Genomic DNA, 57671 nt, shown 5'->3' on the forward strand with positions numbered 1-57671 from the left:
CCAAGATCGCCGTCATGCGCGACGGCGAGGTGCAGCAGTTCGGCACGCCGGCCGAGATCTACAACAACCCGGCCAACATGTTCGTCGCCGACTTCATGGGCTCGCCGGCGATGAACCTCCTCGCGGGGACGATCGAGAAGGGGGCGTCCGGCCTGACCGTGTCGCTTTCGCGGCCGCAGGGCGAGCCGATCCGGCTGCCTGTCACGGCGGGCAACGGCGCGCTCGAAGCGCATACCGGCCGCGAGATCGTCTTCGGCATCCGCCCCGAGGCGCTGACCGATCCTGACGGTGCGGACCGCAACGCCAAGGCGCTGGCCGAAAGCGACTGCCTGATCGAGGTGGTGGAACCGGCCGGATCCGACACCTTCGCGGTCACCAAGCTCGGCGGCAAGGAGGTCGTGGCGCGGCTCAGGGCCGACGCCCGCATCCAGGCCGGCCAGCACGCCCGCCTCGCCTTCAACCTCGACAAGGCCGTGTTCTTCGATCCGCAAAGCCAAACCCGAATCGCTTAAACCAGGAGCCAGGATTCCAAACATGAACAGCTCGGATGTGGGGCTGCGCGAGTGCCAAGACAGACCAGCATCCGTCGGTACGCGTGAGAAGGGATCGGACCGGAAGCTGTTGTCGGTCTCGATTCCAGGGTCCATGGTCTAGAGGCTTCGCGTGCGTGATTCGTTGGTCATGCCGCGAATTCCATCGTACAACAACGCACCGACCATCATGGTTGGCGAACGAGGCTCCGACCTTATCCGGAGACTTCCGCCGTTGCCTGCCGCGATCCTCGCTCACGAGCGCAAATGAAACGCGCCAGAGGGCAGGGCAATCGCCCGCCAGACCAGGCAGGTGTTCGGACTGCGAACTTTGAAAATGGAGTAGGGTTTGATTTCCGATCCACGAGCTTTCCTGCAAACCCTGTTTCACCAAGCCGTCAAGGCCGCCGATCCTTACGAGGCCCTGGTTCGCCAACTTCCTGATCCGCCGAAAGGCAGGACAATCGTTGTTGGGGCAGGGAAGGCCGCAAGCCAGATGGCGGCCGCTTTCGAACGCGCTTGGTCTCATCCCTTCGAAGGTCTCGTTGTTGCCAGGCATGGGCCAATCGCAGAGTGCCGATCGACGAAGATTCTCCAGGCGGCTCATCCGGTCCCAGACAGAGCCGGTCTTATCGCCGCCGAGGCGCTGATGAACCATCTGCATGGGCTGACGTGTGATGATCTGGTGATCGCACTGATATCCGGCGGCGGCTCGGCCTTGCTGCCGGCCCCGCCGACCGGTTTCACCCTCACCGACGAGAGCGCGTTGAACGAATCGCTGCTGGCGTCGGGCGCGCCGATCTCCGGGATGAATGTGGTGCGGAAGCATTTCTCCCGCATCAAGGGGGGACGGCTTGCCGCACTTGCCCATCCGGCAAAGGTCGTCAGCCTCGTCGTCTCCGATGTTCCGGGCGACAATCCGGCCTTCGTTGCGTCGGGGCCGACGGTTCCCGACAGCAGCGATGCGGAGGAGGCGCTACGAGTGATCCGGGACTACCGGATCGATCTCCCGGCGCGCGTGATCGATTGTATCCGCAATACCAGAGCGCCAAGTGCCGGTGACCGCGTCTTCGCCAACAACGAAGTGCATGTGATCGCCTCGGCGCGGGTGTCCCTGGAGGCGGCTGCCGATCGGGCAAGATCTCTCTTCGTGCAACCCCTCATCCTTTCGGATTCGATCGAAGGGGAGGCGAAGGATATCGGCCGGATGCATGCGGCGCTTGCTCGGGAGTTTTTGACGAGACCGCCGGCTCCAAAGCCTCTCGTGCTGCTTTCGGGCGGGGAGACTACGGTCAGCATCGGAACCGGAACATATGGCAAGGGCGGGCGAAATTCCGAGCTTCTCCTCTCGGCGGCGATCGATCTACAAGGAGTCGATGGCGTTGTAGCGATGGCCGCTGATACCGACGGTATCGACGGCTCCGAAGACAATGCTGGCGCCTTCTGTGACGGCGGGACGGTGGCGCGGATCAGGAGCGCCGGCGGCGATGCGCGCGCGTTCCTGGCGGGCCATGATGCGTGGTCGGCCTTCAACCTCGCGGGCGATCTGTTCGTTCCGGGACCGACAGGTACCAACGTGAATGATTTCCGCGCATTTCTTGTAGAATAGCGCGCCACAAGGCCGAGCAGCTTTAGCGTGTGCCAAGCTGCCGACGTCCTGCGTGGAGCGTCGGCGGCGCCAAATCAGTAAGGCGCAAGCCCGCCTAGTAGGTTGTCACAGACACGTATGTCTTTGTAAGAGTTGGGAAGCCCGCCCCAGGCCCCTCGGGGGCGGGCTCTATCGATCCGGACCCCTTCCGGACCGCGGCTGATGGTGAGCCGCTGGAAACACACATGCCCGGTGTTGCGTGTTGAGACAACCGAAAGCTGTTTTGTTGGTTATTTGGTAAGGTTACCGGGCGACGCAGGTGCGTCTGGACATTGACCGGGACTCTCTTCAACACTGCATCGGCAGACGCCCACTCGACGACGAGTGAGTGACGGCGAACAACGGGAGCAAGGGGATTGGGGTCATGGTCGACCGGCTGAAGGGGAAGATTGCAATTATTTCAGGCGGCGCGACGGGCATGGGCGGAGCGGCCTCGCGCCTCTTCGCTGCCGAGGGCGCTAGGGTAGCGATCATTGACCGGAATGAAGCGGCAGCACGGCAAACGGCGGAGGAGATTTGTTCCGCCGGTCATGTCGCCGACTACTGGGTCGCCGACGTGTCGGAGGAGGCCGCCGTCGTCGCGGCCGTCAGGGGTGTGGAGGATAGGTTCGGCGCCGTCACCGTGCTCTTCAATCACGCCGGCACTATCGTCATCAAGCCGTTCCTGGAGACCACGCTCGAGGAGTGGGAGTGGCTGCACGCGGTCAACGTGCGATCGATGTTCCTGATGACGCGGGCGGTCCTGCCGGGGATGATCGCCGCGGGCGGTGGTTCCATCGTCTGCACGTCATCAATCTCGGCCGTGGCCGCAACGCCGATGGAAGTGCTCTACGACACGACGAAGGGCGCTGTGCATATGTTTGCTCGTGCGATCGGGGTCGAATTCAGGGATCGCAACATCCGCTGCAACGCCGTCTGCCCCGGCTTCATCCGCACGCCGCACGGATTGCGCGAGGTCAGCGAATTGCAGGCATTCGGCGTCGATGTGTCGGACGCGGCTATTGCCGCCCAGCAGGGACGGATCGGCGAACCCGAGGACGTGGCACGCGCCGCGCTCTATCTCGCTAGCGACGAGTCGATGTTCGTCAATGGCGCGCATCTCTTCGTCGACAACGGCTTCACCGCTATCTAAATTAAACGCTGCAACGCCGCCAGCGTGCCGGAGGATGCCCCGTTTGGCGTCGGAACACTGTGATGAAATGGGTCCGCGATCGAAATCCGACGTCGATCGCGATTTCATCGATGCTCAGGCCATCGCTGATCAGCTTCGCTTTCGCGCGCTTTATCCGACGTTCCTGCAGATAGACGCGTGGACTGAAGCCCGTCGCCGACCGGAACCCTGCTGCGAAGTGCATTGGACTGAGCCCCGCCGCGTGCGCTATGTCCGCGAGCCGAAGCGAGGTCGCCAGGTTGAGTTCGATGAAATCCACGGCGCGCTTAACCCGCCAGGGTGCGAGGATGACGGAATTATTCCGGTGCTTCTTCATCTCTGCTTCTCTCCACTGGTCGCGGCAAAAAGTCGGGACTGGACCCGCTGAAGGGTCCGTTCGAAAACCTCAGGCTCGTCGAGTGCTCTGGCGACCACGAGGGCTCCCTGAACGGCAACGACGGTCTCCTCGGCCAGCGCGGCGGCATCCGACTCGAGGCATCCGGCTCGCGTGAGAGCTGAGGCAAGCGCGCTATGCCATTCGGCGAAGTAGTCCCTGACCTGAGCGCTGAACCGGTTGCGGACATTATCGAGTGCGAACGCACCAACGAGGCACACTCGGCTGCCGGAGCGAAAATACCGGGAAACAGAGCGAAACATGTCGGAGATAGCGGAGCGCGGATCATCCCCGTTCCGTAACGGTTCGAAAACCTGTGTCACGAACCATTCGTCGATCTCGCCGAGCACGGCTATGGCCATCTCTTCCTTTCCGCCGGGAAAGAAGTGATAGAGGCTTCCCTTTCCGAGTCCTGTTTTTTCCGTGATGGTTGAAAGACTTGCGCCCTCGAAGCCATACTCCCGAAAGACTTCGGCCAGGGATGGGATTGCGTCGGAGCGCTCGGCGACGATCTTTGGCATGTGTTACAGTCCCAATTCAGAAAGGCTTGGGTGGTCAGCAGGCCTGGGGCCGGACCGATCCCAGAAAAACTTGCGTTCGGATTCCTTGATGGGCATATCGTTGATGCAAGCATAGCGGTGGTGCATCAGGCCGCTCGCGTCGAACTCCCAGTTCTCGTTGCCGTATGCCCGATACCAGTTCCCGGAGTCGTCGCGGTATTCGTAGGCGAAGCGAACCGCGATGCGGTCGCCGTCGTGGGCCCACAGTTCCTTGATCAGCCGATACTCGAGTTCCTTGCGCCATTTCCTGGTCAGGAACTCGACGATCTTTTCCCGCCCTTGGACAAATTCCGCGCGATTGCGCCAGTAACTGTCAACGGTATAGGCGAGTGACACCCTGTCGGGATCGCAACTGTTCCATCCATCCTCTGCGGCTCGGACTTTGGCAGCCGCGGTTTCGCGGGTGAAGGGAGGGAGTGGTGGGCGGTGTTCAGGCATGGTTTCGATCTCCTAGTGCTCGTTTCTGTACCGATCGGTAAACAGTATGTCAATCGGTACAATCGATGGTGCGCAGAGTCAACGCAATCGCCAGCCACTGCATCTTTTTGCCGTGCGAATCGAAAGTTTTCGGATTGGAAAGCACGCAGTCCAGCAAGTGCCAACCACTGCAGACTGAGTGCGAAAGGGTTTAGGTACACGCCAGCTGCCGAAGGCTGAAAAGGGCCGAGATGGTGATCTCGGCCCTTGTCGTTGTGCGCCCAGCATGGGCGCATTCTTGTGGGTGGAAGTCCCACCGTAACCTGGGGTGGCCAGCAAGTGGCAGCAAATGCCGGTCGCTGGTGGCGCAACAGCGGCAAGCTCCTTAACGCCACCCTCACCATTAGATGGGCTGACCAACTTGGAATGCCCAGGCTCGTCTAACCTCAATCTCTCGAACCACCCGGTGCGGACCCGCATGCCGGGTGGTGTGGCAGGGGTGCGATCACATCGATCGCCCCCTATGCCGATTGGTAATCCTGCGGGTGTTCGCTTACTTGCCCGCTTTCGTGGTGTGGCGGCGGCCCTTGCCGATGTCCGGCAGGAAGATGGTCAACAGGCCGAGCAGCGGTAAATACGAGCAGATTTTGTAGACGAACTCGATGCCCATGTGGTCGGCCACCATGCCGAGGCCTGCTGCGCCAATGCCGCCGATACCGAAGGCAAAGCCGAAGAACAGGCCGGCAATCATGCCGACACGACCCGGAACCAGCTCCTGCGCAAAGACGACGATGGCCGAGAAGGCGGAGGCCAGGATGATGCCGATCAGGAAGGTCAGGAAGACCGTCCAGTTGTAGTCGGCATAAGGCAGGGCAAGGGTGAAGGGCAGGGCGCCGAGGATCGAGAACCAAATGACGAACTTGGTGCCGAACCAGTCGACGACAGGGCCGCCGGCGACGGTGCCGATGGCCACGGCGCCGAGGAATACGAACAGCAGAATCTGCGCGTGCTGCACCGACACTCCGAAGCGTTCGATCATATAGAAAGTGTAGTAGCTCGAAAGGCTCGTCATGTAGACGTATTTCGAGAACACTAGCAGTGCCAGGACACCGATCGCCGCAATGACCTTGTTGCGTGGGAGATGGACCGCGGGTGCCGCCGCCTTGCGACCGGCGTTATTCTTGCGGTGATCGGCGTACCAGACGCCGACGCGCCACAGGACGATCATGCCGGTCAGAGCTGCGAGCGAGAACCATGCAACGCTATGCTGGCCCCGCGGTAGTACGATGAAGGCGGCCAGGAGCGGACCTATCGCCGAGCCGAAGTTGCCGCCAACCTGGAACAGTGACTGGGCAAGGCCATGGCGTCCGCCTGATGCCAGCCGGGCAACGCGCGAGGATTCTGGATGGAACACGGCGGAGCCGAGGCCGACGACACCCGCGCCGATGAGCAAGACCCAATAGGCGTGCGCATATGCGAGCAGCACCAGGCCGATCAGCGTGAAGCCCATGCCGACAGACAATGAGTAAGGCAACGGGCGTTTGTCGGTGTAAATGCCGATCAGCGGCTGCAGGAGCGACGCGGTGACCTGGAACACGAGGCCGAGGAAGCCGATCTGCGTGAAGTCGAGGCCGTAGCCGTCCTTGATCATCGGATAGAGCGCGGGGATCAGCGACTGCATGGTATCGTTGAGAAGATGGCAGAAGCTTACCGCCATGATAATGCCGAAAACCGTCTGTTCCGCAGAGTGCCTCTCTGCCGTCATTGCGCTGTCTGTCACGATTCTGCTCCGTCCTACGAGGCTTTGGAATAACCGACTTGTGGTCGTCCCGCTTTCGTGTTTTGGTCTTGCTATTTCGCAAGTGGGCCAAAAATGGTGAAATCCAAGCAAAGCCTGGCGACGAGTGAGTTGGCCAAGCTCCATGTGGAGCGTCTTGCTGCCATCGAGGCAGCCTCAGAGCCGGTCTATGCCATCCCCTCGGAATATCCGGCCGGCTACCATGTGGAACCCCATAGTCACAGCCGTGCACAGTTCGTCTATGCTCGGTCCGGCGTGCTTATGGTGTCGTCGATACTGGGGCGCTGGATGGTGCCGCCGCAGCATGCGTTGTGGATACCGGCAGGACTTGTCCACACCGTCGACATGCTCGGCGATGTTGCGATGCTTTCGGCCTATGTCTCGCCCCAGGCCTTGGCCGATCCACCGACGGCCATCCGCGTCGTGGCGCTGACTGATCTTGCCAGAGCGTTGATCACCGAGGCTGTTGCGCCGCCCGAGGCCAAGAGCGGCAGACGGGATCTCATCATGGCGCTGCTGCTCGAGGAGGTCTTGCGGCTTCCCGACCGGCCGTTGGGATTGCCGTTCCCCTCAGATACGCGCCTGGCGACGCTCTGCCGCGGCTTCATGGAAAGTCCGAGTGCAAGGCTGGTCATCGACGATTGGGCGGAGCGGCTTGCCATGAGCCGGCGCGCCTTTACTCGGTTCTTTCGCAAGGAAACGGGTATCAGTCTCTCAACCTGGCGGCAGCAGGCGGCGGTGTTCACCGCCTTGCCCCGCCTCGCAGCCGGGGAGGCGGTTACAGCCGTTGCCCTCGACCTTGGCTACGACAGCGTCGCCGCCTTCACCACGATGTTCAGGCGGACGATGGGAGCCGCTCCCCGCGCGTATTTCAGGGCACCCGAACAATATTGAGCCTCTGCCCAAGCATGGATCCGCCGTCTCGCAGGACCGGGCGATGACGCGCTGCGTCCTCGATTTGACGTTTACGTTCACGGCAAATCTGTGAGTTTTGAGAATTCGAAAAACATTCGTTTGACATTCGAATAATCTTCGCTTTAATTGCTCTGACTTTCGCAAATGCGTGAGCATGTTGCGTTGCGGCATATTCTGGCTCGGAGGGGGAACGTGAGCCGTCAGATTCACGATCTTTTCATTATCGGCGGCGGCATCAATGGCTGCGGGATCGCGCGGGATGCGATCGGGCGGGGCTATTCGGTCGCGCTTGCGGAAATGAACGATTTCGCTTCGGGCACGTCTTCCGGCGCGACCAAGCTCATCCATGGCGGCTTGCGCTATCTCGAGCACTACGAGTTTCGTCTGGTGCGCGAATCTCTGATGGAGCGCGAAGTGCTCTGGGCGATGGCGCCGCACATCATCTGGCCGATGCGCTTCGTGCTGCCCTATCACAAGGGTGGCATCCGCCCGGCATGGCTGATCCGTCTCGGGCTGTTTCTCTACGATCACCTCGGCGGACGAAAGTTGTTGCCGCCGACCGCGGTTCTCGACATGCGCCGCGACCCGGCCTCCAAGCCATTGAAGGCACTCTTCACGAAGGCGTTCGAGTATTCGGATGGTTGGGTCGACGATGCGCGTATGGTAGTGCTCAATGCGCGGGACGCGGCCGACCGCGGCGCGCTGATCATGCCGAGAACGAGAGTCGTTTCGGCGCGGCGCGAGAACGGATTGTGGTCGATCGAGACGGTCGACACCGTCAGCGGGCAGGGCAACAGTTTTCAGGCGCGGATGCTGGTGAATGCTGCCGGGCCATGGGTCGATCAGGTCATTCGCACGGCCTTCGGGCAGAACGAGGCCCGCCACGTGCGGCTCGTGCAGGGCAGCCACATCGTCGTAAAGAAGAAGTTCGACGATCCGCGGGCCTATTTCTTCCAGAACCCGGACAACCGCATCATCTTCGCGATCCCGTACGAGCAGGACTTCACGCTGATCGGTACCACCGACCGCGACTACTCGGCCGATCCGAAGGATGTGAAGATATCCGAGGAAGAGACGATCTATCTCTGCAACGCGGCGAGCGAGTATTTCAAGGAGCCGGTACGGCCGGAAGACATCGTCTGGACCTATTCGGCTGTGCGGCCTCTGTTTGACGACGGCGCTTCCAAGGCGCAGGAGGCGACCCGCGACTACGTGCTGAAGATCGAAGGCGAGGGTGAAAGCGCACCGCTGCTCAATGTCTTCGGCGGCAAGCTCACGACCTATCGGCGCCTATCCGAACACGCACTGGAAAGGATCGCCGAGGCGATCGGCGCCAAAGGCGCGTCCTGGACAGCGAAGAGCCATCTGCCGGGCGGGGATTTCGCCGCGACCGGCTACGAGGCGGAGGTTGCTAAGCTGAAGGGCGGTTATCCGTTCCTGGCGGACCGGCATGCGCGCCAACTGGTGCGCCGCTACGGCACCAAGGCGTCGGTCCTGCTCGGGCGGGCCGCCAGCGCGGAGGACCTGGGACACTGTTTCGGAGGCGATCTCTTCGAGGCAGAGGTTCGCTATCTCATCGATCACGAATGGGCCAGACGCGCAGAGGATGTGCTTTGGCGAAGAACGAAAGTCGGCCTGCGCCTGACCAAGGAACAGGCTGCGCTATTGGAGGAGTACATGGCCGCGCGACCGGCGCAGATGGCTGGTTGAAGCGGTAATGTCCCCGCTGTTGAGGAGGCACGGGAACCGGAATGCTTGAATTGCGGAACGCTGCAAAGATGGTGGGCGGGGAGTATCACATCCACGCAACCAATCTTGCATTTGAAAAAGGCACATTGAATGTGCTGCTGGGGCCGACGCTGTCCGGCAAGACATCGCTGATGCGACTGATGGCCGGGCTCGATCGACCGACGAGCGGTTCCGTCCATTTCGACGGCGTAGACGTGACCGGCATGCCGGTGCAGAAGCGCAACGTCGCGATGGTCTACCAGCAGTTCATCAACTATCCGGCCCTGACGGTTTACGAAAACATCGCCTCGCCAATGCGGATTTCAGGCAAGGACACCGCGACGATCGATCGTGAGGTGCGCAAGGCCGCCGAACTCTTGCGCCTTACGCCCTATCTGGATCGCACGCCGCTCAATCTCTCCGGCGGCCAGCAGCAGCGCACGGCGCTTGCGCGTGCCCTTGTGAAGAATGCCAGCCTTGTGCTGATGGACGAGCCGCTCGCGAACCTCGACTACAAGCTGCGCGAGGAACTGCGTGCCGAACTGCCGCGGATCTTTGCGCAGTCCGGCGCCATCTTCGTCTACGCCACAACGGAGCCTTCCGAAGCGCTTCTGCTCGGCGGCAGCACGGCCACCCTTTCGGAAGGCCACGTGACGCAGTTCGGACCGACGATCGCCGTCTACCGAAATCCGCTCGACCTCGTAACTGCAAAGACCTTTGCCGATCCGCCGCTCAATTTCATGGATGTGATAAAGGCCGGCGGTTCGTTCCAAAGGCAAGGAGCTGATATCCTGCCGGTGCCCGCGCATTTGGACGACATGGCCGATGGTCCGGTCACGATCGCCTTCCATCCGCACCACCTCGCTCTTTCGCCGCAGACTCAGACGGCAGCAAAACTGCAGGCACGCACGCAGGTTTCCGAGATCACAGGCTCCGAAAGCTTTGTGCATATGGATTTCGACGGTGTCCGTTGGGTCATGCTTGCCCACGGCATTCACAACATCGATCCGGATACCGAGGTCGACATCTACCTCGACACCCGTCACGTCATGGCGTTCGGCACCGATGGCCGGGCAATCGCAACTGGCGCAAAGGCGTAAGGGAGAAGGACATGGCACGCATCACGCTCGACCACATCCGCCACGCCTACGGACCGAACCCGAAGTCCGACGCAGACTATGCGCTTCGTGAAGTCGATCACGAATGGCGGGACGGCGGCGCCTACGCGCTTCTCGGACCATCCGGCTGCGGAAAGACGACGCTACTCAACATCATTTCCGGCCTGCTGCAGCCGTCGCACGGCCGTATCCTCTTCGATGGCCTGGATGTGACGAACCTTTCCACGCAGGCGCGAAACATTGCGCAGGTGTTCCAGTTCCCGGTCATCTACGACACCATGACTGTCTACGACAACCTGGCTTTCCCGCTGCGCAATCGCAGGGTCCCCGAGCCGGAAGTCGATCGGCGCGTTCGCGACATTCTCGAGATGATCGATCTCGGCGGTATGGCCAAGCGCAAGGCACAGGGCCTGACGGCCGACCAGAAGCAGAAGATCTCGCTCGGCCGCGGACTGGTGCGCAACGACGTCAACGCGATCCTGTTCGACGAGCCTTTGACCGTGATCGACCCGCACATGAAGTGGGTACTGCGTTCGCAGTTGAAGCGCCTGCACAAGCAGTTCGGCTTCACCATGGTCTATGTGACGCACGACCAGACGGAAGCGCTGACCTTCGCCGACAAGGTTGTCGTCATGTACGAAGGACAAATCGTCCAGATCGGCACGCCGGCAGAGCTTTTCGAGCGGCCGAGCCATACCTTCGTCGGTTACTTCATCGGGTCGCCGGGCATGAACGTCCTGCCGGTGCAACTGCAGGGCAACGCGGTGCGTATCGGCAGCGAGACGCTGTCATTGGACTACGCGCCGCAAGCGGCTGCCGGCGCCAAGACCGAGCTCGGCATACGCCCGGAGTTCGTCAATATCGGCCGCGAAGGAATGCCGGTCACCGTCAACAGGGTCGAGGACATTGGACGGCAGAAGATCGTGCGCGCCACCTTTGCCGGCCAGCCGATCGCCATCGTCGTGACGGAGGACTCCGAAATCCCGGCTGATGCGCGGGTGACCTTCGATCCGGCTGCCATCAATATTTACGCCAATTCCTGGCGCGTCGGCAGGGAGGGCTGAGCATGGAAAAGACCTGGAACAACAAAGCCTGGTTTCTGGTTCTGCCGGTCCTTGTGCTGGTCGCCTTCTCGGCCGTCATTCCGCTGATGACCGTTGTGAACTACTCGGTCCAAGATACGTTCGGGAACAACGAGTTCTTCTGGGCGGGGACTGACTGGTTCGTGCAGACGCTTCATTCCGACCGCTTCTGGGCGGCGTTGCAGCGCAATCTCGTCTTCTCGCTGATCGTTCTGGCGCTGCAGATCCCGCTTGGCATCTTCATTGCCCTCAACATGCCGAAGAAGGGGATCGGCGTACCGATCTGCCTCGTGCTGATGGCGCTGCCGCTGCTCATTCCGTGGAACGTGGTCGGCACCATCTGGCAGGTTTTCGGGCGTGTCGACATCGGCCTGCTTGGTCATACGCTTGAGGCAATGGGGTTTGACTACAACTATGTCCGCGACCCCCTCGATGCGTGGATCACCATCATCCTGATGGACGTCTGGCACTGGACGAGCCTTGTGGTGCTGCTCTGCTATGCCGGCCTCGTTTCGATCCCGGATGCGTATTTTCAGGCAGCGAAGATCGACGGCGCGTCGCGCTGGTCCGTCTTCCGCTACATCCAGCTGCCGAAGATGAAGCGCGTGCTACTCATCGCCGTCCTGCTGCGTTTCATGGACAGCTTCATGATCTACACCGAACCTTTCGTCGTCACCGGCGGCGGTCCCGGCAACTCGACCACCTTCCTGTCGATTGACCTTGTGAAGATGGCCGTTGGCCAGTTTGACCTCGGTCCGGCAGCGGCAATGTCGATCATCTACTTCCTTATCATCCTGCTTCTGTCATGGGTCTTCTACACCGTCATGACCAGCAGCGACGCGAACGCCTGAGAAAGGAGAGGACCATGGCTCAAACAATGAAATACAAGCCTGCGGGCAACTTCTCCTGGGTCGTTTCGACGGTCTACATCATCTTTCTGCTGCTGCCGATCTACTGGCTGATGAACATGAGCTTCAAGGAGAATGCCGAGATCACCGGCGCCTTCTCGCTGTGGCCGCAGAACCCGACGCTCGGGAACTACATGGTGATCTTCACCGATCCCTCCTGGTACAACGGCTACATCAACTCGATCATCTACGTGGTCATGAATACAGTGATCTCGGTGCTGGCGGCGCTGCCTGCGGCCTATGCCTTCTCGCGCTACCGGTTCCTGGGCGACAAGCATCTGTTCTTCTGGCTGCTGACGAACCGCATGGCACCGCCGGCCGTCTTCGCGCTGCCGTTCTTCCAGCTCTATTCGGCTTTCGGGCTGATCGATACGCACATCGCCGTGGCGCTCGCCCACTGCCTGTTCAACGTGCCGCTGGCAGTCTGGATCCTGGAAGGCTTCATGTCCGGCGTGCCGAAGGAGATCGACGAAACGGCCTATATCGACGGCTATTCTTTCCCGCGGTTCTTCGTGAGGATCTTCATGCCGCTGATCGCGTCAGGGATCGGTGTCGCCGCCTTCTTCTGCTTCATGTTCTCGTGGGTGGAACTGCTGCTGGCCCGCACGCTGACGACGACTGCCGCAAAGCCGATTTCGGCGATCATGACGCGCACCGTCTCCGCTGCAGGGATGGATTGGGGTGTGCTGGCGGCTGCCGGTGTGCTGACCATCATCCCCGGCGCGCTCGTCATCTACTTCGTACGCAATTACATCGCCAAGGGCTTCGCGCTCGGCCGCGTCTGACAAGGGAGGACCACTCATGAACTTTTCCTGGATGGCGTGGACGCTGCCGACTGCATTGTTTTTCCTGGCGATTTTCATGCTGCTCGTTGGCATGAGCATCTGGGAGTATTTCGTGCCTGGCGGCTCGCCGCGCGTCGGAATCCTCAGGTTCGAAACCACGCGAGGGGATCGGCTCTTCGTGTCGCTGCTTGGCGCAGCATACATACATCTCGCATGGCTGGGTCTTGTCGGACCCAACCTGTGGTGGGCTCTTGCCCTCTCCGTAGTCTACGCCATCGGCGTCTTCCGCTACGTGTGACGGCAGGGAAATACAGATGGCCGGGGGTACTGGCCGCCTGAACGTGAAGACTGCAATCGCAACCCTGGGAGGATATTATGCGAAGGCATTTACTAGCGACAACAGCAGGCATGTTGCTGACCATGGCGGGCGCCGCCTATGCCGGCATGAATGAAGCGAAAACTTTCCTGGACAAGGAAATCGGCGATCTTTCGACGCTTTCCCGCGCGGACCAGGAAAAGGAAATGCAGTGGTTCATGGATGCGGCGAAGCCTTTCGCCGGCATGGACATCAAGGTCGTTTCCGAAACCCTGACGACGCACGAATATGAATCGAAGGTTCTGGCGCCGGCCTTCACCGCGATCACCGGTATCAAGATCACGCACGATCTCATCGGCGAAGGCGACGTTGTCGAAAAGCTGCAGACGCAGATGCAGTCGGGCGAAAACATCTATGACGCCTATGTCAATGACTCGGACCTCATCGGTACGCATTGGCGCTACCAGCAGGCCCGCTCGCTGACCGACTGGATGGCGAACGAAGGCAAGGATGTCACCAACCCGGGCCTCGATATCAACGACTTCGTCGGCACCAAGTTCACGACTGCACCGGACAAGAAGCTTTACCAGCTTCCCGACCAGCAGTTCGCGAACCTCTACTGGTTCCGCTACGACTGGTTCAACGACGAGAAGAACAAGGCCGACTTCAAGGCGAAGTATGGTTACGATCTCGGCGTTCCGGTCAACTGGTCTGCCTACGAGGACATCGCCGAATTCTTCACCGGCCGTGAGATCAACGGCAAGAAGGTCTTCGGCCACATGGACTACGGCAAGAAGGACCCATCACTCGGATGGCGCTTCACCGATGCCTGGCTATCGATGGCCGGCAACGGCGACAAGGGCCTTCCGAACGGCCTTCCGGTCGACGAGTGGGGCATCAAGGTCGACGAGAACTCGCGTCCGGTTGGTTCGTGCGTTGCGCGTGGCGGCGATACGAACGGCCCGGCTGCCGTCTACTCGATCCAGAAGTATCTGGATTGGTTGAAGGCCTATGCACCGCCGGCAGCGCAGGGCATGAACTTCTCCGAATCCGGTCCTGTGCCGGCGCAGGGCGAAGTCGCCCAGCAGATCTTCTGGTACACCGCCTTCACGGCCGATGCCGTCAAGCCCGGTCTGCCAGTCGTCAACGAGGACGGTACGCCGAAGTGGCGCATGGCGCCAAGCCCGCACGGCGTCTACTGGAAGGACGGCATGAAGCTCGGCTACCAGGACGTCGGTTCCTGGACGCTGATGAAGTCGACGCCTGACGATCGCGCCAAGGCCGCTTGGCTCTATGCGCAGTTCGTGACCTCGAAGACGGTCGACGTGAAGAAGAGCCACGTCGGTCTGACCTTCATCCGCGAGTCCACCATTCGCGACAAGAGCTTCACGGAGCGCGCTCCGAAGCTTGGCGGTCTGGTCGAGTTCTACCGCTCGCCCGCCCGCGTCCAGTGGTCGCCGACCGGTACGAACGTTCCTGACTATCCGAAGCTCGCTCAGCTTTGGTGGCAGGCGGTCGGCGATGCGTCGTCCGGTGCGAAGACCGCGCAGGAAGCGATGGACTCGCTTTGCTCCGAACAGGAAAAGGTGATGCAGCGACTGGAACGCGCCGGAGTGCAGGGCGATATCGGTCCGAAGCTCGCCGAAGAGCATGATCTCGAGTTCTGGAACAAGGATGCGGTCGCCAAGGGCAACCTCGCGCCGCAGCTGAAGATCGAGAACGAGAAGGAAAAGCCGGTTACCGTCAACTACGACGAACTGGTCAAGAGCTGGCAGTCGAACTGATCAGCAAGGTTGGCCGGGGTGTGTGCCCCGGCCAACCGCCGACCGCATAACGTCGGCATTACACCCTCCTATGAATGACCTATCGCTTCCGCTGGCGCGTTCGCGCCGGCGAGGTGAGCTATTGCGCCGGAGAAGACAATGAGCGGCCATATTCTCGCGATCGACCAGGGCACGACGTCCTCGCGTGCGATCGTCTTCGACGCCGGGATGAAGATGATCTCGTCAGCACAGGAGGAGATCAAACAATCCTATCCGCAGCCAGGCTGGGTCGAGCATGATCCGAATGAGATCTGGACGAGCGTGGTTAGCACGGCGCGGCAAGCGCTGGCGAATGCCAACATTCCACTCACCGATATCGCCGCGATTGGCATCACCAACCAGCGCGAGACAACGGTCGTCTGGGAACGCAAGTCGGGCAGGGCGCTTAACAATGCGATCGTCTGGCAGGACAGGCGGACGGCTGAAGTCTGCGATAGTCTCAAGGCGGATGGATATGAGAAACTGTTCAGCGCGAAGACGGGTCTGCTGCTCGATCCTTATTTCTCCGGGACCAAGCTGCGCTGGCTGCTCGACAACGTCGACGGATTGCGGGAGCGCGCCGAGGCAGGCGAGGTCTGTTTCGGCACGGTCGACAGCTGGCTGATCTTCAATCTGACTGGCGGACGCGTTCATGCGACTGATGCCACCAACGCGTCGCGAACGCTGCTTTTCAACATTACCGAGGGCAGGTGGGACGAGGAGCTTCTCGGCCTGCTCAGGATCCCGGCATCCATGCTTCCGGAGGTCAAGGACTGCGCGGACGATTTCGGCGTCACTGATCCGGATATCTTCGGTGCGCCGATACCGATCCTCGGTGTTGCGGGCGACCAACAGGCAGCAACTATCGGTAGTGCCTGCTTCGAAGCGGGCATGATGAAATCGACCTATGGGACGGGCTGCTTTGCCTTGCTGAATACGGGGCGGGATTGCGTAACATCCAGCAACCGGATGATCACGACGATCGCCTATCGGCTCGGCGGCGAAACCACCTATGCGCTGGAAGGATCGATCTTCATCGCCGGTGCGGCGGTGCAATGGCTACGCGACGGCCTCGGCTTGATTTCAAACGCATCGGAGAGCGGCACGCTGGCGATGAGGGCCGATCCCAATCAGCAGGTCTATGTGGTGCCGGCCTTTACCGGCCTCGGTGCTCCCTATTGGGACCCGGAGGCGAGGGGTGCGATCTTCGGTTTGACCAGGAACAGCGGGCCGGCGGAATTGGCGCGCGCCGTGCTCGAGTCTGTCGCCTACCAGACGCTCGATCTCCTCATCGCGATGCGGAAGGATTGGGGCGGCCATCACATTGAGACGGTCCTGCGTGTCGATGGCGGCATGGCAAGTTCCGACTGGACGATGCAGCGTCTTGCCGACGTTGTCGGAAACCCGGTGGATCGGTCGGCTGTCGTCGAGACGACGGCGCTCGGCGCGGCCTGGCTCGCCGGTTCGCGAGCAGGGGTTTGGCCCGACAAGGAGAGTTTCGGAAAAGCATGGGCGTGCAGCCGGCGGTTCCAACCCTCCATGGAGGAGGCAGAGCGACAGAGGAAGATCGCTGGCTGGCGCAATGCGGTCTCACGCACCTTGTCGGGCGCGCAATTCAGCAATCAGTTGGCCTGACCGTCGTCACGCCACCATCAGGACGCCGTTTTCAGGTGGTTGTCAGGCCAAACCGGCAATGCTAGCTCGCTGCAAAAGTTGCGACGAGGTTGGCATGAAACGCCTGTGGAATTTTCGGTGGTGGAAGGCATCCCTCATCGGCACCGTTACGATTGGCGCGATGTTCGGGGGCTATATTGTTTATCTCCAAGCGAGCGGGAATTTTCACGCCGTCATCGCGGATCAGCTCTACCGTTCGGCGCAACCCTCGCCTGAGCAGTTGGCATCTTACGTGCGTAGTCATGGCATCGAGACGGTCATAAACCTGCGCGGGATGCACGTTGGCAAGAAATGGTATGCCGACGAGATTGCAACTGCACGCGGTCTCGGCGTTCAGCATATCGACTTCGAAATGTCGCCGTCCAAGGTCTTGTCGCCCGAGCGCGCCGAGCAGCTGCTGGCGATCATGAGAGCGGCACCAAAGCCCATCCTTCTCCACTGCCAATCTGGCGCCGATAGGACAGGGCTCGTGTCGGTCCTCTACAGCCAACAAGTGGCCGGTATCAATGAGGACGTCGCCGAGCGTCAGCTCTCGGTCTACTACGGCCATATTGCCATTCCTTACCTGTCGGGAACCTACGCGATGGACAGGAGCTGGAAGGGCCTCGAAAGGTATTTTGGGATCCAAGGGTAGCCGAACGGCCGCAGCGCTTGCCAAGGTTATTCAGGTGACTGTCAGAAAATCCGGTCATGGCTGGCGAATATTCTTCGACGGCCATCAACTACAGATGATTCGATCCTGGTTCCGTCGACGCCAAAATCTGGACGCGGAGACGACCAATTGGAAGATAATGCCACCAAGGTCCGCCTGATCGAGCGGCGGCCCGCAATCGGCAGCGTGACGCTTTGCCTTGCTACGACTCTCTACCTGCTTCTTGTGACAAACAGATCGTTCTGGAGCACGGCCTATAGCTATTTTGCGGCCGATCATCTCTCGTTCGTGCTCTTTGTCGTCGGCATTTCGGCTGTGAGCATGGCAATCATCACGGCCTTCTCCGCCAAATATGTCACCAAGCCTTTTTTGATCTTCTTCGTTCTCGCGGCAGCCGCCGGCTCCTGGTTTACCGATCAGTTCGGCGTGGTCGTGGACAAGGAAATGATCCGCAACGCGGCGGTGTCGACGGGCGCGGAGGCAGGGCATCTGATAACGACGCGTTTTGCCCTTTATTTGATGCTCACTGGTATACTTCCGTCACTCGTCATCCTCTGGGTACGCATCCGGCATCGCCCGGTGCTGTCCAAACTTGCTCATAATACCGGCGTGATCGTGGCTTGCCTGGCTGTCTTCGTCGTGGTCGGATTCGGCGACTACCGTGCCTTTGCGGGCGTCGGGCGCGCCCACAGAGACATCCTCGACCGGCTGAACCCATTCGTACCGATCACCAGCACCATTCGCTTTGCGGTTTCGTCCGAGCAGGATGCGCATGTCGTCGCCGAGCCGCTCGGTACGGATGCGCATCGGGTGAACACTGCCGGCCTTAACAAGCCGCGCGTAACGATCATCGTTGCGGGCGAGACAGCGCGTGCCGATGACTTCTCGCTTGGCGGTTATGCGCGGAAAACCAATCCGGAGCTCGAAAAGCGGAACGTTGTCTATTTTCCGAAAACGACCAGCTGCGGCACAGCGACGGCAATTTCTATCCCGTGCATGTTTTCGGTCTATCCGCGAACAGCCTATACGCACCGGAAGGGCCTTGCGACCGAGAACCTCCTCGACGTGCTGAGCCATGCCAAGGTGGACGTATCCTGGCTGGATAATGACACCGGCAGCTATCATGTCACCGACCGGGTCCCGTTCACGTTCTTGCCGGAGTCGGCCGATCCACGTTTTTGCAAGGATGGTGAGTGCCTCGACGCTATCCTTCTCGACAAGGTCGACGATTGGCTCGACCACGTAAAGGGTGACAGCGTGCTGGTCTTGCACCAGCTCGGAAGCCATGGGCCAGCCTACTTCGCTCGTTATCCCGATGAATACCGACGTTTCGTTCCTGATTGCCAGGCGAATGATTTCGGCAGCTGCACGGCCGAAGAGATTACCAACGCCTATGACAATACGATCCTCTACACGGACCACATTGTCTCGACGGTCATCGATAAGCTCAAGCAGCATTCCGACAAGGTTGCCGGTGCAGCGATCTACGTGTCGGATCACGGTGAATCGCTTGGCGAAAACGGAATCTACCTGCATGGCGCGCCCTATATCGTAGCGCCGTCGCAGCAGACACACGTGCCGTTCCTGGCGTGGGTCAGTGACGATCTCGCGAAGGGGGCCGGCTTCGATATGAGTTGCATGGCTAAGCAGGCAGACAGGGACCGTTCGCACGACAACTTCTTCCACAGTGTGCTCGGGCTCATGGACGTGGCGACCAAGGCCTACGATCCGAATCTGGATGTTTTCGCCGGATGCCGCCGACAGGCGGATAAACTCGCAAGCCTTCAGCGATGAGACAGCGAGGCTGCTGCAACGCAACAGCCGGAATAGGCTCTATCGTTGTATCGATTGCCTCGGGATGCCAATCCAGCTCTCAGTGCTTGTGGTTTGCCGCTTTCATCCGCTCTGAAAGCTCGGAGAGCCCGAAGGGCTTCACCAGGAAATCGTCCGCGCCGCTTCGCAGGCCCTCGATCTGATCCGAAGTCTGGTCGTGCGCCGTCAGAATGATGACGGGGACGGAGTTCGCTTGTCGTCTAAGCGCCTTCAATAGGGTTAAGCCATTACCATCGGGCAAGCGCAGGTCGAGCAGGATGACGCCGTATTTGCCGGTTTCGGCCGCTTGGGTTGCTTCCGCGAGATTGAGGCACCAATCGACCGAATGACCGTCGGCCGCGATGTGATCGCGCACGGCGTCTCCCAAAAGGACGTTGTCCTCAACCAGCAATACGTTCACACGCTATCTCCCTTGAATGCCTGCCTTCCAGCGGCATCCTCCATGGCCATGACGGCGTCTATCCGTCGCCAGGACTAATGAGATCGCTAGCTGACAATGACCTTAAGGCTTTGCGGGGATCGGCATTAAACGCGGTTGTGATCCCGGCTTCCTCGGCACTGGCCTGCAGGTGAGAATATATGTCGGCGTGCTGCCAGGTCATGTCGGCATTCCGACGTCAGAACCGGCGAGCAGCGAAAGCTCGTTGGCGGTCTTCATCACCATGGTGATCGTCTGGCTGATATCGGGCGCTGCCGAGGCATTGACCAGCGCGATATAGGGGCAGGTGAGGGCCGCAATGCAGCGTCCGTCCGGCCCAAGGATAGGAGCGGAAAGGTTATTGACGCCTGCCGTCTGGGCGCTCGCCATCATTTCGTAACCGTGTTCGCGGATCTGGGCGAGGCGCTCGTAAAATTCCGGTCCGAGATTCACTTCCGCGCGGCTGCGCACGTGTTCCGCGATCATCATCTGCCGCTCTTCATCGCTTCGGAACGCAAGAAGCACGTGGCCGGAGCCGGTGTCGAAGAGACTGATGTGCGACCCGATGCGGATCGAGAGACCCCAGTAATCCGGCGCCTCGTGCTGCGCGATCACCACCGCCGAACCGCGGTCAAAGACGACCAGGTGGTTCGCCTGTTTGGTCTTCTGCGCTAGTTCACGCATCAATGGCATTGCGAAAGACGCCAGCCGGCGTGTTGGCGCGTGCAACTGGGCCAGCCCGAATAGCTTGAGTGTCAGTGTAAACCGGTCACCCTCCAGCTTCGTCACGTAGCCGCGGCGGACGAGGCGATCGAGCATGCGATAGAATTCGTTGGGGCTACGATCGAGACGCTTGGCGATCTCCGCCTGGGTCAGCCCTTCCTCGACGCTGGCCAAAAGCTCGAGGATATCGAGCCCCTTGTCCAGCGCCGGAGCGCGGTACCGATCAGCGTCATCTGCTTCCATCAATTTCTCCTGTGAATGCCACCTTACATATACAAATGCGTAGCTGCCGAAAAGCGCAGCGTGCAGCTCGGTTCGGTCGGTAGCGTCGCCTGTATATGAAAAGGAACCTCATATATGGGTAGGTGCTTGCCGGCGCGAACTGCCGATCCGCAGCGCGTGGCGGACCTTAGTAGTGAACTTCTTCATCGACTATGGAAAACGGGCAGGTTAGGCTCGCGCTCTTGAGGTGAGGCTGTTCGTGTTCCGAGGATTCTGGTGATGTTTTTGACTGATGGAGAACTAAGCGAAATCAAAGCGTTTCGACGGGAACTTCATCGCAATCCGGAAGTCTCGGGTGAGGAGGCGGAAACCGCATCCCGCGTTACAGAGGAACTCGGCCGCACGAGGCCAGATCGCATCGTTGCCGGCATCGGCGGCCATGGCCTCGCGGCCGTCTATGAAGGAGCGGCATCAGGTCCGACGATCATGATCCGTGCGGAACTGGATGGCCTGCCGATCGAGGAAATCTCCGATGTCGCGCACCGTTCGACGGTGCCGGGCAAGGGCCACCTTTGCGGCCATGACGGTCACATGGCGATCCTGATGGCACTCGCGAAGGGTCTTGGGCACGAGCGGCCTGCGAAGGGGCGGGTTATCCTGATGTTCCAGCCGGCCGAGGAGAACGGTGCAGGGGCAGCGGCCGTGCTTGCCGATCCGAAGTTTGCGACGCTGACGCAGGATCTATCGCTCTCGCTTCATAACTTCCCGGGTATCCGGCTCGGACACGTCCTTCTCAAGGAGGGGCCGGTCAATTGCGCATCGCGCGGAATGAAGATCATTCTAAAGGGTAAGACATCGCACGCCTCTTATCCGGAGCAGGGCATTGCGCCGACTTTCGTGCTGGCGCGGTTGCTCGGTGATCTGACGGCGTTGGGCAACAATGGGCCGCTGGGGCCGGACTACTCGCTGGTTACGGTCACACATGCGCGGCTCGGGGAGCCGGCATTTGGGATCAGTCCCGGCGAAGCGCAGATCTGGGCGACCCTGCGGACGCTGACCGATGAAGCGATGGCCGCGTTGGTTTCCCGCGCCGAGGAACTGGTGCAGACCCAGGCGAAGGCCGGGCAATTGCAGGTGGAGATCAGTTACGAGGACGTGTTCCGCCAGTGCTACAATTCCGCCGAAGCGGTCAAGGAGCTGCGGCGTGCCCTGGATGACGAGGGCGTCAGCCATGACGATGTCAGTAGCCTGCTGCCAATGAAAGCTTCTGAAGACTTCGGTCTGTTCCGGACTGTGGCGCCCGCAGCGATGTTCTTTCTCGGGGCGGGTGAAGATCATCCGCGACTGCACAACCCCGACTACGATTTTCCCGATGAGCTGATCGCGACCGGATCGCGGGTCTTCATGCGCGCCATCAGGAACATTCTCGGCCGAGCTACCCTCCGGCGGCCCCTGTAGTAGCTGCCGGACATTCCCGCCGGTGATTGGCCGATGGCGAGGACCCTGCTTCCGTTCCGTCGGCGCGGTGCCTTCGCATCTCCGGTCAAATTAGATCGCAATCCCTGATCGACTTGGGAGTGGATTTGCGCAATATTTTCAGCATCGGATGCATGCGCGGTTCGCGCAGCGTCACGTCGGAACCATTTGACTTCCTCCAGAGTGCAATGGGATTAGCATGTTTGCTCAAGACATCATGAACACCGACATCACAACGATCAGCGCCGATAGCAGCATCCATCAGGCAATAGACCTGATGGTTGCCAAGAATATCAGCGGCCTGCCTGTTATCGACAACGATGGCAATGTTTGTGGCCTGCTGACAGAAGGAGACCTCCTCCGGCGCATCGAGTTCGGTGGCGGCAGATCGGCCGGCAAGCCGGATGAGACGTCGCTCGTCGACCTCGACGACTATATCCGAAGCCGCAGCTGGCGGGTATCGGATGTCATGTCCGCAAGCGTGATCAGCGTGACGCCGGATACGCCGGTTGCGGCGATCGCCGAGGCGATGTTCCGGCACAAGATCAAGCGGGTGCCCGTCGTCAGCGACAAGCGCCTTCTCGGTATCGTCAGCCGTATCGATCTCCTCAAAGCAATCGTTGCGGCGCCGGCCGAGAGAACGGCAAGTGGTGACGATGCTCTCGCCCGCGCCATCCGCGCGCGACTGCAGGGTGACCTTGGTCTCGACACCGATGCGATCAAGGTATCGGTTCAGGATTCCAGAGCGGTGCTTGAAGGGACCGTATCGAGCGAACTGGAGCGGCGCGCCATCCGTGTCCTGGTAGAGAACCTCAAGGGCGTCAGCGGCTTCATCGACAAGCTCGGTGTTGCCTGATCGGAGATCCTCAGGCTACCGTACGGAGAAGCTTTTTCGCTTGTGTTGCCATCAGTCGTTCTTCGTTGGACGGGATCACTAGCGTTTTGAAATCACCCAGGAAGCGCAGCCTTCGCAGGATTGCCTCGCGGACAGGGGCGGCGTGCTCGCCAATCCCGCCCGTAAAGACAAGCGCATCGATGCCGCCTAGGGAGACGGCCATCATCGCGATATGCTGAGCCGTTTTGCGGGCAAAATACTCGAGCGCAAAGGCGGCTTTGGGATCGTCGCTTTGAAGCAATGCCTCGACGTCGTTGCTGATGCCGGACAAGCCTTTCAGGCCCGAACACTCATAGAGGATATCCTGGACCGCTTCGACGCCGAGCTCCAGGTCGTGGATCATGTAGAGAACGGCGCCCGGATCGATTGAGCCGCTGCGGGTTCCCATAGGAATGCCGTCGAGCGCGGTCATGCTCATCGTCGTATCGACGCTGACGCCGTTCTTCAACGCACAGAGGCTGGCGCCATTGCCGAGGTGGCCAACAACGACACGGCCGGCATGGAGGTCCGGATAGTCCTTGGACAGCACCTGAGAAATCCAATCATAGGAAAGCCCATGGAAGCCATAGCGGCGCATGCCTTTGTCGCGCATCTCCTGCGGTAGTGCGAAGCTGCTGGTCAGCTCGTCGTGGCCTGCGTGAAAGGCTGTGTCGAAGCAGGCAATATCGGGCGCTCCGCTCGCGATTCTCGCCGAAGCGGTGATACCGGCGAGATTGTGGGGTTGGTGAAGCGGCGCTAACGGGATCAGCGCCTCGAGCCGGCGCATCACATCCGGCGTGACAATGACGGGCTCTCGGAAGGTCTGCCCACCATGGACGACGCGATGGGCAACGGCTGTTGTGCGCCAGCCGTGATCGTGCCCGCCTATGAGCTCGGTCACCGCGCGGAGTGCTAGATTGTGATCAGTGCTCGCGGGCAGGGTACTTCGCGTCTCCTCACCATTGGGAAGCTTCGCACGCATCTCAGGCGTGTCACCAATACCGGTGACCTTGCCGCTCATCAGCACGTTTAGGTCCCGTTCCGCGAAGATCTGAAACTTCAGGCTCGATGAACCGGTGTTGAGAACAAGCAGCGTGTCGATCATCGAATTGTGCTCCGAGGCCGATCAAGAGAGTACAAAAGCGAGACGGTGTGTCAGGGCGTCGCAATTGCCCTGCGCCGGCACTGAGTACCCCTCTGCTGCGGCAGGGTGGCCGCAGAAGATGCAAGTGTCAAATTGTTTCTGTTTCAGGATTCGCGTATAACGAGTTCTTTCTCAGGTGGCGTTGCGGTGGATCAAATCCTGCCTTTATGCGGTTATGGTCGCCGGCTCTATTCCCGAGGGTTTGGACTTGCCGTGGTCGATGCGGGCAGACTCCAGCGTGTTATGGTTGTGGGCAGCTCGAGCACCACGCTACTCGATTTGGGAGGGATGGGAATGGAAATGCAGCTATCCATTGCTGCTCGCCCTGAAGCGGTCAGCTTCGATCCTAGCCGGACTGCCGTCATGGTCATCGATATGCAGAACGACTTCGGCTGCCGTGGTGGAATGTTCGATCGCGCCGGCCTTGACGTCGCGCCCATCGCGCATCTCGTTCAGCCGATTTCGCGGTTGCTCGAAGCGGCGCGGCGTAACGCATTGCTCATCGTCTACACCAGGCAAGAGCATAATGCGGACCTTTCCGATGCCGGTAACGAAGATGCTCCGCATCGCATCAAGCACAAGCGCCTGAATATCGGGGCAGCCGTGGTAGCCCCAAACGGCATCCAAAGCCAAATCCTGGTGCGCGATACCTGGAACACTGCAATTATCCCGGAACTCGAGCCCCAGCCAGGCGACGCCGTGATCTCCAAGCATCGCTACAGTGCATTTTTCGAAACGTCGCTCGATACCCTCCTTCGCGCCAGGAGGATCAACACGCTCATCTTCACCGGTGCCACGACCAGCATCTGCGTTGAGTCCACAGTCCGTGACGCGACTTTTCGCGACTATCGTTGCATCGTGCTTAGGGACTGTACGGCAGAACTAATCGCGGCTGACACAATGCGCAGCAACCATGAAGCGTCGCTGCTCGCAATCGAGCTGCTCTTCGGTTGGACAGCGGAGTCCGAGGCGGTGATTGACGCCTTATCCAGAAGTGCAAAAGCCGGGTAGGGGGCAAGCCGCAACCGCCGCTGATCGGTGCCCCTACTCACAAAATCCTCTGAGATCTCAGGATTTTTCTCTTTTCGGGTTGCGTCGATCGGCCTATCAAGCGGTAGTGCTGTTCGGCACGCCTCGGATCCCGCTTCTGTGTCCATTCTATCCGGATGCATCCATTCCACATCGGCAGATCAATGACAGCTATGCAGACGACTGAGAAAGACGATGTGGAGAGCATCCGCAGGGCAAAGATCGTCGCGCTGGTCGTTGCCGTTTCGTTTTTCATGCAGATTCTCGACGGCACCATCGTCACCACTTCATTGCCGCAGATGGCGGCGAGTTTTGGCGTTCAACCGATATCCATGAGCATCGGCATCACGGTCTATATGCTGACGATGGCGGCCTTCATTCCGCTTTCGGGATGGCTTGGGGATCGATACGGCGCACGGCGCGTCTTCATGGCCTCGATCGCCGTCTTTACGATCGCATCGCTCTTCTGTGGGCTCTCCGATGGGCTTGCGGAGTTTGTCATCGCCCGCGCGGTGCAGGGCGCGGGCAGTGCGCTGATGACGCCGGTCGGCCGGATCATTGTCCTCAAGAATGCCCGCAAATCGGAGCTCGTCCAGGCGATCGCGCTGATAACCTGGCCGGCGCTGACGGCTCCCGTTGTCGGTCCGCTGCTCGGCAGCTTCATCACCACCTACGCAAGTTGGCATTGGAACTTCCTCATCAATGTGCCGATCGGGGTGCTCGGCATGGCGCTGGTTCTTCGTTTCGTGCCGGAACAGCGCGAGGAAGATGCCGGGCGGCTGGATTTACTTGGCTTCGTTCTCAGCGGCGGCGGATTGACCTTCCTGCTGGCAGCACTTGAGTTCTCGGTGAAATGGCATGGCGGGCTGGTACCAATTTTGCTGATGCTGGTGGCAGGGCTCGTGCTCTCGGTCATGGCGACCCGGCATTTCCGGCGAGTCAGCAATCCATTGCTCGATCTGTCTGCCTTCAAAGTGCAAACCTTTGCGATCGCGACCCTTTCAGGCGGGACGGCGAGCCGTCTCGCGATCAACGCGACGCCCTTCCTCTTGCCGCTCCTCTTCCAACTCGGATTCGGATTGAGCTCGATCGAAGCGGGTGCCTATCTGCTGGTCTACTTTCTCGGAAACCTCGGCATGAAGGTCGTCACGACACCGCTGCTCGCCAGGTTTGGATTTCGCGCGGTGCTCTTCTTCAACGGGTTGATTGCTGCATCGGCGATTGCCGCCTGCGGCTTTCTCGTACCCGAGACGCCGCGTATTGTTATCTACGTGCTGTTGATGACCGCGGGTCTCTCGCGCTCAATGGAATTCACGGCACTGAATACACTGGCCTTTGCCGATATCAGTTCTGCACAACGCAGTTCGGCTTCCACTCTGTCGAGCATGCTGCAGCAGATTTCGATGTTGCTCGGCGTGGCGATCGCGGCGGCGGTGCTCAACATCTCCGTCGCCTTGCGCGGTGTCGAGGGGCCGGGGCTCGTCGATTTCCGATGGGCGTTTCTTGTCGTCGGCGCAATCGGCATCATCTCGTCAGTGAGCTTCCTGCGGCTGGTGCCGGATGCAGGCGCCGAGGTGTCGGGTCACAAGATCGGCACGAAATAGTTGGCCGCCGTGCAGTCCGGCGGCTCTCGCGGGAGGAAATATGGAACTCGGATATGTCTGCACGCCACAGGAGGTCTTCGACTTCTGGTTCGAGGAGTGCGGCCGCGATCAATGGTTCAAAGCGACGACGGCGCTTGATCGGGATATTCGCAAGCGCTTCCGCGACACGCATCTTGCGCTCTCGCGCGACGTGTCGGAGGAGTGGCGTGCGACGCCCCACAGCAGGCTTGCCGCAGTAATCGTGCTGGACCAGTTTCCTCGCAACATCTACCGCACGACACCGCTCGCCTTTGCCACCGATGGGCTTGCGCTGCGGGAAGCAAAGCTTGCCGTGGAAGCTGGCGCCGACCAGCAGGTCAGCCCGGAATGCCGGACGTTTTTTTACATGCCCTTCGAGCACTGCGAAGATCTGGCCGAGCAGGATCGTGCCGTGGCACTGTTCAGGGCGCTTGGCGATGAGGAATATATCGACTATGCGCTTCGCCACCATAAGGTGATCGCCGCCCACGGTCGATTTCCGCATCGAAACGCCATCGTCGGACGACAATCGACCGTGGCAGAACTAGAATATCTGGCACAGCCGGGTGCAGGCTTCTGAGCGCGTCGCCTTTCTGTTGCCTTTCTTTCTTATGAAAAACTGGACTCCAATTTTGATCCAGAACCTTCCGAGCGGGGATATTTTGCGGCCGACCCAACTCTTGCTTCGCATTTTCCTAGTCGCTGCGCTGGCGACCGTTGGCGCGAGCCTTGCAAGCGCGCAGGCGCCTCAACCGCAGGCCGAGCAACAGCCCCAGGCGACCGAGCAGGCTTCAGTTGCTGACGGTCCGATCGAGCAGGCCGCTAAGGCGCTGGAGAAGGCAAAGCAGGACCTCGTCGCGCTCGAGGACGGCGTAAGGCAGAAAGGCGACGATGACGACGCGCTGGTGGCTCTCGCCGGAAAGACCGACGAACTTGGGCGCTCGGTTCTCAACATATCCGTCGGCCTCCGGCCGCGGCTCGACCAGATCAAGAACCGCCTTGGCGAGCTAGGCGATCCACCAAAGGAAGGGCAGCCGGCCGAAGCGGAGATCGTTACGACCGAACGCAACGCCCTGACGGCCGAGCGCGCCCAGATTAACGCCGTTACCGGTGATGCCGAGACCCTGTCTGCTTCCATCAGCAAGCTTGGTAACGTTATCGCTGAAACACGCCGACAGCTTTTCGCCGCGACCTTGCTGCGACGCACCGATGTCTCGGTTTCTGTTATTGACGATGCGGCGCGCGCCTTCGTCCAAGAGGGGTCGGAGTTTGTCCAAGCCCTTGGAAGCTGGCTTGGATTTGTACTGAAGTTCAAGGCTTTCGCGTTCTTCGCGGCCATCTTCATGTCGCTTGTGACGGCGTTGGTGCTGTTGTCCGGCGGTTACCGCATCTTCGGTCGCTACCTGCAGCGTAAGGAAACGGACGAGCAGCCCTCCTATATCAATCGTCTCTCGATTGCTTTCTGGTCGACGCTGATCCGGACGTTCGCGCTTACTACGCTCCTGGTGACCTCCTATTTCTTCCTCAACAGTTTCAACGTTCTGAGACCGGATATCGCGCCGATCATCGGGGCGCTCTTCGGTGCGATCGGGTTGATCTATTTCGTCAGGCGTTTCACCAATGCGGTGTTCGCACCGAAGGAGCCGCAATGGCGTCTCGTCAAGCTTTCCAACCGCGGTGCGAGTTCCATCGGAGCCTGCTTGCTCGCGATGGCCATCGTCAATGCGCTTGACTACCTCTTCGGCAGCATCAGCGAGGCGATGGGGTCCCCACTCGTCCTGACCGTGGTCAAAAGTTTGATTGCGGCATTGATCATCGGCTTCATTCTGATTGCTGCCTCGTTTGGCAGGCCGATGCTGGCGCGAAATGGCGATCCTGACGCGCCGGGACGCCATTGGCCGCGGGGCATGGCGATCATTCTGCGCGTCCTGGGTGCGGGGCTGATCATAACCGCGCTGACTGGTTATGTCGGGCTTGCGCGCTTTGTTGCGACCCAGTTGATCATCACCGGCGCGATCATCGTCACGACCTATATCGGTCTCCTGTCGGGCAAAGCGATTTCACGCAGCGAGACTTTTGGCGAGACATCGCTTGGTCGTTTCCTCCAAAAGCGTTTCAAACTCGGCCCTGTTGCCATCGACCAAGCGGGCCTGTTGGTTGGCATGTGCATCTCGGCCGTCGCGCTGATAGTTGGGATTCCGCTGGTGCTGCTCCTGTGGGGCTTCCACATCCAGGATCTTGAACTTATCGCCTATCGCCTTCTCACGGAGGTCAGGCTGGGTGGGATCAGCATTTCGCTGGTCGGGATAATGACTGGTGTCCTTCTCTTTGCAGGCGGCTACCTGCTGACGCGCTGGATCCAGCGCTGGCTCGACAGCAACGTCATGGCGCGGAGCCACGTCGACCTCGGCGTTCGAAATTCGGTCAAGACAGGAATCGGCTACCTTGGCGTTGGTCTTGCGGCGATTGTCGGCGTTTCCGCTGCGGGCATCGACCTCTCAAACCTCGCGCTCGTTGCCTCGGCGCTTTCGGTCGGCATCGGTTTCGGCCTCCAGAACATCGTGTCGAACTTCGTTTCCGGTCTGATTTTGCTCGTAGAACGGCCGTTCAAGGTCGGCGACCACGTAGTTTCCGGTACCGCTGAGGGCATCGTGAAGCGCATCTCCGTGCGCGCAACCGAGATCGAGACATTCCGAAAGCAGTCGATCATCGTGCCGAATTCCGAGCTGATCAACGCATCGGTCGGTAACTGGACCCATCGCAACAAGATGGGGCGCTCCGAAATTCCGGTTTCGGTGAGCTACGATTCCGATCCGCAGAAGGTGATGGACATCCTGCTGGAGCTGGTGAATGCCGTGCCTGTCGTCCTGCGCAATCCTGAGCCGCATGTCGAGTTCCTTCGCTTCGGGCCGTATTCGCTGGATTTCGAGCTTCGCTTCATGCTTGCTGACATGGGGGACGGCCTGAAGGTCCGGAACGATCTCCGGATCGCGATCCTCAAGAGATTCAGGGAGGAGGGCGTCCAAATCCCGCTTCCGCAAAGCGATGTCGTATTCCATCGCCAGCCGGACCAAGTCGGAGGGGCAACTCCCGCAAGCAAGGCGCCGGCGAAGATCGAAGATGTCTCCGAGACGAGCGAAATGGACGACGAGGCCGGCACTGTGCGCCGGTTGCGCGGTAAGTCGGCTGATGGCAATCTCAAGGGGTAAAGGCGTTGTTCAGCGATCGTTCAGAGCGGTCGCCGTATAACGCCTGCAATCGGGTTTTCGCTGCTGGGGGCAGCAGCGCCGAGACGCTCCGAGGGAGGGCGCAACATCCGCGCCGCACTGCATGGCAAGATTTGCCGTCGTACTGCTTTTTTTGCTCATGGCCGTAGGCCAAACTCACGCAGCTTCCATCACCAATACCGATAGCGCCGCTGTTGTGATCGTCCTTTCCGAGGGCGGTCACAAGATGCAGCTCGTGCTCGATCCTGGTGCATCCGAGACGTTCTGCCAGTCGGGCTGCTTCATCACAACGCCTGACGGTGATCGCATCGGGCTCGATGGCGGCGAAACGATCGACATCATCAAGGGATCGGCCGTCGTAAAGTGAACGACGGCGCGCTCTGATCACAATTTTTGTCCACGGATTTTCGACCAAAGGCCTTTTGCGGCTTGCCTATTTGCAGGCAGTCGCGGCAAGCTTTTCGCATGTCGTAAACAGGCATTTGGCAAGCCCGGCCTCGCTGCATAGTTCGCTAAGGCGATTTCCGTCGGCGGCATTCGTCGGACAGGTTAGTAGAACAGAGGGTAATTCTCCATGAAGACACATGCGCGCGCAGTGGTCATCGGCGGCGGCGTCGTTGGCGTTTCGACGCTTTATCACCTCGCCAAGAAGGGCTGGGACGATGTCGTCCTGATCGAACGCAAGGAACTGACCTCCGGTTCGACATGGCATGCCGCGGGTCTGCTGCCTTTGTTCAACATGAGCTACTCGGTCGGCCAGATCCACAAGTACTCGGTTCGGTTCTATCAGGAGCTTCAAAAGGAAACCGGCATGAATGTCGGTTTCAGCCAGGTTTCCAACATTCGTCTGGCGCGCACCAAGGATCGCTGGGACGAGTACATGTACTATGCCGGCATCGCGGAGACGATTGGCGTCAAGGTCAACGTACTGACGCCGGAGCAGGTCAAGGAGATTTGGCCGCTCTGCGAGACGGATGGTCTCCTCGGCGCGATCCAGCATCCCGATGACGGCTACATCCAGCCTGCAGATCTGACCCAGGCGCTCGCCAAGGGTGCGCGCGACCGCGGTGCCACGATCTATCGCAACACCACAGTCACCGCGATCGAGCAGCAGCATGATGGTCTCTGGAAGGTGACGACGGACAAGGGCGAGATCACGGCAGAGCACATCATCTCCTGTACCGGCAACTTTGCCCGCAAGACCGGAGAGATGGTCGGGATCAACATTCCGGTTATCCCGGTCGAGCACCAGTATATCGTCACCGAGCCGCATCCGGCGATCCTCGAGCGCAAGGCCAAGGGCCTGCCGGAGATGGGCGTGCTCCGCGAATCCGACAGCGCCTGGTACATGCGCGAAGAGAATGGCGGCCTCATTCTCGGGCCGTACGAGCACGGCGCGCCAGTCTGTTACGTCGACGGTCCGTCGGATGAGAGCGAGTACGAACTCTTCCAGGAAGAGCTCGATCGCCTGATGCCGCATATCGAGACCGCGATCGCCCGCGTCCCTGCTTTTGGTGAAGTCGGCATCAAGAAGGTCTATAACGGCGCGATCGCCTATACGCCCGATGGCAACCCGATTGTTGGTCCCGCACCGGGCCTCCGCAATTTCTGGCTCAACGAGGGGCACTCCTTCGGGATCACCGCAGCCGGTGGCGCCGGTTGGCAGTTGGCGGAATGGATCGTGGATGGCGAGCCGACCGTCGACATGATGGGCGTCGATCCGCGTCGTTTCGGTCCCTATGCGACCGAAGGCTACCTCATCGCCAAGAACGAAGAGGCCTACGCCAACGTCTTCACCATGCACTATCCCGATGAAGAGCGCGGTGCCGCTCGTCCGCTGAAGACGACGCCGGTCTACGATCGCCTGAAGAAGCTGGGTGCTGTTTTCGGTTCCGTCTATGGCTGGGAGCGCGCCAACTGGTTTGCACCTGAAGGCTACGACCTGCCGAAGGATCAGATTGGCGTTGGCGAGGATGTCCTCACCAACCATAATCACTCCGATCCTGAAGAGGATGGTCGCATCCTTGAACGCTGGTCGTTCCGGCGCTCGAACTACTGCGAGCATGTCGGCACCGAAGTCATGAATGTGCACAAGAATGTCGGTGTGCTCGACATGTCCGCCTTCGCCAAGATGGAAGTCTCCGGCCCCGGCGCACGCGCCTGGTTGGAATCGATCTTTGCCAACGCCATCCCGAAGAAGCGCGGTCGCATCGCGCTCTGCCACATGCTGACGGTTCACGGTGGCGTTCGCGCCGAGTTCACGGTCTATGAATGGGCTCCGAACCGCTTCTACCTTGTGTCAGCCGGCGCCTACGAGGCGCACGACCATGACTATTTGCGCAGGCTCGCGCCGACCGATGGTTCCGTTCGGCTGCAGCAGATCACGCAGCGACTCGGTGTGCTTGTGCTTGCCGGTCCCAAGTCGCGTGACCTGCTCAAGAAGCTCACGCGGACGAGCCTTGAGAACAAGGACTTCCCGTGGTTGTCGGGCAAGGAGATCTCGATCGGCGTTGCGAGCGCACATGCGCTGCGCGTCAATTTCGTCGGCGAGCTTGGCTGGGAATTGCATCATCCGATCGAGATGCAGAACTACATCTTCGACAAGCTGATGGAAGCCGGGGCCGAATTCGGCATCAAGCCGTTCGGTATTCGCGCGATGCTGTCGATGTCGATCGAGAAGTCCTACCGTCTCATCCCCCGCGAGATGTCGATCGAGTACAACGCCTATGAATCGGCGCTTGATCGCTTCATCAAGCCGGAGAAGGAGTTCCTCGGTCGTGAGGGGCTGTTGGCCTACAAGGACAAGGGGCTGAAGTGGAACTTCGCGACCCTCGTCGTCGAGACCGGCAACGATGTCGATGCCCGCGGTTCCGAAGCCATCTACAACGAGGCTGGCGAGCTCGTCGGACGTGCGACAAACGGCACCTTCGGCTTCCGCATCAATCGGTCGCTGGCGCTGGCGATGCTGCGTCCCGACTACGCCAAGGAAGGCACGAAGCTGAAGATCAAGATCCTCGGCACGACGTACAACGCCACCGTCGTCGGCGAGAGCCCCTTCGATCCGGACAACGCCGCGCTGAGGGCATAGTCCTTTAAGCATGTTTCGAAGAAAGTCAGGGCGGCCCTCGTGGCCGCCTTTTTGTTGGTCAGTGACCGCAGCCGATTAATACTTATTCAAACCGGCTACTGTACCGCTTTGAAGCGGGGATACTATTTTATCAAAAGGTTTCGAAATGGCGTTTTTGGGTATTTCAGGAATGCAATATTCCGGAGGCATGTTTGCCGGTGCGCGCATTATTCTCGCCGAGGATTCCAATGTCTTCACATCGATGATCGGCAGGCGGCTGAAGGAGCTTTTCGATATCGACGTGGAGATCTGCCGGAGTTTCGAAGAGCTGCAGCTGTCATATGACAAGTCCGCCGACCCGATCACGCTTGCCATTTCCAACATCAATCTGCCCGGTGCAGAAAATGGCGAAGCATTGGAATATCTGGTCGATCTCAGCATCCCGACCATCGTCTTCACCGGCACGTTCCAAGAAGGTATGCGCGACAAGCTGATCGCCAAGGACATCGTCGATTACATCCTCAAGGACAATGTCTTCGCGGTTGATCTTCTTGCCGAATCGATCTGCCGCTTCCTTACCAATCATCGTCATCATGTTCTGATTGTCGATGACAGCGCTACGGCCCGCGCGCTGCTCTCGAGCCGCCTCAAGCGCTACAATTTCCGGGTCAACACCGCGGAAAGCGGCGCCAAGGCGCTCGAAATCCTCAAGGCGAATCGCGACATCGGCTTGATGATCACCGACTACAACATGCCCGATATCGATGGCTTCGAGCTGACGCGACGCATACGCGCCAACATCGGCTCGCACGAGTTGCGCATCATCGGCGTGTCGTCATCGTCCAACCGGCTGCTGTCGGCGGGGTTCCTCAAAGCCGGCGGTAACGACTTCATGCTGCGCCCATTCATCGACGAAGAGTTCTACTGCCGCGTCAACCAGAACCTCGACACGCTGCTGCAGATCCAGTTGATGCGCAGGGAGCGGGCCGTTGCCTGACGCACTTCCTGCGCTCGAGGATTGTAGATGGGACGCATTCACGCCCCAGGAAACGGAGATTTATGCAATTTCCGGTGTTGCCAAGTCTCGATATCTTCTCAGGCGTGTTTCTGTGAGTTATCTTCATAAAAGTCGAGAAGACGGTCGATTCGGACTGCGGCGGCTTTCTGGGGGATAGGAGTGAATGGCGTTCCAGGAGGATCTCCATCGGGATGGATTCGGACCACGTTTTGGTGGCCAGCGGGTGCTCCTGGTTGAAGATTCCCGGATGTTTTCAGCGGTTCTGTGCCACCGGCTTCATGCAGAACTCGGCCTGAACGTCAAACCGTGCGCCTCCCTGAAAATCCTCGAAGAGACGATCGCCCAGTCGCCAAACGATTACACAATGGCGATTGTCGACCTCAATTTGCCGGACGCACCCTATGGCGAGGCGCTCGACTGCACCATACAGGCCAGTATCCCGACCATTGTCTTCACCGCCACTTTCGACCTCGATACGCGCAATCGCATCATGGAGCGCAATGTCATCGACTATGTGCTGAAAGACAACGAGTTCGCGCTCGATAGCGTTGTTGCCAGCGTCAGGCGGGCATTATCGAACAGGAAGATACGGGTGCTCGTGGTCGACGATGTCCCTTCCGCGCGCGAACTCCTGGTCGGGTTGCTCGAGGCGCAACAGTATATGGTTGTGGAAGCCGCTTCCGGCCTCGAGGCCTTCGCCGCGCTTGAGACCTACGACGATATCGAGGTCGTCATCACTGATCATCATATGCCCGACATGAGCGGTTGCGAGCTGACGCGGCGGATACGGCGGCACTTCGGCTCTGATCGGCTGCGGATCATCGGGGTTTCATCTTCGAGCGATCGCCTGCTCTCTGCGAGCTTTCTGAAGGCCGGCGCTTCGGATTTTCTCTATAGGCCGTTCGTGGCTGAGGAACTGCAGTGCCGGGTCGCCAACAACGTCGAGACTTTGGCGCAGCTGAAGCAGCTTCGGGCGGCTGCGGCCTGCGACTACCTCACTGGCCTCTACAATCGCCGCTACTTCTACGATCTCGGGCCCAAGCTGGTGAATGACTGCCTGCGCCAGAAGACCGCGGCCGCTGTCGCGATCCTCGACATCGATCATTTCAAGCGGTTGAACGATACATACGGGCACGAGATCGGAGACGAGGTGCTGAAGGCGGTCGCAGACCGGCTTGCAACGATCTTCGAGGGAAGCGACAACCTTCTTTCGCGCCTCGGTGGTGAGGAGTTTGCGATCTTGTTCCCGATGATGGATTCAATGGCCGCGAGCAAGCTGTGTGATGAGATACGGTCGGATATCTCACGCATGAAGGTGATGGCCGATGACGAGGAGCTTTCCGTCACCGTGTCGATCGGCGTTGCCGAGATTTCCGACTATGAAACCTTCGACAACTATCTCAATGCCGCCGACCAGTTTCTCTATATGGCCAAGCACAAAGGGCGCAATCAGGTCTATTCCGACGCGCGGATGACGGCGGAGGCGGCTCAATAGCCGCCCGGGCTGAGATCACGCGGCGATGGCCTGGCGTGCGGTTGCCATCGTCATCTTGCGTTCTGCGCGCTCCTGTTGCGGCGAGCGATGATAGAGTTCGCGATAACACTTGGAGAAGTGTGAGGCCGAAACGAAGCCACAGGCGACGGCGACTTCGACGACCGGCATGGAGGACTGCACCAGCAGGTGGCGGGCGCGATCAAGCCGTATTTCCAGATAATACCGCGCCGGCGAGCGCCCCATTTCCTGACGGAACAACCGCTCGATCTGGCGGCGTGACAGGTCGACGCCGTCCGCGATCTCAAGCAGCGAGAGCGGTTCGGAGAGGTTGCCTTCCATCAGTTCGATGATGGAGAGAACCTTGGCATTCTGGACGCCGAGGCGCGCGCGCAGCGGCAGGCGCTGGCGATCGTTCGGGCTGCGGACGCGATCCGTCAGATGCTGCTCGCAGACCCGGTTCACCAGCGTTTCGCCGAAATCCTGGCCGATCAGATTCAGCATCATGTCCAGCGACGCCGTGCCGCCGGCGCAGGTGTAGAGATTACTGTCCACTTCATAGAGATCGGCATAGACCTCGGCCTGCGGAAAGGCTTCCGAAAAGCCCGGCAGGTTTTCCCAGTGGATAGCACAGCGCTTGCCGTTCAGAAGCCCCGCCTGTGCGAGGATGTGCGCGCCGGTACAAAGGCTGCCGACGGCGACGCCGCGGTTGTAGGATTCGCGCAACCAAGCACTGACGGACTTGTTGTTGAAGTCTTCGACATCGATGCCGGAACAGACCAGCACCATGCTCGGGCGATATTCGCCGCCGAGATTGCGGCGCTCATCGGCCAGCGACGTATTTGCCTCGACGCCGATGCCGCAGGAAGAATAGACCTTCTGCCCGTCAACCGAGGTCAGCCGCCACGTGTAGGCCTGGTAGCCGAGCATGCGGTTGGCTATGCGCAGGGTATCGATCGCCGCTGAAAAGGGCAGCATCGTAAACTGCGGAACCATGAAGAAGACGAGAGAGCGTTGCTTGTGCGACATCTTGTTCATGAGACAAATCCGTGCTGGAGGTGCGAATGCACTATTCGTTGCTTGGAATACGTCGTTTCGATATCCTGAAAGCGACATTCTCATGGATAAATGCGGCCGCAAAGAGCAAATTTGCGACATTGCTGAAATTGACGATGGTCAAATGACGTTTGCGTTCTTCAAAAGTTCGAAAAAGGCGCTCGAAGAAAATATATGTGTCTGAAATTCAAGATTTAATTAGGAGCCCCTAAAGACGGAGAAAGCGGCGCTGCACGAAGGCGGGCGCCGCTCTCACGCGGGGAGGAATGTCGGATTCATTACATAACCTTGCGTTCATCCGCGCCATCCGCCGACGGCCAGCCAATGTCCTTACGCATGTCGAAGGGCATGGATTCGATTTCGCGGGCGGCCTGCCACTGGTGCCAAGCATGAACCAGCTTGCGGGCATAGTCGACAATATGCGCATGAGCTTCGCTTGAGGACGCCTTGGTGTGCCTGAAGGTAATCGTCGTCATAGCCGTTCCTTTCTTCGTCGGATGACGCCTTGTTTGATGAGTAAAATATGGGTGTTTTCGTCCCATCAATCAAACGAATAGCATTTATGGATATCATCAGTGATTTTGAACGATGGCGACGCGCGGCGGATTGATATCTGCCGACACGGCCAATTCAATTCGAGGGGCGTCGTGCCTACCGGCGGCGCGGGGAGGAGCCGCCACGCATGGTGTTGATCTAAAGTGAGATGCGGGCACCGCGCTGCCGGCGGAACAGTGGCCGATCTGGCGGGGCGGATTCATATGTCCCGAGGGCAACTTGGGCGGCTGGCGGCCGCCGCGGTATGTCGATTGCCCTAGTTTAGGGGCCTGTAATCGGTTCGGCTACTCCACCCTCCAGGCGCGATTCCTGCGATCTGATCACCATAATGTTTCCGCGCCAATCGAAACTGCCTCTCAACCAACTCCGTGTCCAGATCGCTGGCTGCAAGACATCGCGGGTAACCATTGCGAGGAGTGACAGCAGGGATAGGTGCCAATGCTTGCGGGCTGCAAGAATAAGTTCCGGCGCGTAGGCGGTGCATAAGACTGCCAGGGTTGTAGTAACGAGACTGGTGCCGGAAACGACGGCAGCGCTCAGGCCCAGCAATAGGGGAGGAACTACGCCAAGCAGGATCTCAGGCGCGAAGAAGTGCGGGAAAGTGACGCGTCTCAGCCGGGCCCAACGAGACTGCCTGGCCCAGAGCTCGCGGAAGGTCCTTCTGCCTAGGGGCTGCTCGAATGGTCCGGCGACGAGATGCACCTTGAGGCCCATGCTGTTGACCAGCTTTGTGGCGGCGGCGTCTTCTGCGATCTCGGCCGCAAGGGCTTGGATGCCACCGTGGGCGTCGAGGATCGTCTTTTGCCAGAGCATGCTCTTGCCTTGCGCGAAGCCGAATCCAAGCGCTTCCCCGGCATATTGCCAACGGGCTTGGTGGGTGTTGAGAAAAGCACATTCGACCTCCGCCCAAAATCCGCTCGGACGGGAGCCAAGTGGCGTCGAGCAAACGAGGCCGCTGTCGGGTCGCCATGCGGCCATAAGGCGTGCGAGATAGTTCGCCGGCATCAGGACATTGGAATCGGCAAGGACGACCCATTCATGCGCCGCCGCGCTCCAGCCCTTGACGCAGTTGTTGAGTTTCGGATTTGCGCTGATGCGGTCATCCCCGATCAAAATCCTTGCATTTGCCAGCGGCCTTGCTCGGAGGGTGTTCTCCGCCAGACCAATGATCGGATCGGCCTTGTCTGCAATGCAAAAAATGACTTCGTAGTCGGGCCAATCCAGGATCAGCGCGCTTTCGAGTGTTTCCCGCGAGAACTGTTCTATGCCGCAAAGGGGTATCACGATCGAGACAGGCGGACGCACAGCGACACTTGGCGTCTTGTCTTGGCGGGACCGAATTCGCCATCCCGCGATCATAAGGCTGAGGGTATTGGCTGCCAACAGGGCACCGGCGACGGCAATGATATACAGCATCAGTCATTCCAGCGGTGAACAGCGCCGGAATGAAAACGAGTCTCAGCGCTCGGTGAGTCAAAACATCACCGTCAGATGACGCGATGATGACATCTACCCAACGGTGACGCCTTAGTCATGCGAAGATCCACAGGATCTGTCTGCCGACGAGGACCGGCTTGCCCGCCGCGACGCCGATGCCGACGGGCCCCGGCTCAGTGTTTCTTCCTCAGCGCCCTCTGGATCTTCACAACCTCACCCTTCATCAAGATCAGGAAGTGCTTCTTGTCGAGGCGATTGGCGACCTCGCCATCCATTGTCATGTAATCGGTTCTGGGCCTAGGGATGGCTTCATCGGCAACCCTGATCTGTTCGATGACAATGCAGGGATTTCCTGCGCCGCCCGTGCATTTGAACCGCCGCGTCTCCTGATACTGTGACATCAACGCCCCTCCTAGCTGACAGCAAGCATCATCGTTTCCGACGCGGCGATTTCAAGTTTTATTTTAGTCATTACTGAAATAGATGGAGGGGAGATCGTCGAGATGAGCGGACAAAGCCCGGTGCTGGTTTGGACAGCGCCGGGCCTCTGCGACTGCAGTTGAGGGAAACGCAGTCAGCGCAACGACAAAGCAAAGCGTGCGTTGCCCACAAGGAACGCCTCCTAGCATCGGATGTTCCGACAATTCGAGGCATTGTCGGACGAGCCGTGTTTTGGTGCGCGCCTTCGCGCGTCGGCACAATGAGAGGCTGCCGTGCGCGTGATATCTACCGTGGCGCCTCGGCGGTGAACACCAGCGCTGACATCGGCCCTTCGATCGGACCTTTGCCGAAAGCCTGCTCGAGAGCCGCCGTGACTCGTGCCACGACGTCGAATTTCGGGTTGCGGGCTTCGATTTCCATGCGGAGCGGGCTGCCCTTGCAGAAGGCGGTTGCGGCGTCCCTTGCCGAGGACGCATGGGCAGTCTTTTCGACCTTGGTGAAAGCGGCCGACTCGAATCCGGCCCGTTCGAGTTCCGAGAGGATCGCCTCGGCATCAAAATAGCTGTGCGGCGTTCGCCGGAAGAAGTCCAGCGGATCTTCTGGAAACAATGCATCCGTCTCAGTCATCATGACCTTTGCGAAGGCGTTGCTCTCGAGGGAGTCCCAGGTGCTGAAGAGGAAGGTCCCTTTCGGCTTGAGTACGCGGAGGATTTCGCGGTAGGCGCGTTGCTTATCGGGAAAGAACATGACGCCGAACTGGCATGTGACGGTGTCAAAGATGTGATCGGGAAAGGGCAGGCTCAACGCGTCAGCCTGTCGCCATGCGATATGCCCGCCAGAATGTCTCAATGCGGCGACATCCAGCATCGCCTGGTTCAAATCGGTGGCGATGATTTGGGCGTGCGGAAGCGCCGACGATATCGCGCGCGTGAGGGCCCCGGACCCTGCTGCGACTTCGAGAACGCGGTGCGGATGAACCGATGCCAGGCGCTGCGCCAGATCGGCGGCATAAGGGTCAAACAGGATCGGCACCAGATACCGATCGTATGCTGCAGGGATATCACCTTGGAAACACGCATCGTTCATCGCGATGGTCCTTACGCTCCGTCGCCGCGCCCGGAGCGTATATTAGAACCTTTCTATGCGTCTTTGAAGCCGTGGCGGCGCTCGCATCTTCAGCGAGGGACGGTCATACCTAGTGCCTGTAGGTCGAGGTCATCAGCGAGATGCCTCGGCAGTCGAGCCAACTGATCTCGTGTGCGATTGCGTGTCTGACGTGAGATCTGACGAGATCTGAATGCGTAGAAGATGTCGAAGATTACAATGAGCGTGTTCATCGCGGCCTCCTTTCATCGGTACTAGCCGCTATGAACCAAGGGTATTGTCGGGTTGACTTTCAATCAAACAAAATGATATGGAAGTCAAATTCAGAAAAATTGAAAGATGTGACGATGAGCATTCCCTTTCGCCGTCCCATTCCTCTGCTTGACAACGACGTGCTGCGCACCTTCGTTGCCATTGCAGAGACCGGCAATTTTTCCACGGCCGCGGAAGCCGTCTATCGGACGCCGTCGGCGGTATCCATGCAGATCAAGAAGCTGGAAGAGCAACTCGGCGCCACGCTGTTTCTGCGTGATGCGCGATCGGTCAGTCTGACCCAGCATGGCGAAGTGCTGCTCTCCTACGCGCGCAACATCCTCGCTCTGTCGAACGAGGCCGTCTCGCGGTTCATCATGCCCGAGCTGAGCGGCGTGGTGCGGCTCGGCGCGCCTGAAGATATCGGCGAACGGCTGCTGCCGAATATCCTGAAAAGCTTCGCCGAGAGTTTCCCGAGCATCATGGTCGATGTCACCATTGACATGAGCATCGGCCTCAAGAAGCGCATGGAAGAGCAGCGCCTGGACCTGGCACTGATCAATTGCGCGACGCGTCCGCTGCCGACGGATGGGGAGATCGTCTTCCGCGAGAGGCTTGTATGGGCCGGTGCCAAATGTGGTACGGCGCACCGCCGCGATCCGCTGCCGATCTCGATCTGGGAGGATGGCTGCATTTGGCGCTCTGAGGCACTGTCTCAGCTTGAGCGAATGAAGCGCGGCTATCGTGTCGCTTTTCTTAGCGGTCACACCATGGCCCAGCGAGCGGCCGTCGTTTCCGACCTCGCGATCGCGCCCCTGCCGCGCTCCTATGTCACTGATGAGATGACAATTCTCGGCGTGCAGGAGGGGCTGCCCGAACTCGGTTCCTTCGACATCAGGCTGCTCACTGCGTCACAGATGAACAACCCGATGCGGGCGGTAGCCGATAGCATCCGCTTTGCCTTTGCGGAAAAAGCCAAGGCCGTAGCGGCTTGACAACTTAGTACGGACCTCTTTTCTTCCTCCGGGGTTTAATGCGCGCGGAGTCGCCCGCGCGTGGACGATTGAAAAGAAGGATTTCGCAATGACGACAATGGCCAAGATCGGCTCCGCCCTCGCAATTCTGCTCGTGCTTTCTTCGTGTGGAAACACAATCCGCGGCATCGGTCGCGACACGGCAAATGCCGTAAACGCGACTCAGGATGCAGGTCGTTCGGTCGGTCGCGCGGCCACCAGGTAAGACGGCGTCAGATCACCGCCGGCGGGTAGGCCCTTTCCAGCCCGCCGGAACGCGAAAGCCCACTCCGGAACGCCGCATAGGCCGGGTGCTGGCTTGATTTCGCTGCCTCCATGAGGCGTATCTGCAGGCGGGCCGGCGCTGCGCCGCCAATCCATTTCCCAAGGCTCTCGAGTTTCAGCGTATTCAGGAATGGCGCGCTCGCGGCATTGTTCAGGTGACGGTGAAGACCATCGATGACGTTCTCGTCCTGTGCCGCATTTTCCATCAGCAGGGAGACGTAGGATTTTTCCTGCTCCTCCAGGCTGGCAAGCTTCGAGGCGATTGTGTCGCGGTCGGGAAACGGGGCGGATGTCATCTTTTTTCTCTTCGTCCGGGCAAGCAGCTTGGCACGATTGGGTGCCGCCGCTTACAGGAAACCGATACCGTCAGAAGACGGCTGCTCCTTTTGCCCGCTCACTCTTGCGCGAATCCTGCGCTGACCGATCGAAGAATATTGTACCGTCTGGTGAGCGATTGCTTTGCTCTTCCTAGAGCCCGGCCTTGACCTTCTGCGCGACATCGGCAGGAACCCATTTGGTCCATAGCGCGGCGTAGTTCTGGAGGAAGTAGACGGTGGCTTCCTCGTTGCTCTTGTGGTTGTCATCCTGCCAGGCGAGCACTTCGTTGATTGTCGTATTGTCCCACGAGCGGAGCTTCAGGTAATCCATGGCCGGTCCGGCACGGTCGGCGAAGGCTTTGGTGACAATCGTAAAGGCCCGTGAGACGGGATAGGAATTCACCTGCGGCCGCGCGCAGCCGGGGACAGATGTGCACTTATCCCATTCTGCCTTGTCATGACCCACGCCGAAGCTCAGGCGCGTCATGTCGTATTTGCCGAGGACGGCCGTGGGTGCCCAGTAATAGCCAAGCCAGCCCTCCTTTTTCTGGAAGGCGTTTGCGATAGAATCATCAAGGTCCTGTGGGCTGCCGGTTTCGATCAACTGAAACCCGCTCTTCTCGGCGTCCAGCGCGCGGAACAGGTTGGATGTCGAAATCTGACAGCTCCAGCCGACGGGGCAACTAAAGACGGCGCCCTGCGATGCATTTCCCTGCGCGGGGAAGAGTTCCGGATGCTTGAGCGCATCCTGTACGCTGCGGATATTGGGGTTAGCGTCGGCGACGAATTTGGGTATCCACCAGCCTTCGACAGCTCCCTCCGAAAGGATTTCCGCCGCCAGGATCAGCCTGCCTTCCTTGACCGCACCGTCGAGTTCTGTGCGGACGGAATTGATCCAGAACTCCGAAGCGATATCCGGCTCACCGTTCTCGTTCATCGACAGGAAGGTCGGCATCGTGTCGCCCGGGACGATTTTGACAGAGCAGCCATAACCCTTCTCAAGAATGAACCTGTCGAAGTTGGCCGCAATACCCGCCGAAGCCCACTTCATTTCAGCGATGGTGACGTTGCCGCATTCGGCAGCCTGCGCAGTCGTAGCGGCCGCACAGATTCCTGCGGCGAGCAGGATCGACGTGCAGAGAGATCTCATTTGCCTTCCTATTCTTGCTGCCCCGCCACAACTAGGCGTTCCGCGTCTTGCGGAGATCTTTATCCTGTTTGTCCGGCTATTGCTGTGGCGCTCGTCTTGATGCCTTGGAATGGCAGCCTACGCGTTCGGCTGTGGAAATCAATCGTTCTTCTGTGCATGAGGCGTGAAGTCTAAGCGTCTGATTTGAAAACGTATTGCCAGCCCCACCAAAAGGTTACCACGAGCGTCCCAAAGCCGGAAAATGCCGAAATTCATCTTTGCTTAGGGAGTTGCTAACCGTCCGGTAACAATGTGGCGGTATCTGTTCTTCCGTGGCGGGGGACACCGCCGCTTCTCCGGATCAGGTAATGCGTCCCGGAGAACGTGAGCTTCGCCGTGTATGGGCGAATGCGCCAGCGTATTTCGGCAGGCCGCGCTACCCTAAGCGGGTGACGTGGCCTTCGCATTTTCGGCGCTTGCGATTGACCACGGCAGAGAGGCCGTTGTAGGCGGGGGTCGGGTTCTCCGGAGTTCCGTGACAATGACCAAGGCCATCATGCTGCAAGGGACCGGCTCCGATGTCGGCAAGACCGTTCTTGTCGCGGGGCTTTGCCGTCTTGCTGCCAATCGTGGCCTTTCGGTCCGTCCCTTCAAACCGCAGAACATGTCGAACAATGCCGCGGTCGCCGACGACGGCGGCGAGATCGGCCGGGCGCAATGGCTGCAGTCGCTTGCCGCGCGTGTGCCGTCCTCGGTGCACATGAATCCTGTATTGCTCAAACCGCAATCCGAATACGGCAGCCAGATCATCGTTCAGGGCAAGGTCTGGGGGCAGGCCAAGGGACGGGACTATCAGAAACTCAAGCCAGCGCTCCTCGACTACGTGATGCAGAGCTTTTCGGCCGTTTCGGCCGGAGCGGATCTTGTGATCGTGGAAGGCGCAGGTTCGCCCGCCGAAATCAATCTCAGGGCCGGCGATATCGCCAATATGGGATTTGCCACCCGTGCCGGTGTGCCTGTCGTGCTTGTCGGCGATATTGACCGCGGGGGCGTGATCGCCTCGCTGGTTGGGACGCATACGATCCTCTCCGAGGACGACCGGGCAATGATATCCGGCTACCTCATCAACAAGTTCCGTGGCGACGTCTCGCTCTTTGATACGGGTATCGATGCGGTGCGCCGCTTCACCGGATGGCCATGCTTCGGTGTCGTGCCGTGGCTCAGGCACGCTTCGCGTCTGCCGGCCGAGGACTCGGTGGCGTTGGAACGCCTCGCACGCGGCGGCACGGGGGCACTCAAGGTCGCCGTGCCGGTCTTTACCCGCATCGCAAATTTCGACGATCTCGACCCCTTGAAGGCGGAGCCGGATGTCGATTTGGTTTTCGTCCGCGCGGGCGAGCGGCTGCCTGCGGACGCGCGGCTGGTGATCTTGCCCGGTTCGAAATCAACGATATCAGACCTGGCTGATATGCGTGCGCAGGGTTGGGATGCCGACATACTGGCCCATGTGAAGCGGGGTGGTCGGGTGATCGGGATTTGCGGCGGCTATCAGATGCTCGGGCGCAAGGTCCATGATCCCCTGGGCATCGAGGGACATGCGGTGGATATGGCGGGCCTCGGGCTGCTTGACGTCGAGACGGAGATGGCGCCTGAAAAGACCGTCCGCAACAGTGTTGCGACAGCAGTGGAGGACGGGTCCCCGCTTTCCGGCTACCAGATCCATCTCGGTGTCACCTCCGGCGAAGACTGCGGCCGGCCGTTCGCGATCGTCGATGGTAGGCCGGATGGCGCGGTATCGGCAGACGGCCGGATTGCGGGAACCTATCTGCATGGGCTGTTCGCCAGCGACATCTACCGTTCTCGCTTGCTGCGCAGCTTTGGCCTTTCGGGCGACACGAATGACTATCGTGCCGGCGTCGAGAAAGCCCTGGACGACGTTGCGGCCGAGCTGGAAGCCTGTCTTGACCGGCGCTGGCTGGACGAACTTCTCGGCTAGATCTCGCCGGATATTTCGCGGCGGCGGCGATCGAGTTCTTCGCTGTAACGGCGCAGCGTATGCGCCTCGCTCAACTGGCCGACGACCTTGCGCTCAATCAGATTGTTGACGACGGCGAGCGCTTCGCTTTCGGTCTTGTCGAAGATGGCGGCTGCCTGCTTGGCGTTCATCTGCGGCTGCAGGAAATCGTTCTTGTAGCGGATGAATTCGCTAAGATCCTTGCCGGTTTCGTCGGTATCGGTCAGGTTCGCGTAAATCTCCGGAACGAGCACGAGGCCGCTGTACTTGCCGGTACCATCGACCAGGACGACCCGCTGCGCCGAGCCGATGGGGAAGCGTTCCTTGAACTCATCGATCGAGAGAGCGGCATTGGCGGTCTTCACATCGGCGCGCATCAGCCGGTCAACCGTTAGGTTGCGGATCCAGCCGACATCGTGCGCGCTGCGAATGCTCTCGCCGCGCAGGTGGAAGCGCCATGTTGCGAAGGAGTAGCCGAAGGTGCTGCGGACGACGAGCGAGGAGGTGATGACCGCCGCCAGCACAAGCGCCGTGATCGGAAAGTCGCCGGTAATTTCGAGAGCAAGGAACGTCATCGTCAGCGGCCCGCCGATGACGGCGACCGCAAGCGAACTCATGCCGACGACCGCGTAGATGACCGGTGTCAGCGTAGCGTGAGCGAAGTAGGGGGCGGAATAGGCGAAGAACTTGCCTACCAGCGCGCCCATGAACAGCGACGCGAAGAACAGACCGCCTCTGAAGCCCGAACCGATCGAGATCGCGGAGGCGAAGGCTTTCAGGAGGAACAGGCCCACGAGCACCGGAATCGCGACGTCGCGCCCGAGGTTGAGGTGGAGCGCGCCATGTCCTGCCGACAGCACCTGCGGTGTGATCAGCGCGAGGAGGCCAACGACGATGCCGCCAAGGGCAGGGCGCAGCGGCGTCGCGATCGAACTCCGGCGAGCCAATTCCTCGATCCAGGCAACGCCCTGCATGATCATGATACCGACACCCGCACAGAATGCGCCGAGCAGGAGAGCCGGGACGTAATCAGCCGGCATGACCGTACCGAATTCGCCAACGTCGATCAGGAAATCGCTGCCACCGAGCAGCCGAGCCACCAGCGTCGAAACCAGCGCAGAAACCACAACCGGCGTTAGAGAGACGATGGTGTACGAGCCGATGATGAGCTCGAAGGCGTAGAATGCGCCGGTCAGCGGGGCATTGAAGGCAGCGGCAATCGCACCCGCTGCGCCGCACCCAACGAGAACGCGCAGGTCCGAGCGGCGAAGCTGCAGCTTCAGCCCGAGCTTCGAGGCCAGTCCGGCCGCCAGCTGCGTGTAGCCGGCTTCCAGGCCGACGGAGGCCCCGAAACCATTAGAAATAAGATTTTGGACTGCGACCAGAATGCTATCGGTGAGAGATAGCCGACCGCCATGCAGTGCGTTCGCCTCGATCGGATCCACCATCGGCTTCTTGCGGGTCTTGGCAAGCACGAACAGCAACAGACCCAGGAGAATGCCGCCGCAGACCGGCGCCGTCAGCAACAGCAGCTTGTTGTCGATCTGCGACGAACTCAGTCTCTCGACGTCGCTGATTCCGAAGATCAGGCTGTGCATTTCGCGGGAAATGAGACCCATACCGGTCACTGCCAAACCCGATATGACACCGACGATCGCGCCGGCGATGACCATCCCCATCTCGCTGCGGCGCAGCAGGGCGCGCATCCGCCCGATATCGAGAAGGGTATGAAACGGACCGAAGCGGCGAATATCGATTTTGAGGAGCATGGCAGGAAAACTAGGCGGGCGCAGGCGCGTTCAAGTGCGAGGAAGGGAGGGGCAAATCAGTGGCGCGACCCGCTTGCGATGCAATTGCGGCAAAAGACCGGCGCGGACAGTAACTATTTATCACGTAAGCCACTGATAAAAGACGATAAATCTTGTAGAGTAGGTCGACTTGACAGCGTTTCGCGGCGATGACGGCAATCTTAGGAGCGACGGCTTTTGATTGACTTCAGGAGTGGCCTTGCCTAACGATGACGCCATAACGGATGGTTCCGGACCGGTTGAATCGGTGCGGATGAAAAGGGAATATGAAGCGGTGGACCCAATTCGGGCACCGTCATCAGAGCCGACCCCGCGACTGTAGAGCGGTCAGGGTTTTCCGTCCGGCGTTGGTTTCGCGTGGCTGACAGCCTGCAAGGGTGCAGGCGGGCTGTGCGAAAGTGGCGACGGAAAAGTCACTGGCAGTGTATCATGATCAACCGGGGCAGGACGCCTCTTACGTCTACGAATCGTCCGCCTTTTCATGAAATGCAGCCGGGAAGGCGAGGAAGATCCGCTGGCACGATCTGGGGCGACCGGTTTCCGGTTTGCCCCGATCGCGGCCAAGACCCGCGAGCCAGGAGACCTGCCAACTGTGCCGGGCGAAAAGCCCATTCCTGGGTGATGCCCGCTGCCAGCACGGAGGTTGTCATGGCTGAAAGACAGATTTGCCGGCTGCGCTCCGCAGTCGTTCCGGTCTCTCGCGGAAGGCTTCCGAAGATCGGTCAGCGTTTTCCATGAGCCCGATATCATCAGGCGCGACTTTCATCCTGGGCGGCGCGCGCTCGGGCAAATCGCGTTTTGCCGAGCAACTGGTCGTCTCGAGCGGCCTGGAGCACCATTACGTGGCGACCGGTCGGGCTTGGGACGACGAGATGCGCGCCCGGATCGACAAGCACAAAGCCGATCGCGGCGATCTCTGGCATACCCATGAAGAGCCGCTGGATCTTGTCGGCTGCCTGCGGGCGATCGATGGCGAGAAGCGGGCAGTTTTGGTGGATTGCCTGACGCTTTGGATCACCAATCTGATGATGGAAGACCGCGACATAGGGGCGGAATTTGCCTCGCTTGTGGCGTATCTGCCGACGGCACGAGCCCGTCTCGTCATCGTTTCCAATGAGGTCGGTCTCGGTATCGTGCCGGAAAACCGCATGGCGCGGGAGTTTCGGGACCATGCCGGCCGTCTGCATCAAATGATCGCGGCCGAGGCCGTGGATGTGTATTTTATCGCGGCTGGACTGCCGTTGAAGATGAAGGGTTGAATTTCATGAACCAGCAGAAAATTCCGGCGACCGTGATCACGGGTTTCCTCGGCGCCGGCAAGACGACGATGATCCGCAATCTGCTCTCCAATGCCAACGGTAAGAAGATCGCGCTTATCATCAACGAATTCGGCGATCTCGGCGTCGACGGCGACGTGCTCAAGGGCTGCGGCGCGGAGAACTGCACCGAGGATGACATCATCGAGCTCACCAATGGCTGCATCTGCTGCACGGTTGCCGACGACTTCATTCCGACGATGACCAAGCTTCTGGAGCGCGAACAGCGCCCCGACCATATCGTTATTGAAACATCCGGTCTCGCGCTGCCGCAGCCGCTCGTTGCGGCGTTCAACTGGCCTGATATCCGCACGCAGGTCACCGTCGATGGCGTCGTTACCGTTGTCGACAGCGCCGCCGTTGCCGCGGGCCGCTTCGCGGACGATCACGATGCCGTCGAGGCTCGTCGGGTCGAAGACGAGTCGCTCGACCATGAGAGCCCGATCGAGGAGCTTTTCGAGGACCAGCTGACCTGCGCCGATCTGATCGTACTCAACAAGACCGACCTTCTCGACACCGCCGGCCTTGGTCGCGTGCGCGATGAGGTTGCTTCCCGTATCGCTCGCAAGCCTGTCATGATCGAGGCGCGCAATGGCGAGGTTCCGGCAAGCGTGCTGCTCGGGCTCGGCGTCGGTACGGAAGACGATGTGGTCAATCGCAAGTCCCACCATGAACTCGAACACGAGGACGGCGTGCCGCACGATCATGACGAGTTCGACAGCTTCGTGGTCGAGCTTGGTCCTGTTGCCGATCCGGCAGCCTTCGTGGATGCGCTGAGGGGCATCATCGGGGAACATGACGTGCTGCGGCTCAAGGGCTTCATCGATGTTCCCGGCAAGCCGATGCGCCTGCAGTTGCAGGCGGTCGGCAGCCGGATCGACCACTATTTCGATCGCGCCTGGGCGCCGGGCGAAGCACGCGGCACCCGTCTTGTCGTCATCGGCTTGCACGAGATGGACGAAGCGGCGGTGCGCAAGGCGATCGAAGCGCTGGCATAAGGGAAGACCGATGCATCTGCTTCTGGCACAGCAGGGAACAATCAGTGACGCCGAGGAGGCGATCGATCTCGGTCAATCGCCCGGCGATGTCCTGTTCCTGTCGGCTGCCGATACCGAGCTTGCCGCGATAGCCGCCGCTTATGACGAACCGTCGGCCGGCTTCTCGCTGCGGCTGGCAAGCCTGATGAGCCTGAAGCATCCAATGTCGGTCGATGCCTATATCGAGCGGACGGCCCGCCACTCCAAGCTAATCGTCGTGAGGGCGCTGGGTGGCGCCAGCTACTTCCACTATGCGCTGGAGGCGCTCCATACGGCGGCAGCTCGATCTGGCGCGTTCATCGCCGTGCTGCCCGGAGATTCGAAGTCCGATGCGGGGTTGACACCATTTTCGAATGTACCGCTTGAAGACCTGAACGCCCTTTGGGCCTATCTCATCGAAGGCGGCGATGCCAATTCGCGGGCGTTTCTGGACTATGCCGGTGCGATGCTCTCGGGAACTGAAAAGCCGGAAGCGGCATCGCCGCTGATGAAGGCTGGGATCTGGTGGCCGGGCAAGGGCGTCGTCGGCGTCGAAGAGTGGAGGTCGGCGTGCGACGAACGGGTGCGCTTCGTACAGGGAGTGTCACAAACGCCTGTGGTCGCGGTCAGCTTCTATCGCGCGCTCGTGCAAAGCGGAGAGACCAAGCCTGTCGAAGCCTTGATCGATACGCTGCTGGCTGAAGGCATCCGGCCGCTGCCGGTGTTTGCTTACAGCCTCAAGGATCCTGTCTCGAAGGGCATTCTCGAAAGTGTTTTTAACGCCATCAAGCCCGAGGTGGTGATCAATACGACAGGCTTTGCCGTGTCTGCGCCTGGTGCGGATCGCGAGCAGACCGTGCTCGAGGCGAACGACGCGGTGGTGCTTCAGGCGATCTTTTCGGCGTCGTCGCGCCAAGCGTGGGCCGCTTCCTCGCAGGGGCTCTCCGCACGCGACCTTGGAATGAATGTTGCGCTGCCGGAGGTTGACGGACGGGTGCTTGCCCGAGCGGTTTCATTCAAGTCGGCATCGCGCTACGACGCGCGCGTCGAGGCCAATATTGTCGGCAGCGAGCCGGATATCGAGCGGATGCGCTATACAGCGCGGCTTGCAGCCAACTGGGCCAATCTGCGGACGACACCCGTCGGCAAGAGACACATCGCTCTTGTCATGGCGAACTATCCGAACCGCGATGGCAGACTCGGTAACGGCGTCGGGTTGGACACGCCCGCCGGCACCGTTGAGGTGCTGAAGGCAATGGGTGGCGCCGGCTATCCAGTCGCGGATATTCCCGATGATGGCGATGCTCTGATACGACGCCTGATGGAAGGGCCGACAAGTTCAGGACAGGATGGGAAGCTTGTTCGCGAATCGCTTTCAGTGAGTCGATACAAGGCTTTCTTCGGAAGTCTTCCCAAAAAGATTCAGGATGAAATCTGTGGGCGTTGGGGCGCACCCGAGGCCGATCCCTATGTCGTGGAGGGCGCTTTTGCGCTGCCGTTCATGCGTCTTGGTGAGCTGCTGGTCGGCATCCAGCCGGCGCGCGGCTACAACGTCGATCCAAAGGAAAGCTACCATTCCCCGGATCTCGTGCCACCGCATGGCTATCTTGCCTTTTACGCTTTCCTTCGCCACGAATTCGGTGCCCACGCCGTTATTCACATGGGCAAGCACGGCAATCTGGAATGGCTGCCGGGCAAGGCGCTGGCTTTGTCAGTGGAATGCTACCCCGAAGCTGTCCTCGGCCCCATGCCGCATCTTTATCCCTTCATCGTCAACGATCCCGGCGAGGGCACGCAAGCCAAGCGTCGCGCCGGCGCCGTGATCATCGATCATCTGACGCCGCCGCTGACGCGTGCCGAGAGCTACGGGCCGCTCAAGGATCTGGAAGCGCTGGTCGACGAATACTACGAGGCGTCGGGCGGTGATCCGCGCCGCATCCGGCTTCTCAGCAAGCAGATCCTCGATCTCGTGGCCGACATCGGCCTCGATCGCGATGCCGGCATTGACAAGGGTGAGAGCGAGACGGAGGCTTTGAAGAAGCTCGACGCCTATCTCTGCGATCTCAAGGAGATGCAGATCCGCGACGGCCTGCATGTTTTCGGCGTCTCGCCGCAGGGACGGTTGCTGACGGATCTGACGGTCGCGCTGGCCCGGGTTCCGCGCGGGCTCGGACAGGGAGGTGACCGTAGCCTTCAGCGTGCGATTGCCGCGGATCTCGACTTGGCGTTCGACCCGCTCGATTGCGATATGGCCGAGGCCTGGGCTGGACCGCATCCGGATTTTCTCGTGGGCATCACGGACGCTGTCTGGCGAACGAGCGGCGATACAGTCGAGCGGATCGAACTTCTTGCCGCAAAGTTGGTGGCAGCTGAGTTCACCTGCCCGGAGAACTGGGCAGCGACGCGCGCCGTTCTTGCGGAGATCGAGATGCGGCTCAGGCCAGCCATTCTCGCCTGTGGGACGGCGGAGATCGAAGGTCTGCTCCGCGGGCTCGATGGGCGTTTCGTGCCGCCCGGTCCGTCAGGTGCGCCCACGCGAGGACGTCCCGATGTGCTGCCGACAGGGCGGAATTTCTACTCGGTCGACAGCCGTGCCGTGCCGACGCCGGCGGCCTACGAGCTCGGGAAGAAGTCCGCTGAACTCGTGATCCGCCGTTACGTGCAGGATCACGGCGAATGGCCGGTCTCCTTCGGCCTGACCGCCTGGGGCACCTCGAACATGCGCACGGGCGGCGATGACATCGCCCAGGCTCTGGCCTTAATCGGCGTGAAGCCGGTGTGGGACATGACCTCGCGGCGCGTCACCGGCTATGAAATCATCCCGCCCGCATTGCTACGGCATCCGCGTGTCGATGTGACGCTGCGTATCTCAGGCTTCTTCCGGGATGCCTTTCCGGAACAGATTGCACTGTTCGACAAGGCAATCCGTGCCGTCGGGGCGCTGGAAGAAGATGCTACCGACAACCCGATTGCGCAGCGCATGCGCGGCGAGGCTGCACGGCTTGAAGCGGCCGGACTGGACCCGGCCCAAGCAAGCCGTCGGGCCGGCTATCGCGTTTTCGGCTCGAAGCCAGGCGCCTACGGTGCCGGCTTGCAGGCATTGATCGACGAGAAGGGATGGGAACGCCGGGCCGATCTCGCTGAAGCCTATCTCGTGTGGGGAAGCTACGCTTATGGCGCCGGCGAAGAGGGCCGGGCAGAGCGTGGTGTCTTCGAAGAGCGCCTCCGCTCGATCCAGGCGGTCGTGCAGAACCAGGACAATCGCGAGCACGACCTTCTTGATAGCGACGATTATTACCAGTTCGAGGGCGGTATGGCGGCTGCGGCCGAAATGCTCGCGGGTGATCGGCCAGCGATCTACCATAACGATCACTCCAGGCCCGAGAAGCCGGTGATCCGGTCTTTGGAAGAGGAGATCGGGCGTGTCGTGCGCGGCCGTGTCGTCAATCCGAAGTGGATCGACGGCGTCATGCGCCATGGCTACAAGGGCGCTTTCGAGATCGCTGCGACCGTCGACTACCTCTTTGCCTTTGCGGCAACGACGGGCGCTGTGGGCAATCATCATTTCGAAGCCGTCTACCAGGCCTTCGTGGTTGATCCGAAGGTGCGCGATTTCATGATCGAGAAGAACCCAGCCGCCTTCGAGGATATCAAGGAGCGGCTGCTCGAGGCCATCGATCGCCATCTCTGGACGCCGCGCAGCAATTCCGCGCGCTTCGACCTTTCAGACACATTCAAGCTTGCATCCGGGGAGAATTGAGATGACCGCCGAAAATACCGAAACCGCTGGCCACGACGACGCGCGCCACGCCGAGAAGATGGCGAAGAAGAAGGCCGCCCGCGACAAGATCATGGCGACGAAGACGGACGAAAAGGGCCTCATCATCGTCCATACCGGCAAGGGCAAGGGCAAGTCGTCCTCCGCGTTCGGGATGATTTTCCGGCATATCGCGCACAGAAAGCCGTCTGCCGTCGTTCAGTTCATCAAGGGCGCGATGTGGACCGGCGAGCGCGACCTGATCGAAAAGCACTTCTCCGACATCTGCCAGTTCCACACCATGGGCGAGGGCTTCACCTGGGAGACGCAGGATCGCGCTCGCGATGTGGCTGCGGCTGGTACAGCCTGGGAGAAGGCGAAAGAACTGATCCGCGACGAACGGAATTCGATGGTGCTCCTCGACGAGATCAATATAGCGTTGCGCTACGACTACCTCGATATCAACGAAGTGGTCGAGTTCCTGAAGAACGAGAAGCCGTATATGACCCACGTCGTCCTGACCGGGCGCAACGCCAAGGATGAGCTGATCGAGATCGCCGATCTCGTCACCGAGATGGAGCTGATCAAGCATCCGTTCCGTTCCGGCATCAAGGGACAGCCCGGCGTGGAGTTCTGATGACACAGAGTTGGATTTTCTGGGCGGTGCTTTCGGCGGCGTTTGCTGCGTTGACGGCGATCTTTGCAAAGATCGGCGTCGTCGGCATCAATTCCGATCTCGCCACGCTGATCCGCACTGGCGTTATCATCTTCATCATCAGCGCCATTGTTGTGGCAACCGGGCAATGGCAGCCCTTCTCCAGCATTTCAGGCAAGACCTGGCTTTTCCTTTGCCTTTCAGGCGCCGCGACGGGCGCCTCGTGGCTTGCGTATTTCCGCGCACTGAAGATCGGCGATGCCGCACGCGTCGCGCCGATCGACAAGCTTTCCATCGTTCTTGTCGCGGTTTTCGGCGTAGTCTTTCTCGGTGAAAAGCTCAATCTCATGAACTGGCTCGGCGTAAGCCTGATTGCCGGCGGGGCGCTCTTGCTCGCCTTGTTCTAGCCGCTCGCCTGTGCCGTTGTTGCGAGAAGTCTTGCCGTTTCCTCGTTCGCGGGGAAAAAGGATTCGATCGCAAGTTCGGAAAGGGTGACGTCCACGGGCGTGCCGAAAACAGTGGTTGTCGAAAGGAAAGAGAGCAGGCCTGCTTCCGTTTCCAGTTCGAGCGGCACGGCGATGCCGGCATAGTCGGCTTTCCTGCTCGTCTCCGGCCGGCCACCGCTTAGCGGGTAGGCGGACAATTCCTTCAGCAGTTCGCCGAGAATCGGATCTCCCGTGGCCGAAATCTGTTGGTGCAGCCGCTTGAGGAGATGTGCGCGCCATTCCGGCAGATTGACAATCTTCGGCGCCAACCCATCGGGATGCAGGCTGAGGCGGAGAACGTTGATTGGCCCTTCCCGCAAAGCGCGATCCCTGACGCCCTCAAGAAGCGGGGCGATCGCGTCATTGGCGGCAATCAATGTCCAGTGCCGGTCGATCGCAAGGGCGGGGTAGGGCTCGTGTCCCTTGAGGATCATGTCGACTGCCTGCCGCGCCGGTCGAAGGGTCGGATCGTCGAGCGAACGCTCGGAAAACAGCGGCGCAAAACCTGCGGCCAGCAGCAGCGGATTGCGATCCCTGAGCGGCACGCCGAGCCGTTCGACCAGATGCAGCAGCATGTCGCGGCTTGGGATCGACCGCCCGCTCTCGATGAAACTCAGATGTCTCTGTGAGATTTCGGCCTCCAAGGCAAGGGCGAGCTGGCTCATTCGGCGCTTCTGCCGCCAGTCGCGCAGATAGTCCCCAAGGGAGCGGGCGGGCGTCATCATCATGCGGCTTCGGGGAGTTGGTCGATGAAGCCGTGCACGGATTTCAGTCGTCCACCTTCGAGCACCGCGAAATCGGTGCCCTTGATGAGGTGTTCCCCGCCCGTCGGTCCGAGACCCCACGAGAAGCGCAGGTTGTCGCCGTAGCCATCGGCGGTGCCGACGAGTTCGAACCGGAAACCCGGGAAGCGCGCATGCACGGCTTCAACAAGTGCGTTGATCTGCTCATGGCCTTCGCCGCGCATCAAGGGATCGATATAGGTTGCCGCTTCATGCCAGCTTTCCGCGATCAAGGCGGTGCGGCGGGTCGCATCCGTCTCGTTCCAGATCGCGATGTAGCGCTGGGCTTCGGTGTTCGCATCGGTCATCAGATCATCTCCTGTTGGCGCCTGGTTCGTCCAGACATCGCGATCATGGAGAAGCGCCGGCGCCTCATCAATTACGCCGAAGGTAATCGGACGCGGCGTCAGATTTCGAGCCAGATACGGATGGGATTGGCCGGATCGGCCAGAAGCTTGATCGTGAAGGCGACGCAGACGATGACGAGCAGCGGCTTGATCAGGCGGGCGCCGGTGCGCATCGCAAGCCGGGAGCCGAGCTGCGCCCCCAGAAATTGGCAGACGCCCATCATCAAGCCGATCTTCCAAAGGATCGCACCGAAGGAAATGAAGACGATGAGCGCGCCGATATTCGAGCCGAGGTTCAGAAGCTTGGTGTGCGCCGTTGCCTTCAACATGCCGAAGCCGGCAAGGGATACGAAGGACAGCATGAAGAAGGAGCCGGCACCAGGACCAAAGACGCCATCGTAGAATCCGATTGCCGGAACCAGCGTCAGGCCGAAGACTAAGGGCGTCATGCGGCGATGCTTGTCGACGTCATTCAGGTTCGGCTTCAAGGCAAAATAGAGAGCGATTGCCACAAGCAGGATCGGCATGACCGCGCGCAGCACTTCGCCCGGAACGACCGTTGCCAAGGCGGCGCCGAGAGACCCGCCGAGGACTGCCATCAAGGCCATCGGCAATTGCGTGCGCAGATGCACGTGTCCCTTTCGGGCATAGGCGATCGTGGCGGAAGCTGCCCCGAATACGGATTGCACCTTGTTGGAGCCCAGCGTTTGCAGCGGAGGAATACCGGCAATCAGCATCGCCGGGACCGTGATCAGGCCACCGCCGCCCGCGATGGAATCGACGAAGCCGGCGAAAAAGCCAGCTGCAGCCAGCATGAATAGCAGATGAGGGGCAAGGTCAGACAAGGAGGGAGAACTCTGGAATGTGGTACGCGGCGCATGTTGCATTTCCAGCCCCGTGCTGCAATGGCTTGAGGAACACAGGGGCGGGTTTCATTGTCGCATGTGACCGAAATTGTATTCGATGGGACGCGCCGGTACGTGCTCGGTCTCGGCTGCGAGCGCGGAACGCCTGAAAACGAGGTGAGCGAGCTTGCCAGCGCGGCGTTGACGGCGGCGGGTATCGACCCCGGTGAGCTGGCGGCCGTTGCGTCGATCGATACGCGATGCAATGAGCCCGCGATCCTTGCAGCAGCGCGCCGCCTTGGCGTGCCGTTCTTGCTCTTCGCTCCGGCGCGGCTCGAGGAAGAAACGCCGCGGCTGAAAAATCCTTCGGCAGTCGTCTTCGCCCGAGTGGGGTGTCACGGGGTTGCCGAATCGGCTGCGTTGGCGGCGATTGGGCCGCATGCGGAACTCGTCGTTCCGAAGACCAAGTCACGACGCGCCACCGCTGCGATCGCGTGCGCCCTGTTGCAGAAAGAATAGCGGACGCTATGGTGGCCGCCGACTTCGCGGCGCCGTCCGGCTGCCCTGCGACAATAACGAAAAGAGGCACACTCATGCACAAGGTCATTTATGACACGGATCCGGGCGTCGATGATGCAATGGCTCTGCTTTTTCTGCACCGCCATCCCGAGATCGATCTGCTTGGAATCACGACCGTGTTCGGCAACGCGTCGGTGGAGACGACGACGCGCAACGCGCTGTTCCTGAAGCGTGAGTGGAACATTCCCGCTCCGGTCGCCAAGGGCGCCAGCGTGACGATCGATCCAGCGCGCACAGAGGGGGCATGGCCGACCTTCGTGCACGGCGAGAACGGCCTCGGCAACATCGAAGTGCCCGAAACGATCGATCTGCCGCTCGATCCGCGTCCCGCTCACCGCTTCATCATCGATACCGTCCGCGCCCACCCGGGCGAGGTCAGACTGGTTGCCGTCGGTCGCATGACCAACCTGGCGATGGCGCTCAAGGAAGATCCGGAGATTGCGGGCCTCGTGAAGGACGTCGTCATCATGGGCGGCAACTTCTACGTTCCGGGCAACGTGTCGCCGGTCGCGGAAGCCAACATCCATGGGGATCCGGAAGCGGCCGACATCGTCCTGACCGCGCCCTGGAAGGTTGCCGTCATTGGCCTCGACGTGACCGCGATCACGACGATGAGCCGCGGCTATCTTGCCGACGTCGCGGCCAAGGGCGACAGCGCCGTAAAGCTGTTGAACGATCTTTCACAGGACTACATCGACTTCTACAAGCACGCAGTCGAAGACGGCATGATGGTTCACGACAGCTGTGCCTGCGTCTACGTAATCGCACCCGAGCGGTTCTCGACCATCAGCGGCCCGGTGCGCGTCGTCTGCGGCGGCATTGCCGATGGGCAGACAATCGTGAAACCGGACGGCCG

52 protein-coding genes, 1 pseudogene and 1 riboswitch (1 of these 54 running past the window's edge) are annotated in these 57671 nt (G+C 60.2%); of the genes and pseudogenes, 35 read left to right on the top strand and 18 right to left on the bottom strand.

Annotated elements, in window-relative coordinates; all coding sequences use genetic code 11:
• The 4 genes and pseudogenes from C934_RS0100025 to C934_RS0100035 form a co-directional block, all read left to right on the top strand.
• The coding region (locus C934_RS0100025) for a TOBE domain-containing protein (protein ID WP_026371446.1) at positions 1 to 512 on the top strand (512 nt) is incomplete at its 5' end.
• A gap of 38 nt (positions 513 to 550) precedes the next feature.
• Positions 551 to 865, top strand: a pseudogene (locus C934_RS35450) (GMC oxidoreductase); the annotation flags it as partial.
• 14 nt (positions 866 to 879) lie between these two features.
• On the top strand, positions 880 to 2139 hold the full coding sequence (locus tag C934_RS0100030; protein WP_018854671.1) for a glycerate kinase type-2 family protein: 1260 nt from the start codon (positions 880 to 882) through the stop codon (positions 2137 to 2139).
• A 403-nt stretch (positions 2140 to 2542) separates the two neighbouring features.
• Entirely contained in the window at positions 2543 to 3310 is a 768-nt protein-coding gene (locus tag C934_RS0100035) for an SDR family NAD(P)-dependent oxidoreductase (RefSeq protein WP_018854672.1), read from the top strand.
• A gap of 1 nt (position 3311) precedes the next feature.
• Here the strand turns inward: C934_RS0100035 and C934_RS0100040 are convergent, their stop codons facing one another.
• The 4 genes from C934_RS0100040 to C934_RS0100055 form a co-directional block, all read right to left on the bottom strand.
• Positions 3312 to 3608 (bottom strand): helix-turn-helix domain-containing protein, encoded by a 297-nt coding sequence (locus C934_RS0100040; RefSeq protein ID WP_245267892.1) that lies wholly within the window; start codon positions 3606 to 3608, stop codon positions 3312 to 3314.
• 53 nt (positions 3609 to 3661) lie between these two features.
• Positions 3662 to 4243, bottom strand: a complete 582-nt coding sequence (locus tag C934_RS0100045) for a TetR/AcrR family transcriptional regulator (RefSeq protein ID WP_018854674.1) — start codon at positions 4241 to 4243, stop codon at positions 3662 to 3664.
• Between the two features lie 3 nt (positions 4244 to 4246).
• On the bottom strand, positions 4247 to 4720 hold the full coding sequence (locus C934_RS0100050; RefSeq protein ID WP_018854675.1) for a nuclear transport factor 2 family protein: 474 nt from the start codon (positions 4718 to 4720) through the stop codon (positions 4247 to 4249).
• Positions 4721 to 5252: 532 nt separating this feature from the next.
• Positions 5253 to 6464 carry an MFS transporter gene (locus C934_RS0100055; RefSeq protein ID WP_018117065.1) on the bottom strand — a complete coding sequence of 404 codons (1212 nt, stop codon included), beginning with the start codon at positions 6462 to 6464 and terminating at the stop codon, positions 5253 to 5255.
• 108 nt (positions 6465 to 6572) lie between these two features.
• Here C934_RS0100055 and C934_RS0100060 point away from each other — a divergent pair, with 108 nt between their 5' ends.
• The 11 genes from C934_RS0100060 to C934_RS0100110 all read left to right on the top strand — a co-directional run bounded on the left by C934_RS0100060 (position 6573) and on the right by C934_RS0100110 (position 19271).
• Positions 6573 to 7391, top strand: coding sequence for an AraC family transcriptional regulator (locus C934_RS0100060; protein ID WP_018854676.1), 819 nt, complete (start codon positions 6573 to 6575; stop codon positions 7389 to 7391).
• 213 nt (positions 7392 to 7604) lie between these two features.
• Positions 7605 to 9122, top strand: a complete 1518-nt coding sequence (glpD, locus tag C934_RS0100065; protein WP_018854677.1) for a glycerol-3-phosphate dehydrogenase — start codon at positions 7605 to 7607, stop codon at positions 9120 to 9122.
• Positions 9123 to 9163: 41 nt separating this feature from the next.
• Positions 9164 to 10240, top strand: a complete 1077-nt coding sequence (locus C934_RS0100070) for an ABC transporter ATP-binding protein (protein ID WP_018854678.1) — start codon at positions 9164 to 9166, stop codon at positions 10238 to 10240.
• Positions 10241 to 10251: 11 nt separating this feature from the next.
• On the top strand, positions 10252 to 11322 hold the full coding sequence (locus tag C934_RS0100075; protein WP_018854679.1) for an ABC transporter ATP-binding protein: 1071 nt from the start codon (positions 10252 to 10254) through the stop codon (positions 11320 to 11322).
• A 2-nt stretch (positions 11323 to 11324) separates the two neighbouring features.
• On the top strand, positions 11325 to 12191 hold the full coding sequence (locus C934_RS0100080) for a carbohydrate ABC transporter permease (RefSeq protein WP_018854680.1): 867 nt from the start codon (positions 11325 to 11327) through the stop codon (positions 12189 to 12191).
• Between the two features lie 14 nt (positions 12192 to 12205).
• Entirely contained in the window at positions 12206 to 13033 is an 828-nt protein-coding gene (locus C934_RS0100085; protein WP_018117059.1) for a carbohydrate ABC transporter permease, read from the top strand.
• Positions 13034 to 13049: 16 nt separating this feature from the next.
• Positions 13050 to 13331 carry a DUF2160 domain-containing protein gene (locus C934_RS0100090; protein ID WP_018117058.1) on the top strand — a complete coding sequence of 94 codons (282 nt, stop codon included), beginning with the start codon at positions 13050 to 13052 and terminating at the stop codon, positions 13329 to 13331.
• A gap of 77 nt (positions 13332 to 13408) precedes the next feature.
• A complete protein-coding gene (locus tag C934_RS0100095; protein ID WP_026371448.1) occupies positions 13409 to 15133 on the top strand; it encodes an ABC transporter substrate-binding protein in 1725 nt (574 codons plus the stop codon).
• Positions 15134 to 15271: 138 nt separating this feature from the next.
• Positions 15272 to 16786, top strand: a complete 1515-nt coding sequence (glpK, locus tag C934_RS0100100) for a glycerol kinase GlpK (RefSeq protein WP_018854682.1) — start codon at positions 15272 to 15274, stop codon at positions 16784 to 16786.
• A 94-nt stretch (positions 16787 to 16880) separates the two neighbouring features.
• On the top strand, positions 16881 to 17459 hold the full coding sequence (locus C934_RS0100105) for a dual specificity protein phosphatase family protein (protein WP_018854683.1): 579 nt from the start codon (positions 16881 to 16883) through the stop codon (positions 17457 to 17459).
• Positions 17460 to 17606: 147 nt separating this feature from the next.
• Positions 17607 to 19271: a phosphoethanolamine transferase gene (locus C934_RS0100110; RefSeq protein ID WP_018854684.1), complete on the top strand. Its 1665-nt coding sequence runs from the start codon at positions 17607 to 17609 to the stop codon at positions 19269 to 19271.
• A 79-nt stretch (positions 19272 to 19350) separates the two neighbouring features.
• Here the strand turns inward: C934_RS0100110 and C934_RS0100115 are convergent, their stop codons facing one another.
• Both C934_RS0100115 and C934_RS0100120 read right to left on the bottom strand, forming a co-directional pair.
• The gene (locus tag C934_RS0100115; protein ID WP_018117053.1) at positions 19351 to 19710 is read right to left on the bottom strand and encodes a response regulator; all 360 of its coding nucleotides are present in this window, start codon (positions 19708 to 19710) and stop codon (positions 19351 to 19353) included.
• A 198-nt stretch (positions 19711 to 19908) separates the two neighbouring features.
• Entirely contained in the window at positions 19909 to 20694 is a 786-nt protein-coding gene (locus C934_RS0100120; protein WP_018854686.1) for an IclR family transcriptional regulator, read from the bottom strand.
• Between the two features lie 258 nt (positions 20695 to 20952).
• On the opposite strand from C934_RS0100120, the gene C934_RS0100125 reads away from it, so the two are divergent.
• Positions 20953 to 22131, top strand: coding sequence for an amidohydrolase (locus C934_RS0100125; RefSeq protein WP_018854687.1), 1179 nt, complete (start codon positions 20953 to 20955; stop codon positions 22129 to 22131).
• Between the two features lie 217 nt (positions 22132 to 22348).
• On the top strand, positions 22349 to 23005 hold the full coding sequence (locus C934_RS0100130) for a CBS domain-containing protein (protein WP_018854688.1): 657 nt from the start codon (positions 22349 to 22351) through the stop codon (positions 23003 to 23005).
• 10 nt (positions 23006 to 23015) lie between these two features.
• Here the strand turns inward: C934_RS0100130 and C934_RS0100135 are convergent, their stop codons facing one another.
• The gene (locus C934_RS0100135; protein WP_018854689.1) at positions 23016 to 24128 is read right to left on the bottom strand and encodes an acetate/propionate family kinase; all 1113 of its coding nucleotides are present in this window, start codon (positions 24126 to 24128) and stop codon (positions 23016 to 23018) included.
• Positions 24129 to 24314: 186 nt separating this feature from the next.
• On the opposite strand from C934_RS0100135, the gene C934_RS0100140 reads away from it, so the two are divergent.
• The 8 genes from C934_RS0100140 to C934_RS0100175 all read left to right on the top strand — a co-directional run bounded on the left by C934_RS0100140 (position 24315) and on the right by C934_RS0100175 (position 35625).
• Positions 24315 to 25178 (top strand): cysteine hydrolase family protein, encoded by an 864-nt coding sequence (locus C934_RS0100140; protein ID WP_245267893.1) that lies wholly within the window; start codon positions 24315 to 24317, stop codon positions 25176 to 25178.
• Positions 25179 to 25360: 182 nt separating this feature from the next.
• Entirely contained in the window at positions 25361 to 26800 is a 1440-nt protein-coding gene (locus C934_RS0100145; protein WP_026371450.1) for an MFS transporter, read from the top strand.
• A gap of 40 nt (positions 26801 to 26840) precedes the next feature.
• Positions 26841 to 27398, top strand: coding sequence for a DUF924 family protein (locus C934_RS0100150; protein WP_018854692.1), 558 nt, complete (start codon positions 26841 to 26843; stop codon positions 27396 to 27398).
• A gap of 31 nt (positions 27399 to 27429) precedes the next feature.
• On the top strand, positions 27430 to 30027 hold the full coding sequence (locus C934_RS0100155) for a mechanosensitive ion channel domain-containing protein (protein WP_442965915.1): 2598 nt from the start codon (positions 27430 to 27432) through the stop codon (positions 30025 to 30027).
• Between the two features lie 121 nt (positions 30028 to 30148).
• Positions 30149 to 30412, top strand: a complete 264-nt coding sequence (locus C934_RS0100160) for a hypothetical protein (protein WP_018854694.1) — start codon at positions 30149 to 30151, stop codon at positions 30410 to 30412.
• Between the two features lie 207 nt (positions 30413 to 30619).
• Positions 30620 to 33133 (top strand): GcvT family protein, encoded by a 2514-nt coding sequence (locus C934_RS0100165; protein WP_018854695.1) that lies wholly within the window; start codon positions 30620 to 30622, stop codon positions 33131 to 33133.
• Positions 33134 to 33278: 145 nt separating this feature from the next.
• A complete protein-coding gene (locus C934_RS0100170) occupies positions 33279 to 34109 on the top strand; it encodes a response regulator (protein ID WP_026371452.1) in 831 nt (276 codons plus the stop codon).
• A 184-nt stretch (positions 34110 to 34293) separates the two neighbouring features.
• Positions 34294 to 35625: a GGDEF domain-containing response regulator gene (locus C934_RS0100175; RefSeq protein ID WP_018117040.1), complete on the top strand. Its 1332-nt coding sequence runs from the start codon at positions 34294 to 34296 to the stop codon at positions 35623 to 35625.
• 15 nt (positions 35626 to 35640) lie between these two features.
• Here the strand turns inward: C934_RS0100175 and C934_RS0100180 are convergent, their stop codons facing one another.
• From C934_RS0100180 to C934_RS0100205, 5 genes are all read right to left on the bottom strand, one after another.
• Positions 35641 to 36660, bottom strand: a complete 1020-nt coding sequence (locus tag C934_RS0100180; protein WP_018854697.1) for a GlxA family transcriptional regulator — start codon at positions 36658 to 36660, stop codon at positions 35641 to 35643.
• A 296-nt stretch (positions 36661 to 36956) separates the two neighbouring features.
• On the bottom strand, positions 36957 to 37154 hold the full coding sequence (locus C934_RS0100190; protein WP_018854699.1) for a hypothetical protein: 198 nt from the start codon (positions 37152 to 37154) through the stop codon (positions 36957 to 36959).
• Between the two features lie 340 nt (positions 37155 to 37494).
• The gene (locus tag C934_RS0100195; RefSeq protein ID WP_018854700.1) at positions 37495 to 38649 is read right to left on the bottom strand and encodes a glycosyltransferase; all 1155 of its coding nucleotides are present in this window, start codon (positions 38647 to 38649) and stop codon (positions 37495 to 37497) included.
• 194 nt (positions 38650 to 38843) lie between these two features.
• Positions 38844 to 39071 (bottom strand): hypothetical protein, encoded by a 228-nt coding sequence (locus tag C934_RS0100200; RefSeq protein ID WP_018854701.1) that lies wholly within the window; start codon positions 39069 to 39071, stop codon positions 38844 to 38846.
• A 325-nt stretch (positions 39072 to 39396) separates the two neighbouring features.
• Entirely contained in the window at positions 39397 to 40197 is an 801-nt protein-coding gene (locus C934_RS0100205; protein WP_018854702.1) for a class I SAM-dependent methyltransferase, read from the bottom strand.
• A gap of 323 nt (positions 40198 to 40520) precedes the next feature.
• Between C934_RS0100205 and C934_RS0100210 the strand changes: the two genes are divergently transcribed.
• On the top strand, positions 40521 to 41462 hold the full coding sequence (locus C934_RS0100210) for a LysR family transcriptional regulator (RefSeq protein ID WP_025660718.1): 942 nt from the start codon (positions 40521 to 40523) through the stop codon (positions 41460 to 41462).
• Positions 41463 to 41550: 88 nt separating this feature from the next.
• Positions 41551 to 41706 carry an entericidin A/B family lipoprotein gene (locus tag C934_RS0100215; protein WP_007788385.1) on the top strand — a complete coding sequence of 52 codons (156 nt, stop codon included), beginning with the start codon at positions 41551 to 41553 and terminating at the stop codon, positions 41704 to 41706.
• A 7-nt stretch (positions 41707 to 41713) separates the two neighbouring features.
• On the opposite strand, the gene C934_RS0100220 is transcribed toward C934_RS0100215, so the two are convergent.
• On the bottom strand, positions 41714 to 42061 hold the full coding sequence (locus C934_RS0100220; protein ID WP_018854705.1) for a hypothetical protein: 348 nt from the start codon (positions 42059 to 42061) through the stop codon (positions 41714 to 41716).
• A gap of 172 nt (positions 42062 to 42233) precedes the next feature.
• Positions 42234 to 43232 carry a glycine betaine ABC transporter substrate-binding protein gene (locus C934_RS0100225; RefSeq protein WP_018854706.1) on the bottom strand — a complete coding sequence of 333 codons (999 nt, stop codon included), beginning with the start codon at positions 43230 to 43232 and terminating at the stop codon, positions 42234 to 42236.
• Between the two features lie 520 nt (positions 43233 to 43752).
• On the opposite strand from C934_RS0100225, the gene C934_RS0100230 reads away from it, so the two are divergent.
• Positions 43753 to 45207 carry a cobyric acid synthase gene (locus C934_RS0100230; RefSeq protein WP_018854707.1) on the top strand — a complete coding sequence of 485 codons (1455 nt, stop codon included), beginning with the start codon at positions 43753 to 43755 and terminating at the stop codon, positions 45205 to 45207.
• Here the strand turns inward: C934_RS0100230 and C934_RS0100235 are convergent.
• Positions 45204 to 46994, bottom strand: coding sequence for a chloride channel protein (locus C934_RS0100235; protein ID WP_018854708.1), 1791 nt, complete (start codon positions 46992 to 46994; stop codon positions 45204 to 45206). The genes C934_RS0100230 and C934_RS0100235 overlap by 4 nt on opposite strands.
• 247 nt (positions 46995 to 47241) lie before the next feature.
• Positions 47242 to 47638: riboswitch (cobalamin riboswitch) on the top strand.
• 129 nt (positions 47639 to 47767) lie between these two features.
• Between C934_RS0100235 and cobU the strand changes: the two genes are divergently transcribed.
• From cobU to C934_RS0100260, 5 genes are read left to right on the top strand one after another with little or no spacing between them, the layout of a single operon-like run.
• Positions 47768 to 48292, top strand: coding sequence for a bifunctional adenosylcobinamide kinase/adenosylcobinamide-phosphate guanylyltransferase (gene cobU, locus C934_RS0100240; protein WP_018854709.1), 525 nt, complete (start codon positions 47768 to 47770; stop codon positions 48290 to 48292).
• Between the two features lie 5 nt (positions 48293 to 48297).
• Positions 48298 to 49347 (top strand): cobalamin biosynthesis protein CobW, encoded by a 1050-nt coding sequence (gene cobW / locus C934_RS0100245; RefSeq protein WP_026371454.1) that lies wholly within the window; start codon positions 48298 to 48300, stop codon positions 49345 to 49347.
• A gap of 10 nt (positions 49348 to 49357) precedes the next feature.
• Entirely contained in the window at positions 49358 to 53125 is a 3768-nt protein-coding gene (gene cobN, locus C934_RS0100250) for a cobaltochelatase subunit CobN (RefSeq protein ID WP_018854711.1), read from the top strand.
• A gap of 1 nt (position 53126) precedes the next feature.
• Positions 53127 to 53759: a cob(I)yrinic acid a,c-diamide adenosyltransferase gene (gene cobO / locus C934_RS0100255; RefSeq protein ID WP_018854712.1), complete on the top strand. Its 633-nt coding sequence runs from the start codon at positions 53127 to 53129 to the stop codon at positions 53757 to 53759.
• Complete coding sequence (locus tag C934_RS0100260; protein WP_018854713.1) at positions 53759 to 54184, top strand: EamA family transporter; 426 nt, start codon at positions 53759 to 53761, stop codon at positions 54182 to 54184. Before cobO ends, C934_RS0100260 begins: the two co-directional genes overlap by 1 nt.
• Here the strand turns inward: C934_RS0100260 and C934_RS0100265 are convergent.
• The 3 genes from C934_RS0100265 to C934_RS0100275 all read right to left on the bottom strand — a co-directional run bounded on the left by C934_RS0100265 (position 54181) and on the right by C934_RS0100275 (position 56236).
• Entirely contained in the window at positions 54181 to 54984 is an 804-nt protein-coding gene (locus tag C934_RS0100265) for a helix-turn-helix domain-containing protein (RefSeq protein ID WP_026371455.1), read from the bottom strand. The genes C934_RS0100260 and C934_RS0100265 overlap by 4 nt on opposite strands.
• Positions 54985 to 54986: 2 nt before the next feature.
• Entirely contained in the window at positions 54987 to 55352 is a 366-nt protein-coding gene (locus tag C934_RS0100270) for a nuclear transport factor 2 family protein (RefSeq protein WP_018854715.1), read from the bottom strand.
• A 98-nt stretch (positions 55353 to 55450) separates the two neighbouring features.
• Entirely contained in the window at positions 55451 to 56236 is a 786-nt protein-coding gene (locus C934_RS0100275) for a TSUP family transporter (RefSeq protein ID WP_026371456.1), read from the bottom strand.
• 99 nt (positions 56237 to 56335) lie between these two features.
• On the opposite strand from C934_RS0100275, the gene C934_RS0100280 reads away from it, so the two are divergent.
• Both C934_RS0100280 and C934_RS0100285 read left to right on the top strand, forming a co-directional pair.
• Positions 56336 to 56755, top strand: a complete 420-nt coding sequence (locus C934_RS0100280; RefSeq protein ID WP_018854717.1) for a cobalamin biosynthesis protein — start codon at positions 56336 to 56338, stop codon at positions 56753 to 56755.
• A 74-nt stretch (positions 56756 to 56829) separates the two neighbouring features.
• Positions 56830 to 57671, top strand: partial view of a nucleoside hydrolase gene (locus tag C934_RS0100285; RefSeq protein WP_018854718.1) — the 5' portion only. It continues 109 nt past the right edge of the window; 842 of the gene's 951 nt are visible here — the first part of the coding sequence; its start codon is at positions 56830 to 56832; the stop codon falls past the right edge of the window.

The sequence above is a fragment of the Rhizobium sp. 42MFCr.1 genome (assembly GCF_000377185.1).
Taxonomy (GTDB): domain Bacteria; phylum Pseudomonadota; class Alphaproteobacteria; order Rhizobiales; family Rhizobiaceae; genus Rhizobium; species Rhizobium altiplani.

Bases quoted from the DNA above. Each gene is read 5' to 3' on its own strand.
- C934_RS0100035 (WP_018854672.1), top strand. From the start codon at position 2,543: ATGGTCGACCGGCTGAAGGGGAAGATTGCAATTATTTCAGGCGGCGCG.
- C934_RS0100045 (WP_018854674.1), bottom strand. From the start codon at position 4,243: ATGCCAAAGATCGTCGCCGAGCGCTCCGACGCAATCCCATCCCTGGCC.
- C934_RS0100050 (WP_018854675.1), bottom strand. From the start codon at position 4,720: ATGCCTGAACACCGCCCACCACTCCCTCCCTTCACCCGCGAAACCGCG.
- C934_RS0100055 (WP_018117065.1), bottom strand. From the start codon at position 6,464: ATGACGGCAGAGAGGCACTCTGCGGAACAGACGGTTTTCGGCATTATC.
- C934_RS0100060 (WP_018854676.1), top strand. From the start codon at position 6,573: ATGGTGAAATCCAAGCAAAGCCTGGCGACGAGTGAGTTGGCCAAGCTC.
- C934_RS0100070 (WP_018854678.1), top strand. From the start codon at position 9,164: ATGCTTGAATTGCGGAACGCTGCAAAGATGGTGGGCGGGGAGTATCAC.
- C934_RS0100075 (WP_018854679.1), top strand. From the start codon at position 10,252: ATGGCACGCATCACGCTCGACCACATCCGCCACGCCTACGGACCGAAC.
- C934_RS0100080 (WP_018854680.1), top strand. From the start codon at position 11,325: ATGGAAAAGACCTGGAACAACAAAGCCTGGTTTCTGGTTCTGCCGGTC.
- C934_RS0100085 (WP_018117059.1), top strand. From the start codon at position 12,206: ATGGCTCAAACAATGAAATACAAGCCTGCGGGCAACTTCTCCTGGGTC.
- C934_RS0100090 (WP_018117058.1), top strand. From the start codon at position 13,050: ATGAACTTTTCCTGGATGGCGTGGACGCTGCCGACTGCATTGTTTTTC.
- C934_RS0100095 (WP_026371448.1), top strand. From the start codon at position 13,409: ATGCGAAGGCATTTACTAGCGACAACAGCAGGCATGTTGCTGACCATG.
- glpK (WP_018854682.1), top strand. From the start codon at position 15,272: ATGAGCGGCCATATTCTCGCGATCGACCAGGGCACGACGTCCTCGCGT.
- C934_RS0100105 (WP_018854683.1), top strand. From the start codon at position 16,881: ATGAAACGCCTGTGGAATTTTCGGTGGTGGAAGGCATCCCTCATCGGC.
- C934_RS0100120 (WP_018854686.1), bottom strand. From the start codon at position 20,694: ATGGAAGCAGATGACGCTGATCGGTACCGCGCTCCGGCGCTGGACAAG.
- C934_RS0100125 (WP_018854687.1), top strand. From the start codon at position 20,953: ATGTTTTTGACTGATGGAGAACTAAGCGAAATCAAAGCGTTTCGACGG.
- C934_RS0100130 (WP_018854688.1), top strand. From the start codon at position 22,349: ATGTTTGCTCAAGACATCATGAACACCGACATCACAACGATCAGCGCC.
- C934_RS0100135 (WP_018854689.1), bottom strand. From the start codon at position 24,128: ATGATCGACACGCTGCTTGTTCTCAACACCGGTTCATCGAGCCTGAAG.
- C934_RS0100145 (WP_026371450.1), top strand. From the start codon at position 25,361: ATGACAGCTATGCAGACGACTGAGAAAGACGATGTGGAGAGCATCCGC.
- C934_RS0100150 (WP_018854692.1), top strand. From the start codon at position 26,841: ATGGAACTCGGATATGTCTGCACGCCACAGGAGGTCTTCGACTTCTGG.
- C934_RS0100155 (WP_442965915.1), top strand. From the start codon at position 27,430: ATGAAAAACTGGACTCCAATTTTGATCCAGAACCTTCCGAGCGGGGAT.
- C934_RS0100160 (WP_018854694.1), top strand. From the start codon at position 30,149: ATGGCAAGATTTGCCGTCGTACTGCTTTTTTTGCTCATGGCCGTAGGC.
- C934_RS0100165 (WP_018854695.1), top strand. From the start codon at position 30,620: ATGAAGACACATGCGCGCGCAGTGGTCATCGGCGGCGGCGTCGTTGGC.
- C934_RS0100170 (WP_026371452.1), top strand. From the start codon at position 33,279: ATGGCGTTTTTGGGTATTTCAGGAATGCAATATTCCGGAGGCATGTTT.
- C934_RS0100175 (WP_018117040.1), top strand. From the start codon at position 34,294: ATGGCGTTCCAGGAGGATCTCCATCGGGATGGATTCGGACCACGTTTT.
- C934_RS0100180 (WP_018854697.1), bottom strand. From the start codon at position 36,660: ATGAACAAGATGTCGCACAAGCAACGCTCTCTCGTCTTCTTCATGGTT.
- C934_RS0100190 (WP_018854699.1), bottom strand. From the start codon at position 37,154: ATGACGACGATTACCTTCAGGCACACCAAGGCGTCCTCAAGCGAAGCT.
- C934_RS0100195 (WP_018854700.1), bottom strand. From the start codon at position 38,649: ATGCTGTATATCATTGCCGTCGCCGGTGCCCTGTTGGCAGCCAATACC.
- C934_RS0100200 (WP_018854701.1), bottom strand. From the start codon at position 39,071: ATGTCACAGTATCAGGAGACGCGGCGGTTCAAATGCACGGGCGGCGCA.
- C934_RS0100205 (WP_018854702.1), bottom strand. From the start codon at position 40,197: ATGAACGATGCGTGTTTCCAAGGTGATATCCCTGCAGCATACGATCGG.
- C934_RS0100210 (WP_025660718.1), top strand. From the start codon at position 40,521: ATGATATGGAAGTCAAATTCAGAAAAATTGAAAGATGTGACGATGAGC.
- C934_RS0100215 (WP_007788385.1), top strand. From the start codon at position 41,551: ATGACGACAATGGCCAAGATCGGCTCCGCCCTCGCAATTCTGCTCGTG.
- C934_RS0100220 (WP_018854705.1), bottom strand. From the start codon at position 42,061: ATGACATCCGCCCCGTTTCCCGACCGCGACACAATCGCCTCGAAGCTT.
- C934_RS0100225 (WP_018854706.1), bottom strand. From the start codon at position 43,232: ATGAGATCTCTCTGCACGTCGATCCTGCTCGCCGCAGGAATCTGTGCG.
- C934_RS0100230 (WP_018854707.1), top strand. From the start codon at position 43,753: ATGACCAAGGCCATCATGCTGCAAGGGACCGGCTCCGATGTCGGCAAG.
- C934_RS0100235 (WP_018854708.1), bottom strand. From the start codon at position 46,994: ATGCTCCTCAAAATCGATATTCGCCGCTTCGGTCCGTTTCATACCCTT.
- cobU (WP_018854709.1), top strand. From the start codon at position 47,768: ATGAGCCCGATATCATCAGGCGCGACTTTCATCCTGGGCGGCGCGCGC.
- cobW (WP_026371454.1), top strand. From the start codon at position 48,298: ATGAACCAGCAGAAAATTCCGGCGACCGTGATCACGGGTTTCCTCGGC.
- cobN (WP_018854711.1), top strand. From the start codon at position 49,358: ATGCATCTGCTTCTGGCACAGCAGGGAACAATCAGTGACGCCGAGGAG.
- cobO (WP_018854712.1), top strand. From the start codon at position 53,127: ATGACCGCCGAAAATACCGAAACCGCTGGCCACGACGACGCGCGCCAC.
- C934_RS0100260 (WP_018854713.1), top strand. From the start codon at position 53,759: ATGACACAGAGTTGGATTTTCTGGGCGGTGCTTTCGGCGGCGTTTGCT.
- C934_RS0100265 (WP_026371455.1), bottom strand. From the start codon at position 54,984: ATGACGCCCGCCCGCTCCCTTGGGGACTATCTGCGCGACTGGCGGCAG.
- C934_RS0100270 (WP_018854715.1), bottom strand. From the start codon at position 55,352: ATGACCGATGCGAACACCGAAGCCCAGCGCTACATCGCGATCTGGAAC.